This window comes from Saccharothrix sp. BKS2 (genome assembly GCF_047689505.1).
Lineage (GTDB): Bacteria > Actinomycetota > Actinomycetes > Mycobacteriales > Pseudonocardiaceae > Actinosynnema > Actinosynnema lopnurensis.
This window is the reverse complement of sequence record NZ_JAUQOL010000016.1, coordinates 115,004-172,674: the sequence shown is the minus strand read 5'-3', so window position 1 is coordinate 172,674 and position 57,671 is coordinate 115,004. Positions and strand designations below refer to the sequence as shown.

At 74.1% G+C, this 57,671-nt stretch carries 40 protein-coding genes (2 of these 40 running past the window's edge); 24 read left to right on the top strand and 16 right to left on the bottom strand.

The window, feature by feature from the left end; genetic code table 11:
- From Q5530_RS30650 to Q5530_RS30630, 5 genes are all read left to right on the top strand, one after another.
- Nucleotides 1–2,483, top strand: partial view of an AMP-binding protein gene (locus Q5530_RS30650; protein WP_415366309.1) — the 3' portion only. The gene continues 724 nt to the left of window position 1, outside the view; 2,483 of the gene's 3,207 nt are visible here — the last part of the coding sequence; the start codon falls outside the window, past its left edge; it ends in the stop codon at nucleotides 2,481–2,483.
- Between the two features lie 24 nt (nucleotides 2,484–2,507).
- The gene (locus Q5530_RS30645; RefSeq protein ID WP_415366308.1) at nucleotides 2,508–3,029 is read left to right on the top strand and encodes a PhzA/PhzB family protein; all 522 of its coding nucleotides are present in this window, start codon (nucleotides 2,508–2,510) and stop codon (nucleotides 3,027–3,029) included.
- Nucleotides 3,029–3,895 carry a PhzF family phenazine biosynthesis protein gene (locus Q5530_RS30640; RefSeq protein ID WP_415366307.1) on the top strand — a complete coding sequence of 289 codons (867 nt, stop codon included), beginning with the start codon at nucleotides 3,029–3,031 and terminating at the stop codon, nucleotides 3,893–3,895. Before Q5530_RS30645 ends, Q5530_RS30640 begins: the two co-directional genes overlap by 1 nt.
- A 129-nt stretch (nucleotides 3,896–4,024) precedes the next feature.
- Nucleotides 4,025–4,804, top strand: coding sequence for a thioesterase II family protein (locus tag Q5530_RS30635; protein ID WP_415366305.1), 780 nt, complete (start codon nucleotides 4,025–4,027; stop codon nucleotides 4,802–4,804).
- A 78-nt stretch (nucleotides 4,805–4,882) separates the two neighbouring features.
- Nucleotides 4,883–6,391, top strand: a complete 1,509-nt coding sequence (locus Q5530_RS30630) for a 4-hydroxyphenylacetate 3-hydroxylase family protein (protein ID WP_415366304.1) — start codon at nucleotides 4,883–4,885, stop codon at nucleotides 6,389–6,391.
- An 85-nt stretch (nucleotides 6,392–6,476) separates the two neighbouring features.
- Here Q5530_RS30630 and Q5530_RS30625 read toward each other — a convergent pair whose 3' ends face one another.
- On the bottom strand, nucleotides 6,477–10,616 hold the full coding sequence (locus Q5530_RS30625) for a condensation domain-containing protein (RefSeq protein ID WP_415366303.1): 4,140 nt from the start codon (nucleotides 10,614–10,616) through the stop codon (nucleotides 6,477–6,479).
- Between the two features lie 465 nt (nucleotides 10,617–11,081).
- Here Q5530_RS30625 and Q5530_RS30620 point away from each other — a divergent pair, with 465 nt between their 5' ends.
- Genes Q5530_RS30620 through Q5530_RS30600 form a run of 5 tightly spaced genes read left to right on the top strand, consistent with a single transcriptional unit; the run spans nucleotide 11,082 to nucleotide 15,888 of the window.
- Nucleotides 11,082–11,756 carry an isochorismatase family protein gene (locus Q5530_RS30620; RefSeq protein ID WP_415366302.1) on the top strand — a complete coding sequence of 225 codons (675 nt, stop codon included), beginning with the start codon at nucleotides 11,082–11,084 and terminating at the stop codon, nucleotides 11,754–11,756.
- Complete coding sequence (locus tag Q5530_RS30615) at nucleotides 11,753–13,702, top strand: anthranilate synthase family protein (protein WP_415366301.1); 1,950 nt, start codon at nucleotides 11,753–11,755, stop codon at nucleotides 13,700–13,702. Before Q5530_RS30620 ends, Q5530_RS30615 begins: the two co-directional genes overlap by 4 nt.
- Nucleotides 13,702–14,322 (top strand): pyridoxal 5'-phosphate synthase, encoded by a 621-nt coding sequence (locus Q5530_RS30610; protein WP_415366300.1) that lies wholly within the window; start codon nucleotides 13,702–13,704, stop codon nucleotides 14,320–14,322. Before Q5530_RS30615 ends, Q5530_RS30610 begins: the two co-directional genes overlap by 1 nt.
- Nucleotides 14,319–14,855, top strand: a complete 537-nt coding sequence (locus Q5530_RS30605; RefSeq protein ID WP_415366299.1) for a PhzA/PhzB family protein — start codon at nucleotides 14,319–14,321, stop codon at nucleotides 14,853–14,855. Before Q5530_RS30610 ends, Q5530_RS30605 begins: the two co-directional genes overlap by 4 nt.
- Before the next feature lie 31 nt (nucleotides 14,856–14,886).
- The gene (locus Q5530_RS30600; RefSeq protein WP_415366298.1) at nucleotides 14,887–15,888 is read left to right on the top strand and encodes a methyltransferase; all 1,002 of its coding nucleotides are present in this window, start codon (nucleotides 14,887–14,889) and stop codon (nucleotides 15,886–15,888) included.
- Nucleotides 15,889–15,948: 60 nt separating this feature from the next.
- Here the strand turns inward: Q5530_RS30600 and Q5530_RS30595 are convergent, their stop codons facing one another.
- The gene (locus Q5530_RS30595) at nucleotides 15,949–16,461 is read right to left on the bottom strand and encodes a hypothetical protein (protein WP_415366297.1); all 513 of its coding nucleotides are present in this window, start codon (nucleotides 16,459–16,461) and stop codon (nucleotides 15,949–15,951) included.
- Between the two features lie 489 nt (nucleotides 16,462–16,950).
- On the opposite strand from Q5530_RS30595, the gene Q5530_RS30590 reads away from it, so the two are divergent.
- Together Q5530_RS30590 and Q5530_RS30585 are read left to right on the top strand one after the other, a co-directional pair.
- Nucleotides 16,951–18,207, top strand: coding sequence for an MFS transporter (locus Q5530_RS30590; RefSeq protein ID WP_415366296.1), 1,257 nt, complete (start codon nucleotides 16,951–16,953; stop codon nucleotides 18,205–18,207).
- A gap of 245 nt (nucleotides 18,208–18,452) precedes the next feature.
- On the top strand, nucleotides 18,453–21,767 hold the full coding sequence (locus Q5530_RS30585) for a non-ribosomal peptide synthetase (protein ID WP_415366295.1): 3,315 nt from the start codon (nucleotides 18,453–18,455) through the stop codon (nucleotides 21,765–21,767).
- Between the two features lie 153 nt (nucleotides 21,768–21,920).
- Here the strand turns inward: Q5530_RS30585 and Q5530_RS30580 are convergent, their stop codons facing one another.
- A complete protein-coding gene (locus tag Q5530_RS30580; RefSeq protein ID WP_415366294.1) occupies nucleotides 21,921–22,613 on the bottom strand; it encodes a thioesterase II family protein in 693 nt (230 codons plus the stop codon).
- Between the two features lie 288 nt (nucleotides 22,614–22,901).
- On the opposite strand from Q5530_RS30580, the gene Q5530_RS30575 reads away from it, so the two are divergent.
- The 3 genes from Q5530_RS30575 to Q5530_RS30565 all read left to right on the top strand — a co-directional run bounded on the left by Q5530_RS30575 (nucleotide 22,902) and on the right by Q5530_RS30565 (nucleotide 28,464).
- Nucleotides 22,902–27,680, top strand: a complete 4,779-nt coding sequence (locus Q5530_RS30575) for a non-ribosomal peptide synthetase (RefSeq protein ID WP_415366293.1) — start codon at nucleotides 22,902–22,904, stop codon at nucleotides 27,678–27,680.
- Complete coding sequence (locus Q5530_RS30570; RefSeq protein WP_415366292.1) at nucleotides 27,677–27,871, top strand: MbtH family protein; 195 nt, start codon at nucleotides 27,677–27,679, stop codon at nucleotides 27,869–27,871. The genes Q5530_RS30575 and Q5530_RS30570 overlap by 4 nt, the downstream gene beginning before the upstream one ends.
- A gap of 101 nt (nucleotides 27,872–27,972) precedes the next feature.
- On the top strand, nucleotides 27,973–28,464 hold the full coding sequence (locus tag Q5530_RS30565; RefSeq protein WP_415366291.1) for a hypothetical protein: 492 nt from the start codon (nucleotides 27,973–27,975) through the stop codon (nucleotides 28,462–28,464).
- A gap of 84 nt (nucleotides 28,465–28,548) precedes the next feature.
- On the opposite strand, the gene Q5530_RS30560 is transcribed toward Q5530_RS30565, so the two are convergent.
- From Q5530_RS30560 to Q5530_RS30550, 3 genes are all read right to left on the bottom strand, one after another.
- Nucleotides 28,549–29,118: a GNAT family N-acetyltransferase gene (locus Q5530_RS30560; RefSeq protein WP_415366290.1), complete on the bottom strand. Its 570-nt coding sequence runs from the start codon at nucleotides 29,116–29,118 to the stop codon at nucleotides 28,549–28,551.
- Nucleotides 29,119–29,239: 121 nt separating this feature from the next.
- Nucleotides 29,240–30,262: an acyl-CoA dehydrogenase family protein gene (locus Q5530_RS30555; RefSeq protein WP_415366289.1), complete on the bottom strand. Its 1,023-nt coding sequence runs from the start codon at nucleotides 30,260–30,262 to the stop codon at nucleotides 29,240–29,242.
- 18 nt (nucleotides 30,263–30,280) lie between these two features.
- Nucleotides 30,281–31,447, bottom strand: coding sequence for an acyl-CoA dehydrogenase family protein (locus tag Q5530_RS30550; RefSeq protein WP_415366288.1), 1,167 nt, complete (start codon nucleotides 31,445–31,447; stop codon nucleotides 30,281–30,283).
- A gap of 248 nt (nucleotides 31,448–31,695) precedes the next feature.
- Here Q5530_RS30550 and Q5530_RS30545 point away from each other — a divergent pair, with 248 nt between their 5' ends.
- Together Q5530_RS30545 and Q5530_RS30540 are read left to right on the top strand one after the other, a co-directional pair.
- Entirely contained in the window at nucleotides 31,696–32,457 is a 762-nt protein-coding gene (locus Q5530_RS30545) for a thioesterase II family protein (protein ID WP_415366287.1), read from the top strand.
- A gap of 5 nt (nucleotides 32,458–32,462) precedes the next feature.
- A complete protein-coding gene (locus tag Q5530_RS30540; protein ID WP_415366349.1) occupies nucleotides 32,463–36,356 on the top strand; it encodes an SDR family NAD(P)-dependent oxidoreductase in 3,894 nt (1,297 codons plus the stop codon).
- Between the two features lie 36 nt (nucleotides 36,357–36,392).
- Here Q5530_RS30540 and Q5530_RS30535 read toward each other — a convergent pair whose 3' ends face one another.
- The 6 genes from Q5530_RS30535 to Q5530_RS30510 all read right to left on the bottom strand — a co-directional run bounded on the left by Q5530_RS30535 (nucleotide 36,393) and on the right by Q5530_RS30510 (nucleotide 41,835).
- A complete protein-coding gene (locus tag Q5530_RS30535) occupies nucleotides 36,393–37,157 on the bottom strand; it encodes a thioesterase II family protein (protein ID WP_415366286.1) in 765 nt (254 codons plus the stop codon).
- Entirely contained in the window at nucleotides 37,154–38,428 is a 1,275-nt protein-coding gene (locus tag Q5530_RS30530; RefSeq protein WP_415366285.1) for a cytochrome P450, read from the bottom strand. Before Q5530_RS30530 ends, Q5530_RS30535 begins: the two co-directional genes overlap by 4 nt.
- Nucleotide 38,429: 1 nt before the next feature.
- Nucleotides 38,430–38,717: a phosphopantetheine-binding protein gene (locus Q5530_RS30525; RefSeq protein ID WP_415366284.1), complete on the bottom strand. Its 288-nt coding sequence runs from the start codon at nucleotides 38,715–38,717 to the stop codon at nucleotides 38,430–38,432.
- Between the two features lie 75 nt (nucleotides 38,718–38,792).
- Complete coding sequence (locus tag Q5530_RS30520) at nucleotides 38,793–40,097, bottom strand: DegT/DnrJ/EryC1/StrS family aminotransferase (protein WP_415366283.1); 1,305 nt, start codon at nucleotides 40,095–40,097, stop codon at nucleotides 38,793–38,795.
- The gene (locus Q5530_RS30515; RefSeq protein ID WP_415366282.1) at nucleotides 40,094–41,083 is read right to left on the bottom strand and encodes a BtrH N-terminal domain-containing protein; all 990 of its coding nucleotides are present in this window, start codon (nucleotides 41,081–41,083) and stop codon (nucleotides 40,094–40,096) included. Before Q5530_RS30515 ends, Q5530_RS30520 begins: the two co-directional genes overlap by 4 nt.
- Nucleotides 41,084–41,253: 170 nt before the next feature.
- On the bottom strand, nucleotides 41,254–41,835 hold the full coding sequence (locus Q5530_RS30510; protein ID WP_415366281.1) for a hypothetical protein: 582 nt from the start codon (nucleotides 41,833–41,835) through the stop codon (nucleotides 41,254–41,256).
- A gap of 214 nt (nucleotides 41,836–42,049) precedes the next feature.
- Between Q5530_RS30510 and Q5530_RS30505 the strand changes: the two genes are divergently transcribed.
- Together Q5530_RS30505 and Q5530_RS30500 are read left to right on the top strand one after the other, a co-directional pair.
- On the top strand, nucleotides 42,050–43,162 hold the full coding sequence (locus tag Q5530_RS30505) for a winged helix DNA-binding domain-containing protein (RefSeq protein ID WP_415366280.1): 1,113 nt from the start codon (nucleotides 42,050–42,052) through the stop codon (nucleotides 43,160–43,162).
- Nucleotides 43,163–43,423: 261 nt separating this feature from the next.
- Nucleotides 43,424–44,548, top strand: a complete 1,125-nt coding sequence (locus Q5530_RS30500; RefSeq protein ID WP_415366278.1) for a S1 family peptidase — start codon at nucleotides 43,424–43,426, stop codon at nucleotides 44,546–44,548.
- A 22-nt stretch (nucleotides 44,549–44,570) separates the two neighbouring features.
- On the opposite strand, the gene Q5530_RS30495 is transcribed toward Q5530_RS30500, so the two are convergent.
- Complete coding sequence (locus Q5530_RS30495; protein WP_415366277.1) at nucleotides 44,571–47,429, bottom strand: NACHT domain-containing protein; 2,859 nt, start codon at nucleotides 47,427–47,429, stop codon at nucleotides 44,571–44,573.
- Nucleotides 47,430–47,585: 156 nt separating this feature from the next.
- Between Q5530_RS30495 and Q5530_RS30490 the strand changes: the two genes are divergently transcribed.
- Genes Q5530_RS30490 through Q5530_RS30480 form a run of 3 tightly spaced genes read left to right on the top strand, consistent with a single transcriptional unit; the run spans nucleotide 47,586 to nucleotide 50,574 of the window.
- On the top strand, nucleotides 47,586–48,863 hold the full coding sequence (locus tag Q5530_RS30490; protein WP_415366276.1) for an ABC transporter substrate-binding protein: 1,278 nt from the start codon (nucleotides 47,586–47,588) through the stop codon (nucleotides 48,861–48,863).
- Nucleotides 48,860–49,765 (top strand): carbohydrate ABC transporter permease, encoded by a 906-nt coding sequence (locus Q5530_RS30485; protein WP_380638543.1) that lies wholly within the window; start codon nucleotides 48,860–48,862, stop codon nucleotides 49,763–49,765. The genes Q5530_RS30490 and Q5530_RS30485 overlap by 4 nt, the downstream gene beginning before the upstream one ends.
- On the top strand, nucleotides 49,762–50,574 hold the full coding sequence (locus tag Q5530_RS30480; protein ID WP_415366275.1) for a carbohydrate ABC transporter permease: 813 nt from the start codon (nucleotides 49,762–49,764) through the stop codon (nucleotides 50,572–50,574). The genes Q5530_RS30485 and Q5530_RS30480 overlap by 4 nt, the downstream gene beginning before the upstream one ends.
- Before the next feature lie 92 nt (nucleotides 50,575–50,666).
- On the opposite strand, the gene Q5530_RS30475 is transcribed toward Q5530_RS30480, so the two are convergent.
- Nucleotides 50,667–51,887, bottom strand: coding sequence for an RNA-guided endonuclease InsQ/TnpB family protein (locus Q5530_RS30475; RefSeq protein ID WP_415366274.1), 1,221 nt, complete (start codon nucleotides 51,885–51,887; stop codon nucleotides 50,667–50,669).
- 137 nt (nucleotides 51,888–52,024) lie between these two features.
- Between Q5530_RS30475 and yicI the strand changes: the two genes are divergently transcribed.
- Both yicI and Q5530_RS30465 read left to right on the top strand, forming a co-directional pair.
- Nucleotides 52,025–54,322 (top strand): alpha-xylosidase, encoded by a 2,298-nt coding sequence (yicI, locus tag Q5530_RS30470; protein WP_415366273.1) that lies wholly within the window; start codon nucleotides 52,025–52,027, stop codon nucleotides 54,320–54,322.
- A complete protein-coding gene (locus Q5530_RS30465) occupies nucleotides 54,319–57,198 on the top strand; it encodes a beta-galactosidase (RefSeq protein ID WP_415366272.1) in 2,880 nt (959 codons plus the stop codon). Before yicI ends, Q5530_RS30465 begins: the two co-directional genes overlap by 4 nt.
- Before the next feature lie 7 nt (nucleotides 57,199–57,205).
- On the opposite strand, the gene Q5530_RS30460 is transcribed toward Q5530_RS30465, so the two are convergent.
- Both Q5530_RS30460 and Q5530_RS30455 read right to left on the bottom strand, forming a co-directional pair.
- On the bottom strand, nucleotides 57,206–57,361 hold the full coding sequence (locus Q5530_RS30460) for a hypothetical protein (RefSeq protein WP_415366271.1): 156 nt from the start codon (nucleotides 57,359–57,361) through the stop codon (nucleotides 57,206–57,208).
- Between the two features lie 99 nt (nucleotides 57,362–57,460).
- On the bottom strand, nucleotides 57,461–57,671 hold the end of the coding sequence (locus Q5530_RS30455) for a LacI family DNA-binding transcriptional regulator (RefSeq protein ID WP_415366270.1). 794 nt of this gene lie beyond the right edge of the window; only the last 211 of its 1,005 coding nucleotides appear in the window; the start codon falls outside the window, past its right edge — the gene reads right to left on this strand; the stop codon is at nucleotides 57,461–57,463.

The following is a 57,671-nucleotide window of genomic DNA, read 5'->3' as shown; positions in this document are numbered from 1 at the left end:
CCGAGCGGTTCGGCGTGCCGACCGCGGTGGTCCACCTCGCCGCGTTCCGCGCGCTGCTGCACCGGTTCGCCCGCCAGGACGCCGTCCTGGTCATGGCGGAACTCGACCGCCGCCCGGCCGGCGCCGGACCGGGCTGCTGGACCGACCTCGTCCCGCTCGCCCTCACCGGGGCCCGCGACCTGCGGTTCGCGGACCTGGTCCCGATCACCGGCCGCCGGCTGGACGAGGCCCGCGACCACCTCCCCGCGGCCGTCCCCGAACTGGCCCGTCGCCTGCACCAGGACGCCGCCGGCGCCGGGTCGACCCTCGGCCGGGTCTCCTTCGCCGTGCGCCCGGCCGACCGCGCCCTGACCGCGGCGGGCGCCGGCTGGACGTGCCGCGTGGTCGAGCCACCGGCCGGCGAGTTCGACCTCGGCCTGGTCCTGCGCGAGGGCGACGGCGACGCGGCCTGCCACACCGCGACGTTCGCCTACGACCCGGACCTGCTCCCGGCGTGGGCGGTGGCCACCACCGCCCGCAGCTTCCTCCACCTGCTGCGCTCCGCGACGGCCGCGCCCGACGACACGATCACCGACCTGGACCTGGTCGACCCGCTGGACCGGCGGATCCTGCTGGAGGACTGGAACGGCCCGGCCGACCTCGTCCCGGTCACCTCGCCCGTCCCGGCGCTGTTCGAGGCCCGCGCCGCCGCGCACCCGGACGCCCCGGCCGTGCGCGAGAACGGCGTCACCCACACCTACGCGCAGCTCAACGCCGGGGCCAACCGGGTCGCGCACACCCTGCTCGCGCGCGGTGTCCGCAAGGGCGACGTCGTCGGCGTCTACGTCCCGCGCTCGGTGGAGTGGGTCGTCGGGTACCTCGCCGCGTACAAGATCGGCGCGGTGGTGGTGGCGCTCGACCCCGGGTCGCCGCAGTCCCGCCTCGAAGCCGCCATCGCCGCCTCCCCGCCGGCCGCCGTCGTGGCGACCTCCTCGGTGCCGGACTCGCCGGCCATCGGGAACGCCGGCGCCGTCCGCGTCGACGTCGACTCCGCGGAGGTGCGGCGGCACCCCGCGGCCGACCCCGGCGTGCCGATCGGCCTGGACGACCCCGCCTACGTCGTGCAGACCTCCGGGTCGACCGGCCGCCCCCGCGCGGTGTTCGGCGTGCACCGGGCCCACGCGCACCTCGCCCTCCAGGTCGCCGCCGTCATGCGCATCACGCCGGACTCCCACATGTCGTGGCTGGTGGACGCCGCGGCCGGCATCTCGATCTCGCTGGTGTGGCGGACCCTGTGCGCCGGCGCGACCCTGCACATCGCCGGCGACGACGAACTGGTGTCGCCGGTCCGGCTGCGGCAGTGGCACCTGGACAACGGGATCACCCACACCTTCGTCACGACCCAGCTGGCCGCGCCCCTGACCGCCCTGGAGTGGCCCGACGACTGCCCGCTGGGGGTCATGGAGGTCGGCGGGGAGAAGGTCCGCCGGTGGGCGCCCGCCGAACTGCCGTTCGAGGTGGTCGTGGCCTACGGCAGCAACGAGGCGTTCCTCGTCACGAGCATGCTGTTCCCCTGGGAGCACCGCGTGACCGCGCGCACCGCGACCGAGGACGACCGGCGGCAGCCGCCCCCGGTCGGGCGCCCGCTGCCCGGGGTCCACGTGTACGTCGTGGACGCCGACCTCCGGCTCCTGCCGCCCGGTGTGGTCGGCGAGGTCTGCGTGGACTCGCCGGAGATGATGCTGGGCTACCTCGGGGAGCCCGAGGAGACCGCCCGGCGCGTCCGGCCCAACCCCTTCGGCCCGCCCGGCTCGCGCCTGCTGTGGACCGGGGACATCGGGTCGGTGCGCCCCGACGGGATGCTGGAGCTCACCGGCCGCCTCGACGACATGGTCAAGGTGCGCGGGTTCCGGGTCGAACCGGCGGCGGTCGAGGCGATCCTGGTCGACCACCCCGCCGTGCGCGCCGCCGCCGTGGTGGCCGTCGCCGACGCGGCGGGCCACCACCAGCTCGTCGCCTGCTTCGTGCCCGAGCGGCCGGTGACGCCCGAGGCGCTGCGCGCCCACATGCTCGACCACGCCCCCGCGTACATGGTCCCGATCGCCTACGTGCCGATGGAGCGCCTGCCGATGGGGGTGCTCAACAAGGTCGACCGCAAGCGGCTGCCGCCGGAGGACTGGAGCGCCCACCGCCCCCGCGCCTCCTACCGGGCGCCCGCCACCCCCGACGAGGCCGTCCTCACCCGGATCTGGGCCGAGGTGCTGGAGGACGACCGCGTCGGCGCGGACGACGACCTCGTGGAGATGGGCGGCAGCTCCCTGCACGTCGGGCGGGTGCAGGTGCGGATCCTGGAGCAGCTGGGCGTCGAGGTGGGCATCAGGCAGATCTTCGAGACCCCGACGCCGAGGGCCATCGCGGCGGTGCTCCGGCGCGAGGACGCGCCGCGGCGCCGACCGCTGCCCCCGGTCCTGTCGCGCGGCGCGCGGTCGCGCGGCGACGGGTGACCCGACGACGCGAGGAGGAACACCTTGTCCGCGGAATTCACGACGAGTCCGGACGACCACGACCTCAGGAGCCGCAACCGGGCGACCGTCGTCCGGTACATGGAGGACATCGCGGGGGATCGGCGGCTGCGGCGCCACCTGCTGTTCGCGGAGGACGGCAGCGCCGGGCTGGTGACCACCGACACCGGCAGGCCCATCCTCATGAGCGGGGCGGACCGGCTGGCCGCGCACGGCGCGTGGTCGCTGGAGATCTTCCCCGACTGGGCCTGGTACGACGTCGAGATTTTCGAGACCCAGGACCCCAACCGGTTCTGGGTGGAGTGCGACGGCCGGGGCCACGTGCTGTTCCCGAGGTACGGGAAGCGGTGGTACGAGAACCACTTCCTGCACTACTTCCGGCTCCGCGACGGCCTCATCGTCGAGCAGCGCGAGCACATGAACCCCGTCCGGCAGTTCCAGGCGCTGGGCATCGAGCTGCCGACGATCGACCGCGGCGCGATCCCGTCGGACGACGCCCCGCCGGCGCTCGTCGAGCAGCCGGGCTGATGGCGCCCGCGACGCGGCGGCTGCGGTACTTCGTCGTCGACGCCTTCACCCGGACGCCGCTGGCCGGCAACCCGGTGGCGGTCTTCCTCGACGCGGACGACGTCCCGCCCCGGGAGATGCAGGCACTGGCCCGGGAGATGAACCTCTCGGAGAGCACGTTCGTGCTCCGGCCGCGGCGACCGGACAGCGACCACCGGGTCCGGATCTTCACCCCGGTCAACGAGCTGCCCTTCGCCGGGCACCCGCTCCTGGGCACGGCGATCGCCCTGGCCAACAACACCCACGCCGGCCCCACCGTGGCGCTGGAGACCGAGCGCGGGGTGATCCCCTTCGAGCTGGAGCGGTCCGGCGGGACCGCCGTCGCGGCCTCGATGCTCCAGCCCGTGCCGACCTGGGGGCCCTACGAGCACGAGGAGTTCCTGCTCCGCGCGCTCGGGGTCGACGAGCCGGCGGTGCCGGTGGCGGCGTTCCGCAACGGGCCCCGCCACGTCCTGGTGGGCACCACGCCCGAGCACCTCAAGCGGGTCCGCCCGGACCAGCGGATGCTCGCCGAGCTGCCGGACATGGCCGCGCACTGCTTCGCCCCGTCCGGCGTCGGGTGGGGCAACCGGATGTTCTCCCCGGCGTACGGCGTCGTCGAGGACGCGGCGACGGGCTCCGTGGCCGGGCCGCTGGCGATCCACCTCGCCCTGCACGGGCTCGCGGCGTTCGGCGAGGAGGTCACCATCTTCCAGGGCGTCGAGATGGGCCGCCCGTCGACGATGCGGGCGCGCGTCACCGGGTCCGCGGCGCGGATCGACCGGGTGGAGGTCCGGGGCGCCGCGGTGCAGGTGGCCGAGGGGACGTTCTCCCTCCCGGTTCCCTAGCGCCCGGTTGACCGTCCTCGGACCGGTGCGTTAGCGTCGATCCCACCCCGGAAATTCATTTCGGCGCGGTGTTCCGGAATTCGCGCGCACTCGGTCGTTCTTCTTTCGCGGGTCCATTCGGGAAAGGGCGTGGTGAGGGTGGCGGTCGGACGCAGACCCGGCGGTGCCCGGTCCTCGACGCCGTGGTTCCTCACGGAACCCGACCCCGACGCGCGGGTGCGGGTCCTCTGCTTCCCGTACTCCGGGTGCGGCGCGTCGATGTACCAGCGCTGGCCCACCCGGCGCGGCGACGTCGACTTCGTCCCGGTCCAGTTCCCCTTCCGGGAGAACCGGACCCGCGAGCCGCACTTCGGGACCTACGAGCGGCTCGCGGACGTGCTGGTCCCCGGCATCGAGCCCTACCTGGACCGGCCCTACGTCCTGTTCAGCCACTGCGGCGGCGTGCTGCCCGCGTACGAGTCGGCTTTGCGCACCGCGGAGCTGGGCCTGCGCCCGCCCGCGGCGTTCATCGCGTCGTCGCAGGTCGTGCCGCACCGCGGGCCGTACGGGAGGTTCCTCGGGCTGACCGTGCCGGAGCTGGACGAGGAGATCCGCACCCTGCTGCGCCGGATGGGCGGCCGGGAGACCTTCTCGGCCGAGATCGTCGAGATCGTCCGGGACGTCCTGGTCGCCGACCTCGACGCCAACCGGAGGTACTCGAAACCGGCGCCGGCGCTCCTGCCGTGCCGCGTCACCGCGGTGGGGTGGGACCACGACGTCGACATCCCCAGCCCGCTGATGGACGCGTGGACCGAGTGCGCCGACGAGGTCGAGATCGCGCTCCTGCACGGTGACCACTACTCGTTCCTGGAAGCGCCGGAAGAACTCGTCGAGCTGATCGTGGAGGTCGCCGAGAGCTCCGCCGCGTGACACCGGTCGCGCCGGTACGAATTCCCCCCAAATTCCCCAGTCAATTCCTTTCGCTCATCGCGGGAAGTGGTGATCGGCGTGGTCCTGCGCACAGGCGGCCAATACCTCGACGCCGTCCGGGACGGCCGGGCGGTGTTCCTGGACGGGCGGCGGGTGACCCACGTGGTCGACGACCCCCGGTTCCGGGGCATCGCCACCACCGTCGCCGGGCTCTACGACTTCGCGGCGGACCCCGGCAACGACATGGTGTTCTCCTGCCCGGAGACCGGCGGGGACGCGCTCAAGCCCTACCTGATCCCGAGGTCCGCGGCCGACTTCGCCGCGCGCCGCGAGGCGCTGGTCAAGTGGGCCGGGCTGTCGGCCGGGTTCGTGGGCCGCGGCCCCGACCACTTCGCGGGCTACCTGGCGGGCTTCGCCTCGTCGCCCGGGGTGTTCGACCGCGCCACCCACGACGGCTCCGCCCACCTGCTCGCCTGGTACCGCCGGATCGTGGCGGAGAGCCTGTTCGTCACCTACGCGATCACGCCGCCGCAGACGAGCCGGGTCAAGAGCCCGGAGGACGACGCCGAGGGACCGCTCCAGGTCGCGGTCGTCGACCGGCGCGCGGACGGGATCGTCGTGCGCGGCGCGCAGATGCTGGCCACCAGCGCCGCCGTGTCGGACTGCGTGTTCGTCAGCTGCATCCAGCCCCTCGGGCCGGAGGACGCGGACCACGCCGTCTCGTTCATCCTGCCCGTCGACACCCCCGGTCTGCGGCTGTACTGCCGCCGGCCGTACGCGAACGCCGACGAGAGCGGGTTCGACTACCCCCTGGCGGCCCGGTTCGACGAGTCCGACGCGGTGCTGGTGTTCGACGACGTCCTGGTGCCGTGGGAGAACGTGTTCGTCTACCGGGACGTGGAGGGGGTCCGCGCCCAGTTCTACGGGACCCCGGCCCACGCGCTGGGCAACCACCAGGCGCAGGTGCGGCTGGTCGAGAAGCTGAAGTTCATCCTGGGCGTCGTGCGGAAGGTGTGCGCGACCCACCACACCGACGCGGTCCCGGCGGTGGTGGAGAAGCTGGGTGAACTCGCCTCGCTCGCCGCCATGGTCGAGGCGGGGACGATCGCCGCCGAGGCCACGGCCACCGCGGACCCGAACGGGGTCGTGGTGCCGGGTCGCCGCTTCCTCTACGGCGCGATGGGGCTCCAGTCCGAGATCTACCCGAGGGTGCTCCAGGTCGTCCGCGAGCTGGTCGGCGGCGGGGTGATCCAGCTGCCGTCCTCGCGCTTCGAGCTGCTGGGCGAGGAGACCGGCGCGGACATGCGCAGGTACGCGCGGGTGAAGGGGTTCCCGGCGGAGCAGCGCGTCCAGCTGCTCAAGCTCGCCTGGGACGCCGTCGGCTCGGAGTTCGGCAGCCGGCACCACCAGTACGAGATGTTCTACGCGGGGCCACCGGCCGTCGCGAAGATGATGTCGTTCCGGCACTACGACTTCACCGGGCCGCTGGCCGCCGTGGAGGGGTTCCTGTCCACCTACGGCCCCGAGCACCCCGGTGGCCGGGACGCCCGCCCGACCGCCGCCGAGCTGGTCGCGGTGGCCGACTGAGCACTCGCGGCACCTGAAGGAGATCCCGGGACGCGATCGCGTCCCGGGATCTCCTTCCGTTCGGGGCTTCGTGACCGGCCCCCGGTCAGTCCACGGTGTAGTCGGCCAGCGGTCGGCCCGGGTCCCGGACGACCTGGCGGATCAGCGAGCTGAGCTGGTCGAGCCTGCGGTACCCGGTGGCGAAGGTGTGGATGCCGCTGTTGACCTCGGCGCACACCTCGAACGAGGCCGGTTTCACGATCGCGTGGAACGCCATGTCGTAGCGCGCCGTGCCGTGCCCGATGAACGAGTAGTCGATGTCGCAGCCGGGCAGCCGGAACGGCAGCCAGCCCTCCACCTGCAACTCGGTGGTCACCTGGAACAGGGGGAGGCGGTCGACCGGGCGGGCGCCGCCGACCGCGTCGACGATCGCCGACAGCGGCAGGGCGCGGTGGTCGTACCCGGCCACGACCTCCTCGCGCAGCCGCCGCAGCAGCTCGGCGAACGTGGGGGAGCCGGTGCAGTCGACCCGCACCGGCAGCACGTTGATGAAGCACCCGATCAGCTGCTCCGACCCGCTCATGCCCCGGGTGTCGCTCGGCATCCCGATCAGGAACAGGTCCTGGCCGGAGATCCGGTGCAGCAGCAGGGACGTCGCGGCGGTGAAGGCGATGAAGGGCGTGACGTGGTGGGCGGAGGCCAGCGCGGCGAACTCGTCGAACAGGCCGCGCTCCTGCGGCCGGTAGAGGAACTCGCCGTCGAAGGTGAGGTTCTTCGGCCGGGGGTGGTCGGTCGGCAGGTCCAGCTCCGGGACGCCGTGCAGGCGCGAGCGCCAGAACGACCGCAGCCGGTCGAGGCTGTCGCCGCTGAGCTGGGCCCGCTCCCACGCCACGTAGTCGCCGATCTGCGCCCGCAGGTCGGCGGGACCGGGGGTGCCCTCCACCTCGGCCGAGTACAGGGCGCTCAGCTCGGCCATGAACAGGGTCATGGAGCGCTCGTCCACGACGAGGTGGTGGAAGACGACGTAGAGGGTGTGCTCGTCCGGGGCGTGGCGCACGACGTGCGCGGCCAGCAGTGGACCCTCCGCCAGCACGAACTCGTGGTAGCCGATCCGCCCGCGGATCTCGTCGACCGCCTCCGGGTCCTCCCGGCCGGTGAGGTCGGTGCAGGGGATGTCGAGCACCACGGAGTCGTGGACGACCTGGACCGGCTCGCCGTCGTCGTCCTGCTCGACGGTGACGCGCAGCGCGTCGTGCCGGTCGACCACCCGCTGGACCGACCGGCGCAGGACGTCGACGTCCAGCGGCCCGGTGATGCGGAACTCCAGCGGGATCGTGTAGGTCAGGCGCTCGTCGCGCAGGTACTCCACCAGCCACATCTGGAGCTGGGGGCTGCTCAGGGGGAACCGGCGCGGCGCCCCGACCCCCCCGTCCGCGCCGCTCCCCGCCGCGTGCTCCGCGGGGATCGACTCCAGCAGCCGCGCCGCGTCCTGCTCGGACAGGCCGCTCACCACCGACAGCAGGTCGTCGACCTCGGGGAACGAGGTGCGCAGGGCCTCGGTGAACTCGTCGAACCGGGAGTGCGCGAACAGCGTGCGCAGCGGCACCTCGACCTGGATGGTCTCGCGCACGTGCTCGATCATGCGCGCGGCGAGCATCGAGTGCCCGCCCAGCTCGAAGAAGTCGTCGTCGGGCGCGACGGAGTCCACCTCCAGCACCTCGCGCCACACCCCGGCGAGCAGTTCCCGCAGGGGGCTGTCGACGTCGGTCCCGGCGGTGGGCGCCACACCGGTGTCGTCGCCGACCGCCACCACGACCTCGACCGCGCCGGTGGCGGTCCGGCGGGCGACGAGCCCGGTCCGCACGAGCACCTCGCCCGGCGCGCCGTAGGGGTTGGCCGCGGTGTCCACCCCCGCCGCGGGATCGAGCAGCGGCGCGGTGCGCAGGTGCAGCCGCCCCGGCACGCCGACCGGCGGGATGCGGGAGTGCCCGTCGAGGACGAGCGCGTCGACGTGGGGGAGGGGCGCGCCGAGCGCCTCCCCGCCCCGGCCGCGCCGGACCAGGGCGACCGGGCCGAGGACACCGGGGTGCCCGACCAGGCCGCGCAGGACGTGGCCCGCGTCGTCGAGCCGCGCCACCAGCGCCTGGTCCGGGTCACCGACGACGACGTGGGGCGCGGCGGGCACCGCGTCGAGCAGGTCCGCGACCCGCGTGGCGCCGACCACGGCGGTGACGGCCTCCCGGAGGCGCGCGACCAGCGGGCCGTGGACTACCTCGCTGGGCACGCCCCGGAGCACGGCGGCGAGCTGGACCGCGAACCGCTCCCGCGCCGGCACGTCGTCGGCCAGGACGACGGGCCGGGCCGCCTCCGGCCAGATCGCGCCCGCGAGGCCGCGCGCCATCCGCACGACCTCCCGGGCGCTCAGCGCGGGGCACGCGCAGTCGGAGGCCCCGCGCCCGCAGGCGCACAGGACCACGTCGGCGTCCTGGGTGGCTGCGGCGAGCACCCCGGCGATCGCCGGGCCGGCGGCGTGGGTGTCGGTGTCGGTGAGGACGACCCGGGTGGCCGTGGCGGGCACCCGGGCGGCCGCCGTGCCGGCATCGGTGTCGGCGTCCGCGTCGTCGAGGACGACCCGGGCGGTCGTGGCGGGCACCCGAGCGGCCGCCGTGCCGGTGCCGGTGCCGGTGTTGTCGGTGTCGTCGAGGACGACCGGGGCCGCCGTGTCCGCCACCGGCGCGGCGAGCTCCTCGAAGGTCCACGCGCCGTCCGGGGTGGTGATCGCGGTCCCGGTGGCCCCGGCGGGCGGCGCGGCGGGCGCGTCGAGGTCCGCCGACCGGGCCGGCGCGAGGTGCGCCTCGACCTCGGCCCGGTCCAGCAGCGCCAGCTCGGACACCCGCAGGCCGGGGTCGCCCACCCACTCCGCGAGCGCGTTGGCGAAGTGCCGCATCAGCTGCGCCACCTCGTCGTGGTCGAACAGGTCGGTGTCGTACTCCACCCAGGAGACCAGCTCCGCCCCGCGCTCCTCGACCTCGGTGATCGTGTCGAGCCGCCCGCGCCGGCGCGGCACGTCGAACGGGGTGACCGCCGCCGAACCCCAGGTCGCGTCGCTCGCGGGCTGGCCGCTGGTCAGGAACAGGTGCTGGACGAGGGCGTTGCGGGACGGGTCGCGCCGGGGGCCGATCAGCTCGATGATCTTCCCGAGCGAGACCAGGCCGTGCTCGACGGCGTCCTCCGAGGTCCGCGCCGCGCGACCGACCAGGTCGAGCAGCGTCGGGTCGCCGGTGACGTCCAGGCGCATCGGCAGCGTGTTGGTGAACTGCCCGACCACGCCCTCCAGCTCGGACCGGGCGCGGTTGGCGGCCAGCGTGCCGAACACCAGGTCGTGCTGCCCGGTGTAGCGGCTGACGGTCGCGGCGAACGCGGCCAGGGTCAGGGTGTAGAGGCTGACGTTGTGCTCGCGGCGGAAGGCGGTGATCCGCGTCCGCAGGCCGGCGTCCGCGAGCGGGAACCGGGCGCGCGTCCCGCGCACGCCCTTGATCGCGGGACGCGGGCGCCGCGCGGGCAGTTCGAGGACCGGCTCGACCCCGGCGAGCCGGTCGCGCCAGTGGTCCACGTCGTCGTCGAGGTAACCGGAGTCCAGCAGCGCGCGCTCCCAGTCGGTGAAGTCCGCGTACTGCAACCGCGGCTCCTCCAGCGGTGACGCCTCACCGGCCGCGAACGCCTCGTACAGCCGCCCGAGCTCGGCGAAGACGATGCGCCCGGACAGGCCGTCGCACACGAGGTGGTGCAGCGTCACGACCAGGACGCGGTCCTCCGGCGAGACCGAGACGAGCAGCGCGCGGGTCGGCAGCTGCGCGGTCAGGTCCCGGGGTTCCTCGATGAACTCCCGCACCAGCTCGGCCAGCGCCTCCTCGCGGTCGGTGTCCGGCACGTCCGCCACCGACCGGTGCAGGAAGGACATCGGCGTGCCCGGCGGCAGCACCCGCTGCACGGGCTGGTCGCCGACGACGGGGAACACGGTGCGCAGCGATTCGTGGCGGCGCAGGACCTCCCGCACCGCGCGCTCCACCGCGTCGACGTCCAGGGCGCCGCGGACGCGCACGGCCAGGGCCTCCGTGTAGAGGCTCTGGCCGGGGTCGATCTGCTCGGTGAACCACAGCTGCTGCTGCGTGTAGGAGAGCGGGGCGATCACCGGACCGGGCGACTCCTCGGCGCCCTGGTCGGTGACCTCGTACGTCGACGACACCTGAAGCCTCCGCAGTGGTTTCGGCCCGGTCGGGCGACCCGTCGCGGGTTTCCGGCCGCGGGCGCGCGCCACCCGCGTGGCGACCACGCGGGCGAACGCGGAATGGTTGATTCCCGTTGAACGGGCGGAAGCACATCATAAGAACGGGTTTTGTGCCCGTCCATCACGCGGGCCGGACGCCGGCCCGAATCGCACCGGCCTGAATCACACCCGCCCGAATCGCGCCGGAACGGCGTCCGTCCATTCGAACCGGTCCGCATCGCGGTCGACCGGGAAAAGCGCACTGGCGCGCGGTAATCCGTTCACCACCGGGTCGCGCTGAACGCGCCGCGTGCCTTGACCACCCGGTCGGCCTGGGTGACAGTGGTCCACGTCGGACACCCCGACTCGCGAACACGGGATCCCGCCCGACCTCGTCATCGCCGCCCCGGAATTCGCGAACGGTCGCCTGCAAGGAGTCGCACGATGAGTCGACCCCTGATTCCCGTGGTGGAGCCGTACGCGCTGCCCCGCGCCGGGGAAATTCCCGACAGCGCCGCGCCGTGGACCGTCGACCCGTCCCGCGCGGCGCTGCTCGTCCACGACATGCAGGAGTTCTTCCTGCGCGGTTTCCCGGACACGCCGTCACCGCTGGCGGCGCTCAGGTCGAACTGCGCGCGGCTGCGCGACGCGTGCCGCGCGGCCGGCGTCCCGGTCGCCTACACCGCCCAACCGGGCGGGATGACGCGCGAGCAGCGCGGGCTGCTCGACGCCATCTGGGGTCCCGGCATGTCGACCGACCCCGCCGACCGCGCGCTGATCCCCGAGCTGGCCGCGGCGCCGGGGGAGAAGGTCGTCACGAAGTGGCGCTACAGCGCGTTCCACGCCTCGGACCTCGCGGAGTGGCTCGCCGCCCGCGGGCGCGACCAGCTGATCATCTGCGGGGTCTACGCCCACATCGGCGTCCTCGCGACCGCGATCGACTCGTTCAGCCGGGACATCGAGACGTTCCTGGTGGCGGACGCGGTCGCGGACTTCTCCGCCGACCACCACGCCCGCGCGCTCGACCACGCGGCGCGCAACTGCGCGGTGGTCGAACCCACCGAGCGGGTGCTGGCGGCGCTCCTGCACACCCCAGCGACGGAGAGGGCGCTCCTGTGACCGCACGCCACCTGGACCCGTCGATCGCCAGGATCCTCTCCGCCGAGCCACCCGCGTTCGCCCTGGTGCACCGGCCCGGCGTCACCGGGCCCGGCGTCGTCGAGGTCCTCTGCGGACGGTCGACGACCCACGGCAGCCTCGCCGAGGTCTCGGCGAGCCGCGACGCCCTGGGCCTGACCGGGCCCCACCGGGAGGTGCTCCTGCTGGTCCCGTTCCGGCAGGCCGTCGAGCGCGGCTTCGAGGTCGTCGACGACGGGGCCGAGCTGATCGCGGTGGAGGTCGACTCGCACACCTCGCTCAGCCTGGCCGACCTGCTCGACGAGCTGCCCGACGAGGAGGTGAGCGTCGAGGACGGCCGGTTCGAGACCGACGGCGACACCTACGTGCGGCAGGTCCGCGAGGTCATCGACGAGGAGATCGGACGGGGTCAGGGCTCCAACTTCGTGGTCAAGCGGTCCTTCACCGGTCAGCTCGTCGACTACGACCTGCGCAAGGCGCTCACCCTGTTCCGGCGGCTGGTCCAGGTCGAGAACGGCGCGTACTGGACCTTCCTGGTCCACGCGGGCGACACCGTCCTGGTCGGGGCGAGCCCCGAGCGGCACCTGAGCTGCCGCGACGGCCTGGCGGTGATGAACCCGATCTCCGGCACCTACCGCTACCCGCCGTCCGGCCCCGACGTGGACGAGCTGGTCGCCTTCCTCAACGACCGCAAGGAGACCGACGAGCTGAACATGGTCGTCGACGAGGAGCTGAAGATGATGGCCCGCGTCTGCGACGACGGCGTGCGGGTGACGGGGCCGTTCCTCAAGGAGATGGCGCACCTCGCCCACACCGAGTACTACGTCCAGGGCCGCACCTCCCGGTCCTCGATCGACCTGCTCCGCGAGACGCTGTTCGCGCCCACCGTGGTCGGCAGCCCGCTGGAGAACGCCTTCCGGGTGATCGCGCGCCGGGAGCGCGCGGGGCGCGGCTACTACAGCGGGTGCGTGGCGCTGATCGGCCACGACCGGAACGGGCGCGAGACGCTCGACTCGGCCATCCTCATCCGCACCGCCGAGATCGACCGGAAGGGCCGGATCGACATCGGCGTGGGCGCGACGCTGCTGCGCCACTCGGACCCGGCGAGCGAGGTCGCGGAGACCGAGTCGAAGGTGGCCGGGCTCCTGGGCGTGCTGGCGGACGGCGCCGGGTCCGGCCGGCCGGCCGCGCCCCCCGTTCCCGACCGCGGCCTGGGCATGCGCTCCCGGGTGGTGTCCGCCCTGGTCGCGCGCAACTCGCGGCTCGCGTCGTTCTGGTTCACCCCCGACGACGAGCGGCGGTCCCGCCTGCCGCGGTTCGACGGGTACCGCGCCCTCGTGCTCGACGCCGAGGACGCGTTCACGTCCATGCTGGCCTACCAGCTCCGCTCGCTGGGCCTCGACGTCGAGGTGCGCGACGTCCGCGACGACTCGCTGCTCGCGGAAGACCCGCGCGACCACGACTTCGTGGTGCTCGGCCCCGGCCCCGGCGACCCCCGGGACGTCGCCGACCCGAAGATGGCCCGGTTGCGGCAGCTGCTGCTGCGCGTCCGCGGCGCCGGGGTCCCGCTGCTCGCGGTCTGCCTCGGGCACCAGGTGCTGTGCGCGTACCTGGGCCTGGAGGTGCTCCGCCTGGACATCCCGGACCAGGGCGCGCAGCGCGAGGTCGAGCTGTTCGGGACCAAGCGCAGGCTGGGCTTCTACAACACGTTCGTGGTCACCTCGCCGGTCGACCGGCTGCGGGTGTGCGGGATCGACCTGGAGGTCGACCGGGACCCGGCGACGGGTCACGTCCGCGCCCTGCGCGGTCCCGGCCTGCGGTCGCTCCAGTTCCACCCCGAGTCGATCCTGACGCGCTCCGGGGTGGACCTGCTCGCGGACTGCGTGGGTGGTCTGGTGCCGGTGCGGCAGGCTCTGGAGGTCAGGTGATGGAGGTCCAGGGGAGCGTGGCCGCACGACCCGGCCCCGACGCGTTCGACGACCCGCCGCCGGACCCGGTCGCGCTGTTCGCGGCGTGGTCGGCGGACGCGGCGGCGGTCGACGACGTGACCGCGGCGGCGCTGGCCACGGTCGACCGCGACGGCCGGCCGTCGAACCGGATGATCCGGCTGCTGCACGTCACCGACCGCGGTTTCGTCTTCAGCAGCCACAGCGGCAGCCAGAAGGGCCGCGACGCGCGGGACACCGGGGTCGGCGCGGTGGTGTTCCACTGGCCCGGGGCGGGGGAGCAGGTGATCCTGTCCGGCGAACTCCGGATCACCGACGACGCGGTGTCGGACCGGCTGTGGGCCGAGCGCGACCGCGCCACCCACCCGATGTCGGTGGCGACGGTGCAGAGCGCCCCGCTGGACGACGAGGACGACCTGCGCGCCCGCGCCGCGCGCTTGGCGGCCGCCGGGGACCCGCTGCCGCGCCCGGCGACCTGGGTGGGGTTCGAGCTGGTGGCGACCTCGGTCGAGTTCTGGCACGTCGGCACCGAGCGCCTCCACCGCCGCCTGCGCTACGACCTGGGCGACGACGGGTGGCGCGCGAGGAGGCTCCAGCCGTGACCGCGGACCAGCGGGACCAGGCGGACAGGGCGGACCGGGCGGACCTGCGGGCCCGCAACAGGAGCGCGGTCGAGCTGTACCTGCGGACCGGGTTGGCCGAGCGCCTGGAGCGCTACCGGCTCTACACCGAGGACGGCACCGCCGCCCTCTGGTTCACCGACATCGGCCGGCCCATCGTCGTCCAGGGGTGGGCGGACCTGCGCCGGCACGGCGAGCTGTCCGTGCGGGTCCTGCCCGACTGGTCCTGGCACGACGTCTCGGTCGTCGAGGCGGTGGACCCGGGCGTGATCTGGGTGGAGTGCCGCGGCGCGGGCACGATCCGCTTCCCCGGCTACCCCGAGGGCCGCTACGAGAACCACTTCCTGCTCTGCTTCGACCTGGTGGACGGGCGGATCGCCCGCAGCCGCGAGATCAGCAACCCGGTCGAGCAGATGCGCGCGCTGGGCATCGAGGTGCCCCGGATCGAGCGCGGCTGGATACCGGCCCGCGACCGCGACGAGGCGCCCGGCCCGGCGCCGCGGCGCAACGGGTGAACCGAACCGACCGAACGGCGAGGAGATGGGTGTGGACGTGCCGACCGACCACCTGCGCAACACGTTGGAGACTCTTGTCGCGCCGTTCCGCGCCTACGCGCTGTACGCGGCGGTGAAGCTCGGGGTGCCCGACCGCGTCCGGGACGGCTACCGGCTGCCGGACCCGCTGGCCGAGGCGACCGGGAGCCACCCGCCCTCGCTGCGGCGGCTGCTGCGCGCCCTGGCGTTCCAGGACGTCCTGGACACCGACGACTTCGAGGAGTACCGGCTCACCGCGGCGGGCGAGCTGCTGTGCCGGGACCACCCGTCGCACCTGCACGAGCTGGTGCTGCTCTACGGCGAGCAGGCGTACCCGTCGTTCGCCCACGTCGTCCACTGCCTGCGCACCGGCGAACCGGGTTTCCCGCTGGTGTTCGGCGCGACGTTCCTGGAGTACTACAAGAAGAACGCCGACGCGGGCCGGGTGTTCGACCGGGCGATGGCGGCGGGCACGGCCTTCTTCAAGGCGGTGCCGGCGGCGGTCGACCTCCCCGAGGGGGCGACCGTGGTCGACGTCGGCGGCGGGGACGGCTCCCTGCTGGAGACCCTGCTCACCGCGTCGCCGACGATCAGGGGCGTGCTCGCGGAGGAGCGCGTCGACGCCGGGCTGGCCCGGTTCGCCTCCTCGCCGGTGGGCGGCCGGTGCGAGGTCGTGCAGACGGACTTCTTCACCTCGGTCCCGGCGGGGCACGACGTCTACCTGCTGTCCCGGATCCTCCACGACTGGGACGACGACGACTGCGTCCGCATCCTCACCGCGTGCCGGAAGGCGATGAACCCCGGCGGCACCCTGCTGGTGGTCGAGCGCGTGATCGGCCTGCCGGACGCCCGGTCGCTGGCCATCGACTGGGACCTCCACATGCTGGTCAACACCGGCGGCCTGGAGCGCACGCTCAAGGAGTACCAGGCCCTGCTGCGGCAGACGGGCTTCGAGTACGCGTCGAGCGCGTCGCTGCCGCAGGACGTGATGGTGCTGCGCTCGGTGGCGGTCTGAGCGGTGGCGCCGGTCGGGTCTGCCGAGGGGTCACGCGCCGAGGGGTCACCCGTGGAGGGGTTACGCCGTGGCGCGGCCGCGGTCGAGGTCCGGCAGCCGGCCGGCGCGGCGCAGCCGGTTCACCCACGCCTGCGCGGTGTAGCGGGGTACGCCGTAGTGCTGCGCCAGCTTCCCGACGCTCCGGGTGCGCCGGACGACCTCCTCGACCTCCGCCGCGTCGGGCATCCGGCGGTAGGGCCGCTCCGGCGCCGGTCGGTCGGCCGGGGACGTGTCCCCGTGCGCCTGGTCGGTTCGGGACGTGCCCCCGTGCGCGTGGTCGGCCGGGGCGTCCACCTCGTCGCGGGGGGAGCACACCGTCGCGGACACCGCGTTGCCCAGGGCGTCGGCGAGCAGGGCGAAGTCGATGTTGCGGGCGACGTCCGGGGCGATCGGGCCGTCGTCGACGGCGCCCACCGTGAGCTCGACGATCCGGGGTGGACCGCTCCCGTCGACCTGCACCACGGCGCTGATCTTGGGCAGCGCACCGCTCACCTGGTCGTGCGCCTGGATGGTGATCGAGTACTTTCGGCCCATGGAGCCGCACTATACTGCGGTTGCAGCGTCTTGACGCGTCGAGAACCGGATGCGGCGAAGTCGCCGTCCCGCCCCGGACCGGGCGGTTGAACGGCCCGGCACCTGCTCGAACAGAGCGTACCCCTGCGATAACATCGCGTCATCGTCTTCAGCGTGACCGTTGTCCGGCCACCCTTCGAGCAGCCCTCGCCCCGACCTCGTCGCGGCCCGCGACCTGGCACAACCCGGACCGACAACACTCTACACAGAGTGCGATGAAGCATTGTGTAGTGTGTTTCTCCTCAGAATTCATTCGGGCGGTGCCTTCTCGCCGCGTCGCACGGGGGGTGCCCCAGTGGAGTCTGCGGGCAGCCGTTGAACCGAACGAAGGGACATCCCATGCCAACGCGAAGCTCCGGGGAGCAGGAGCACACCGCAACCGCCCCGCCCGAGGGCGACCAGGCACCCGGCGAGGGCTCAGGCGGGGGGCCTGCCGCTCGGCCGAGGTCCGTGCTGTTCCGCAACCGGGACTTCGGGCTGTTGTGGTCCGGCGAGACGGTGAGCCTGCTGGGCAGCGAGGTCAGCGTCATCGCGCTGCCCTCCCTGGCGGTGCTGGCCTTCGGCCAGGGCGCCGTGGGCGTCGGCCTGCTGGTCGCCCTCCAGTGGTTGCCGTTCGTGCTCCTCGCGCCGATCCTCGGCGTGCTCACCGACCGGCTGCGCCGGCTGCCGCTGATGCAGATCGCCAACGTGGCGCGCTTCGTCATCCTCGGCTCGCTGCCGCTGGCCTGGGCGCTGGGCGGGCTGACCATCGCCCACCTGTACGTGGCGGCCCTGCTGAAGGGCGTCTTCGACGTCGTCTTCCAGCTCGCCTACCAGGCGTACCTGACGCAGCTGCTGCCCCGTGAGGACTTCCTCGACGGCAACGCCAAGACCCAGCTGAGCCGCTCGCTGTCGATCGTCTTCGGGCGCAGCATCGGCGGCGCCCTCGTCGGCCTGCTCGGCGCCGCCCGCGCGATCACCGTGGACGCCGTGTCGTACCTGGTGTCGTTCGTGGCGCTCTCGCGGATCAGGGCGAAGGAGCCGGAGGTCGCCCCGAGCGGCGGTCGCGGGCTCGCCGCGACGATGGCGGACCTGCGCTCGGGCCTGAGCATCACCTTCGGCAACCGGCTGCTGCGCTACCTCACGCTGATGGCGATGTTCGGCAACCTCGCGGTGTCGATGGTGCTGGCGATGATCATCGTCTTCGCCTACCGCGACCTCGGGTTCACCCCCGCCGAGCTCGGCCTGGCGCTGGGCGTGGGCGGCGCGCCGGTGCTGCTCGGCGCGCTGCTGTCCCGGCGGGTCAACGAGGGCCTGGGCATCGGCCGCACGCTCATCCTCACGCACGTGCTGCTCGGTGTCGCGTTCCTGATCTTCCCGTTGGCCGACACCGGGAGCAAGGCCACCGCGCTGGTGGTGGTGATGGTCGCGGAGGGCATCGCGACGTTCACCAGCCCGATCGCGAACGTGGGCATCATGTCGCTGATCCAGCGGGCCACGCCCCCGGAGGCGATGGGCCGCATGGGCGGTGTCGCGCTGCCGCTGGTGTGGGGCGCGAACGCGGCCGGTCCGCTGATCGGGGCCGCGGTCGCCGCGCTGTTCGCCAGCAACGTCATCCCGTTCCTGGTGGCCTCGCTGCTCGCGTTCCTCGCGGTGGTGTGGGTCGTGGCGGGCGGCGTCCACCGGCTCAAGGACGAGGTCCCGGAGGACATGAGGGTCGTCCTCTAGACCGACGCGCGAGAAGGGGCACGGGCACCGGGCACGGGATGTGCGCCCGGTGCCCGTGCCCGTGTTCGCCCGTGCCCTTGTCGCGCGTGGCGGCCGTTCTTCCCGCGCCACAACGGCTTTCTCCCCTGTGCAGGACAAAGCCTTGATGTAGTGTTTGCGGCACTTGATGCGGACTGTGCGTGGATCTGGGCCCTCAGCGGCAGCACAGTTCCGACAGTCTTCATTCGCAGACGCGAGGCGGTGCGATGTCCCAACAGAGCGAACTCCTGCGACGACTCCGCCAACTGTCCCCCGCACGGCGGGACGAGTTGCTCGGCCGGCTGGACACCGCCTCCCGCGACGGCGGCAACCGGGTGGCGCCCCTGTCGCACCGGCAGGAGCAGCTGTGGCTGTTCGACCGGGTGGCGCCCAGCAGCGCCGCCTACGGCCTCGGGTTCGCGATCACGGTCGCCGGCCCGCTGGACGTCCCCGCGCTCCGGCGCGCGGTCGACGACGTCGCCGAGCGGCACACCGTGCTGCGCTCGGTCTTCCCGCACGAGCACGAGACCGGCGTGCAGGTGGTGCGGCCGTGGCAGCCGGTGGCGCTCGACGTCGAGGACCGCACCGGCCGGGACGCGACCGGTGCCGCCGCCGAGGTGGTGCGCGACGAGCTGCGCGCCGGTTTCGACGTCAACGGTGACGTGATGGTCCGGTTCCGGCTGCTGCGCCTGGCCGCCGACCGGCACGTCCTGGTCGTCACCAGCCACCACCTGGTGCTGGACCCGCGATCGGCGGACGTGCTCCTCGACGACCTGGCCGCCGCCTACGTCCGGCGCGCCGGCGACCCGGGCGCCGGTCCGGCGGACGACGCGCCACCGCCGCAGTTCGGCGAGTTCGCCCGGTGGCAGCGCGGGTGGGCGCAGGGGCCGGAGGCCGAGCGGGCGGCCGAGTTCTGGCGCCGCGCGCTCGGCGGGTGGGAGACCACGGAGCCGCCCGCCGACCTCCCGCGCACCCGGCTGCTGGACCTGACCAGCCGGACCGCCGAACGCGCGCTGCCCGCCGGGGCGGTCGCCGCCGTGCGCGGCCTCGCGCACGGGCTCGGCGTCCCGGCCGACGACGTGCTGCTGGCCGCCCTCTTCGCCGTGGTCTCCCGGCACACCTCGACGCGCGACCTGGTCATCGGCGTGCCGCACGACATCACCGGCCCCTTCGACCCGAAGCGGCTGGTCGGCGACTGCGGCAACCTGCTGCCCCTGCGGGTGGAGGTCGACCCGGCGGCGTCCTTCGAGGCCCTCGTGCACGCGGTGCACGAGCGGCGGGTCGAGGCCGAGCGGCACGGCGACCTGCCGTTCAAGGTGCTGCTGGAGCAGCTGCGGATCGAGCCCGACGTGGGCAGGCTGCCGCTCGTGCAGGTCGGGTTCGGCCTGTGCGACCGGTCGGCCGGCGCGCTCGTCGCCGGCGGCCTGCGGTGGCGCGTCGACCCGGTGGACACCGGTGTCGGCCGGTTCGAACTGGCCCTGGAGGTCGACCTCGACGGGCCCGAGCCGACCGCGGCGGTGCGGTACGCGACGGCGCTCTACCGGGACGGCACCGCCGACCGCTTCGCCCGCCGCTACCTGGCCGCCCTGGGCGCCTGGACCGCCGCGCCGGGCGCGCCGCTGTCCTCCGTGCCGCTCGCCGACGCCGACGAGCGGCGGCACGTGCTGGAGGTGTGGAACGCGCCGATCGGCGAGCACCGGCCGGACACCGTGCACGGGGAGTTCCGGCAGGTGGCCGACCGGCACCCCGACCTGGTCGCGGTCGTCTCCCGGGCCGGCACGGCGACGTACGGGGAGCTGGACGCCCGGTCGGACGCCGTCGCCCGCCGGCTGGTGGCCGAGGGCGTGCGGCCCGGGGGCTTCGTGCCGGTGCTCGTCGAGCGCGGGCCCGACCTGGTCGCGGCCGTCCTCGGGGTGCTCAAGGCCGGCGCGGCGTACGTGCCGATCGACCTGGGGCAGCCGGCCGAGCGGGTGGCCACCGTGCTGGAGGACTGCGGCGCCCGGTTCGCGGTGGCCTCCGCCTCCGCCGCGCCCCTGCTCGGCGCCGGCCTGGCCGTCGTCGACATCGCCTCCGTGCCGACCGGGGACCCCGGCGGACCGCCCGCGGTGCCGGTGTTCCCGGACTCGGCCGCCTACGTCATCTACACCTCGGGGTCGACCGGGCGGCCCAAGGGCGTCGTCGTCGAGCACCGCAACGTGACGAACTTCGTCGCCACCGTGCGGCGCGCGTTCCGGCTCACCCCCGGGGACCGGGTGCTCCAGTTCGCCTCGATCGGCTTCGACGTGTCGGTCTTCGAGACCTTCGGCGCCCTGCTCACCGGGGCCCGGCTGTACGTCACCGACGAGAACGAGCGGCGCTCGGTGGACGCCCTGGACCGGCTGCTGGCCGAGCAGCGGATCACCGTCGTCGACCTGCCACCGGCGGTGATGGAGCTGCTCACCCCGGAGAACTACCCGGACCTGCGGATCGCCTTCGTCGGCGGCGAGGCGTTCAGCGGCCGGCTGACCACGCGGTGGGCCCGGGGCCGCGAGTTCTACAACGGCTACGGGCCGACGGAGACCACCGTGACCGTGGTGGCGAAGCGGTGCGAGGGCGAGTGGACCGCGTCACCGCCGATCGGGCGGGCGATGGACAACCACCGCGCGTACCTGCTGTCCGAGGACGGGGAGCTGGTGCCGCCGGGTGCGGTGGGCGAGGTCGCGATCTCCGGGCTCGGCGTGGCCCGCGGCTACCTGGGCCGCCCCGACCTCACCGCCGAGCGGTTCCGCCCCGACCCCTACGGCCCGCCCGGGTCGCGGCTCTACCTCACCGGCGACCTCGCCCGCTGGGACGACTCCGGCGACCTGGTCTTCCTGGGCCGGGCCGACCGCCAGGTCAAGGTCCGGGGCATCCGGATCGAGCTGGGCGAGGTGGAGGCCGCGCTCCAGGCGGTGCCGGGCGTGGCGCGCGGGATCGCGGACGCGGCCGTCGACCCGCGGATGGGGTCCATCCTGGTCGCCTACGTCGTGCCGGAGGACGGGGTGCGGTTGCAGCTGGACGCCGTGCGCGCCGCCCTGGGCGAGCGCCTGCCGACCACGATGGTGCCCAACGTCCTGGTGCCGCTGGCGGAGGTGCCGCTGACCCTCAGCGGCAAGGTGGACCGCCGGGCGCTGCCGCCGGTGGAGTTCGCCGACGTGCGGCACCTGGCCGACGAGGACGACGACGCCGACAGCACCCCGACCGAGCGCGCGGTGCGGGCCGAGGTCTTCGCCCCGCTGCTGGGCGCGCGGATCGGCGGCGAGGTCAACTTCTTCGCGGCCGGGGGCACCAGCCTCCAGGCCATCCGCATCGCGTCCCGGGTGAAGGCGGTGTTCGGCATCGAGGTGCAGATCGCCGAGTTCTTCACCACGCCGACCGTCCGGGGGCTGGCCCGGCTGGTGGACCAGGCGGTGGAGCGCGAGCACGCCAGGCGCGACGCGCTGGCCGCCGCGCTCGAACTCGTGGAGGGCCGCTCCGACGAGGAGATCGGGGAACTGGCCGCGCGGCTGCGGTCGGGTGGGTGACGGCCCCGACGACCGGGTGAACCCGGCGGGGCCTCCGCGGTCCCGCCGGGTCGGGTGACGGGTGTGAGCCGGGTCGGGGGCCACGGCGGTCCTGCCGGGGTGGCGTGACGGGTGTGCCGGCCGCCGGGCCGGGAGCAGGTGAGCGCCGCCGGGTCAGGTGACCGCGGCGGGGCGTGCGGCGCCGTCGAACCGCGCCGCCGCCTCGTGGACGACCCGGACGACCTCGTCCACGTGGTGCGCCAGGAAGGACCGCCCGCCGGGCCGGACGAACAGCTTCAGGCCGGCCGTCGTCTCGGCGGCCCACCCCTGCAACGCCGAGGGCCCCACCTCCGGGTCGGAGCTGCCGCACCAGGCGAACACGGGGCAGGAGAGCGGGGGCGCGGGCCGGTGGTGGCGCGTCCTGGTCGTGACGGGACCGGCGGGCAGGCGGGGGAGCAGGCTCAGCGAGCGGGCGGTGCGGGCGGGCGGTGGCGCGGCCCGGCCGCTGACGAACAGGTGCGTCGCCGGTCTGCCGAGTTCTTCGAGCCGCCGTGCCACCTCCAGGGCCAGGACCGCGCCCGCGCGGTGGCCCAGCAGCATCGGCCGGGTGTGGGCCGAGGAGATCTCGGCGGCGAGCTCGTCGGCGAGTCCGTCCACTTCGGCCGGTGCCGGCCGGATCGTCCCGGGAGGACCGGGCGGCCGCACCGGGACCAGTTCCACCGGCCCGCGGAAGTGGTCGCTCCAGCCCGCGTAGCGCGGGGCCGCGCCGCCCGCGGCGGGGAAGCAGTACAGGCCGTGCCGAGCGGTCGCGGACCGGAACCTCTGGTCCAGCAACGACTTCCGACGTTCCGGTGCGCTGGGGATCACCGTCACCACCCCCGTGGACAACGCTCACGCCGATGGCGGTGAGATCGAGTTTCGACACCGTACGGGAAGCCCTGACGGGTGACCACCGCGTGAACGCGCGTGCGTCGGCGCGGGTCGCGCCGACATTGACTACATGAAGACTGTGTTGGAGCGTATGGGCGACTTCTCGACGGCGACTGCCGAGTCTTGAGGAGACAGTCGTGAAGACTCCTGGAGTTCCGCGAGACCCGGGGCGTGGCTGTTCACGGCCGCGGGTCGCGGTGAACGCCGCTGGACGAGGAGAATGACATGACGGAGCAGGACACCGCCCCGCACCGCGGCGCGCCGGCCGGGGGATCGCTGGAGAGCCGGCTCGCCGGCCTCACCCCCGCCCAGCGGGCCCTGCTGGAGCGGCTGCTGGCCGGGTCGGGCGTCGAGGTCGGCCTCCGGCGGCGGCCGGCCGGCGTCGAGATCCCGGCGTCGTACGAGCAGGAGCGGCTGTACTTCATGTCGCAGCTGGTCGCGCACCCGGAGATCTTCTACGTCCCCACCGCGCTGTGGTTGCGCGGGAACCTGGACGTCGAGGCGCTGCGGCGGGCGGTCACGCGGCTGGTCGAGCGGCACGAGGCGCTGCGCACCGTCTTCCGCGACGCGGGCTCGGGTCCCCGCCAGGTCGTCCTGGACCGGCTCGACGTGCCGCTGGGGGTGGAGGACTGCGCCGGGGCCGCGGACCCCTGCGCCGAGGCCCGGCGGCGCGCCTCCGCCTCCGTGCTCGAACCCTTCGACCTCGCCGACGGCCCGCTGCTGCGCTGCCGGCTCTACCGGACCGCGGCCGACGAGCACCTGTTCGCCTTCACCGAGCACCACATCGTCTCCGACCACTGGTCGCTCGACATCGTCCTGTCCGACCTCGGCGCGCTCTACGGCGAGGAGATCGGCGCCGGCCCCGGCCCGCGCCCGCTGGACCTGCACTACCCGGACTTCGCCTACTGGCAGCGCAACGCCGTGGACGAGCAGGTGTTCGGGCGGCAGCTCGCCTACTGGCGGGACCGGCTCGCGGACCTGCCCGCCGAGCTGGACCTGCCGACCGACCGGCCCCGGCCGGCGGTGCGGGGCAGCCAGGGCCGGTTTCACCCGATCGAGTTCGACGCCGACCTCGTCGCCCCGCTGCGGGACCTCGCGCGGTCGCAGTCGACGACCCTGCTGGGCGCGTTCCTGGCCTCCTACGTCGGCTTCCTGTCCCGGCTGGTGCGCGAGGACATCGTGGTCGGCGTGCCGGTGGCCGGCCGGCCGCGCCCCGAGACGCAGCGCATGGTCGGCTACTTCCTGAACTGGCTGCCCATCCGGGTCGACGTCGCCGACCGGCCGTCGCTGCGCGAGCTGGTCCGCCGCACCGGCGCCGCGCTCGCCGGCGCCATGGCCAACCAGGACCTCCAGTTCAACGTGCTGGTCCAGGAGCTCCAGCCGGCGCGCAGGCCCGGTGTGACCCCGGTGTTCCAGACCTCGCTGAGCCTGCGCGACGGCGCGCCCCAGCCGCCGTACCTGCCCGGGGTGGACGTGGCCTTCGCGGAGCTCGACGGCAGCGCCACGCACTTCGACCTCATGGTCGAGCTGTGGCAGGAGGGCGACCGGGTGCGGGGGTTCCTGCCCTACGACGAGGAGCTGTTCGACGAGTCCACGGTGGCGGCGTACGCGCGCTGGTTCCGGCGGCTGGTGGCCGCGGGCACGGCGGCGCCCGACCAGCCCGTGGCCACCCTGCCGGTCTTCGACGAGGACGAGCAGGCCCTGTTGCACGGCGCGGCTGTCGCCGACGGTGTGGCTGTCGCCGACGGCGCTGCGGCCGGGCCCTCGGTAGCGGTGGCCTCGGCGGCGACGTACCCGGTGGAGGGGCCCTCGACCGCTGCGCCCTCGACCGCAGCGCCCTCGACCGCAGCGCCCTCGACCGCTGCGCCCTCGACCCTGCCCGCGCGCTTCGCGGCCGTGGCCGCCGCGCGGCCGGACGCGCCCGCGGTCGCCGACGACCGCACCCGGCTCACCTACGCCCAGCTCGACCGGCGGTCCGACCGGATCGCCCACGTCCTGCTCGACCGCGGGGTCCGCCCCGGCGACGTGGTCGGCCTGGTGCTGGACCGCACCGTCGACCTCGTCGCGGCGGTGCTCGGCGTGCTGAAGTGCGGGGCCGCCTACCTGCCCGTCGACCCGGACGGGCCGCCCGAGCGGGCCGCCGCCCAGTTCGCGGACTGCGGGGTCGCCACCGTCCTGACCTCACCCGGGCACGCGGGCCACCTGCCGACCGGCGCGCCCGCGCCCGCCGTCCTGCGCTGGGACGACGGCGAGTTCGCCGCCGCACCGGACACCCCGGTCGCGGTGGAGGTGCCCGCCGGCGCGCCCGCGTACGTCATCTACACCTCCGGGTCGACCGGCGCGCCCAAGGGCGTGCTGGTCACGCACGCGAACGTGCTGCGCCTGTTCGAAGCCTGCCTGCGGCGGTTCGACGTCGGCCCCGACGACACCTGGACCCTGTTCCACTCCTGCGCCTTCGACTTCTCGGTCTGGGAGCTGTGGGGCGCCCTGCTGCACGGCGGCCGGCTGGTCGTGGTGCCCCAGCGGACGACCCGCGCGCCGGACGCCTTCGCCGACCTCCTCGCCGCCGAGGGCGTCACCGTGCTCAGCCAGACGCCGTCCGCGTTCGCGCAGCTCGCCCGGCAGCTGGTGGCGCGCCGACCGCCGGGTCTGCGGCTGCGGTACGTGGTGTTCGGCGGCGAGGCGCTGGACCACGCCGCCCTGGGCGGGTGGTTCGACGCCTTCGGCGACGAGCACCCCCGGCTGGTCAACATGTACGGGATCACCGAGACGACCGTGCACGTGACCCACCGCCGGGTGACCCGGGGCGACGTCGGGCGCGGCGGGTCGCTGATCGGTCCGCCGCTGGACGACCTGTCCGCCTACCTGCTCGACGACGACCTCCGGCCCGTGCCGGTGGGCGTGCCGGGGGAGCTGTTCGTCGGCGGGGCCGGCGTCGCCCTCGGGTACCAGGGCGACCCGGCGCTCACCGCCCGGCGGATGCTGCCCGACCCCTTCTCCCCGGTGCCGGGGCGGCGGATGTACCGCAGCGGCGACATCGCCGTGCTGCGGCGCGACGGCGAGCTGAGCTACCTCGGCCGCCGCGACGAGCAGCACAAGATCCGCGGTCACCGGATCGAGCTGGCCGAGGTGCGGGCCGCGCTGGACCGGCTGCCGGGCGTCGCGCGGGCCGCCGTCGTGGTGGTGGAGGACCGGGTCGGCGCGGCCACCCTGGTCGGCTACGTGGTGCCCGAGCCCGGCCACGCCCCCGACGGGGCGGAGGTGCGCGGCGCGCTGCTGCGCGGCCTGCCGGACTGGATGGTGCCGTCCTCGGTCGAGGTGGTGCCGGAACTGCCGCTGACCCGCAACGGGAAGCTGGACCGGGCCGCGCTCGCCGCCCACCGGGCCGGGCGGGAGGGCGCGCGCCGCCCGACCGGGCCCGCGCCGGAGGGCAGTGCGGCGGCCACGCTGGGCGGCATCTGGTCCGAGCTGCTGGGCGTCACCGACATCGGCGCCGAGGACCACTTCTTCGAGCTGGGCGGCCACTCGCTGATGGTCGTCCAGCTCGTCTCCCGCATCCACGCGGCCTTCGGCGTCGACCTGCCGATGGTGCTGCTGTTCGAACGCCCCCGGTTGCAGGCGATGGCCGACGCGGTCGAGGAGCTGGCCGCGTCCGGGACGACGGCGGCCCCGGCGCCGACCCCGGCACCGACCCCGTCCACCGGCCGGTCGTCCCCGGCGCCGGGGGCCGAGCTGCCCGACGACGCCCCGCAGGCCGCCGTCCGGGCGCAGGTCGTCGAGCGCCTGGCCGGCCTCGACCGCCCGGCCTCGCCCCGGCCGGCGACACCCCCGGAGGTCGTGCTGCTCACCGGCGCCACCGGGTTCGTCGGCGCGTTCGCCCTGGTCGAGCTGCTCCACCGGGGACTGGACGTGGTGTGCCTGGCCCGTGGCGGGACGGCCCGGCGGCCCGAGCTGCTCGCGCACGCCGAGCGGCTCGGCCTGGGCGACGCGGTGGCGCGCGGGTTCGCCGCCGGCCGGGTCGAGCTGGTCGACGGCGACCTGGGCGCGCCGCGGCTGGGCCTGGCCGACCCCGTCCACCGCGACCTGGCCGAGCGGGTCGGCGCGGTCCTGCACTCCGCCGCGTGGGTCAACCACGTCTACCCCTACGCGCAGCTCGCGCCCGCCAACGCGCACAGCGCCGCCGCGCTCCTGGAGTTCGCCGCCGCGGGCCGGCGCAAGAACGTCGTCCACGTGTCCACCAGCGCGGTGGTCGACTCCGCCGCCTACCCGCCGGGGGAGGTCGTCGACCCGGCGCCGCTGCGCGCGCTGCCGACCGGCCCGGCCGGGTACGTGCGCTCGAAGGCGGTCGCGGAGGAGTACCTCCGGCACGCCGCCGGGTTTGACGTGCCCGCCGTCGTGGTCCGGGTGCCCGCCATCTTCGGCGACCGCGTCCGGTTCCAGGTCAACGAGGCCGACGCGGTCTGGAGCTGGTGCCGGGCGGTGGTGGCCACGGGCGGCTACCCGGGCAGCTTCGACACCCCGGGCAATGAGCTGTTCCAGGCCCTGCCCGCCGACGCCGCCGCGGTCCTGCTGGTGGACCAGCTGCTCACGGCGGACCAACCGGGCTGCCGGTACGTCAACGCCGTCCCCGACGCGGTGTGCGGCACCGCCGACCTGGTCACCGCGGTCCGGGCGTGCGGCCACCCGCTCCGGCCGGTGCCGGACGCGCGCTGGTACGAGGAGGTCTCCCGGTTGGACGCCGGGGAGATCTGGGTGGCGGGCACGGCGGCCGGCATCGCGCGCCTGGCCGCCGGGGCCCCCGCCGGCACCGCGCCGCGTCGGCTGCACCGGTTCGCGCCGGGTGGCGGCCCGGAGGTCCGGCGCCTGCTCGCCGAGCACGCGGTCCGGACCACCGAGGAGCTCGCCGGCTACATCAAGACCCTGGTCGGGACCGCCGGCGACGGGTCGCCCGCGCCGGACCGGGCCCCGACGACGCGGGAACACGACGGTGAGGAGCCGGGATGAGCACCGAGGAACAGCAGTACGACGTCGTGGTCAACGACGAGGAGCAGTTCTCGATCTGGTCCGCAGGCCGGGAACTGCCCGCGGGTTGGCGGGCCACCGGGTTCCGCGCGACCAAGGACGAGTGCCTGGCGCACATCGCCTCGGTCTGGACGGACCTGAGGCCGCTGAGCCTGCGCCTGCGGTCCGCCTGACCCCTCGGGGGAGGCAACCGCGACGGGTCCCGCGCCCACCCGGGCGGCGGACACCCGTGCACCACCCGTTCCGCCGCGCGGAGACACCTTGAGGAGCAGTGATGACCCAGTCGTACAGCCGGCAGCCGGATTCCCGTGAACTGAGATCGGTGCCCGCACCCGCGTCGAGCGCGCCGGTCGCCCGGCCGCGCATCGTCACCGCGACCGCGGTTCTCGCGTTCGCCCAGGCGCTGTTCTCGGCGCTGAGCACGTGGAGCGTGATCTCCGGGCTCCTCGGCGACGCCGCCGCCAGGGCCGACGTCATCGACGGCGGCACGACCACCACCGCGTGGATCGGCGCGGTCGCCCAGGTCGTCGGCATCGTCCTGCTGCTCGTGGGCGGGGCGCGGCTGCTCGCCGGGAGGGGCCGGACCGCGCTGGTCGTCGGCGCGGCCGTGGAGATCGGGATCATCGTGTACTACCTGATCACCAGCAACCTGATCCCGATCGACATCGCGATCTCGATCTTCTTCGCGATCCTGCCCGCGGTCGTCCTGGTGATGGCGCTCGGCCGGGGCGTCACCGGGTTCCTGGAGGCCCGCCGCGCCGGCTGAGGACCGGCCACCCCCGCCGGCGGGGGTGTTCAACCGCGTGTCCTCGCGCAGTTGAACACCCCCGCCGGCGTGTCGGGTGGGGGGTCAGGGCTCCCGGCGCATGATCACGCGCGGGAAGCCGCCGGACGAGGCCGTGGTGTCGCCGGCGAAGGTGAACCCGGCCGACTCGAACAGCGTGCGGGTGCCGACGTAGGCGAGCACGAGGTCCACCTTGTCGCCCCGGTTGTCCACGGGGTAGCCCTCCAGCACCGGCGCGCCGTGCTCCCGGGCGAAGTCGACGGCGCCCTCCAGCAGCGCGTGGGCGATGCCGCGCCCGCGGTGCCCGGGGCGGACCCGGAAGCACCACACCGACCAGGCCGGCAGGTCGTCGACGTGCGGGATCTTGCGCGACCGCGCGAACGGCAGGTCCGCGCGCGGCGCGACCGCCGCCCAGCCCACGACCTCGTCGCCGTCGTAGGCGAGGACGCCTGGCGCGACCTTGCGCTTGGTCAGCTTCCTGACGTACTCGCCGCGCTCCGGACCGACCAGCGCCTTGTTGGTCTTGGCGTCGACGCGGTGGCTCAGGCACCAGCACACGGTGGCGTCCGGCTTCTTGGGGCCCAGCACCGCGGAGACGTCGGCGAAGGACGTGGCCGGTCGGATCGATAAGCTCACGCGCGGAACCGTACAACCCCGGCCCGACCTCACCTAGAAGAGTGAGGGACGACGGGGGAGGGCGCCCGGACCCGTTGTCGCGCACCGGTCCCGGACGCCCCTCGCCCGCGCTGCCGCGAGGTCACTCCCCGAGGCCCGGAGCCGCCTGCGCCGCGGCGAGGTGGGCCGCGCCCGCCTCCCGCCACAGCCGGCCCACCTTGCCCATCCGGGTCGCCTCGACCGAGGCCAGCCGGTAGGCGGTGGCCGCGGTGGAGTGCGCGAGCATCCCCCGGACCCCGTGCAGCTGCAACGCCAACCGGGTCGACCGCAGCGCGTGCTCGGTGGCGGTCGCCAGCACCTGCGCTGCGTCCGCGGCGCGGTCGGCCCCGCTGTCGTGCCGCCACGCCGCCTGGTGCAGCAGCAGCCACCAGCCGTCCCCCTCGCCGACCAGTCGCGCGAGCCGGTGCGCCACGGTTTGCAGCTGCACCAGGGGTTTGCCGAACTGGACGCGCTTGTTGACGTGCGAGCGCGCGGTGTCGAGCGCGCGTTCGGCGAGGCCGAGCAGCACCGCCGCCTGCCGGGTGCGGGCCGCGTCCAGGGCGGTGCGCCACCGGCCGTCGTCCACCTCGACCGGGGTGGCGGGGGTGCCGGTGAAGTGCACCCGCTGCCCGGCGACGCCCAGCAGTTCGCTCTCGCGCGCCACCGAGGTGTGCTCCCGCAGGGAAGCCCGGTACCAGCGGGTGTCGCCGCCCGGGGCCACCGCGCGCAGCACCGCCAGGGCGAGGTCGCCCGCCGGCAGGTGCTCGCTGTCGCCCCAGACGCGCCCCTCGTCGTCGGCGCGCAGGGTCGGCGTGGTGTGCACGCCGATGGTCGTCGCGTGCGCGGAGCCCTTGAGCACCTGCTCCACCACGGCCTCCGGAACGGCCCAGTCCGGCAGCAGCTCCAGCGCGAACACCGTCTCGCGGTGCGCGGGCAGCGGTTGGAGGTTCCGGCCGAGCCGGTGGTTGACGACGATGTCGGCGCCGAGCCCGAGCCCGAAACCGCCGAGCCGCTCGGGCAGTCCCAGTTCGGGCACGCCGATCGCGGCGAGCTCGGCGTGCACGTCGGTGGTCCGGTCCAGCGCGGCGTCGACCGCGTCCGCGAGCTGGGCCTGGACCGGATCCATGCGGAGGTCCACGATGTCCTACCTGCTCCCCGTCTCGACGTCGTCCAGCAGCCTGGCGCCCGTGATGATGTCGAGCAGGACCTCCGAGGCGCCGCCGGAGATCGTCATGCCGGGGGCCTCGCGGTAGGCGACCTCCAGCGCGGGGCCGACGGCCGCCGCGTCCGGGTCGACCACCGGTGAGCCCAGTGCCTCCAGCGACCACCAGGAGATCGCCTGCGCGGTCTCGCTGCAGTGCCACTTGGCCAGCGAGGCGTGGCTGATGTCTGGGCGGTCCTCGGCCAGGTTCTGCATCGCGCGGCAGGCCAGGAGCCTGCTCGCGTCCAGCCGCGCCCGGTGGCGCGCCAACCCCACCAGCTCGTCGTCGGTGGGCGGCCCCTGCTCGGCCAGCCCGGCCGCGGCCAGCTCCAGCCAGTGCCGCGCCCGGACGTAGTAGTCCAGGCCGCTGCGCTCGGCGGCGAACATGCGGGTGATCAGCGACCACCCGCCGCCGGGGTCGCCGAAGACCGCCTCGGGCCCCACCCGCACGTCGGTCAGGTGGATGTCGTGGAACTGCTCGTCGGCCAGGCTCGCGAGCCCGCGCACGGACACCCCGGGCGCGTCCATCGGGACGACGAACAGCGTGATGCCCTCGTAGCGGCTGTGGCCCTCGTCGGTCCGGACCGCGCACAGCCCGATGTCGGCGTACGCGCTCTTGAGGTTGTAGGTTTTCCGCCCGTTCAGGACCCACCCCGGGCCGTCCTTTTCCCGTTCGGCGCGGGTGGTCACGCTCGCCAGGTCGGAACCGTGCTCCGGTTCGGTGAAAAGAATGCACGCCGTCAGGTCGCCGGAAGCCAGTCGCGGCAGCAGGTCGCGTTTTTGATCGGCGGTGCCGGATTGCAGGATCAGCGATCCGACGATCTGCACCGAGATGTAGTAGAGGCTCTGCGGCACGCCGTGCCGGATCAACTCTTCGAGCAGCACGACCGTTTCGGTGTGGTCACCGCCCCGGCCGCCGTGCCCGATCGGCCAGGAGGGCGCGAGGATACCCGCCCGGCCCAGGTGTCGGTAGAGGTCGCGGACGTCCCCGTCCATGCCGTCTGCCCGGCGGTGCACCTCGTTCAGCAGGTGCCTGGTCTCCGGGGAGGAGAGGGTCGCGCTCAGTTCCCGCCGGAAGTCGGCGGTGCTGCCGGGTACGCTGAAGTCCATTGGTGTGATCCTTGTCCAGGTTCGGCGTCCGCACTACTGTGCCAGAGGTCGGGGAACTTCCGGTAGAGGCCCGAAAAAACACTCCGCATTGCGCGGCGCGGATATTTTCCGCGCGGCGGTGAATGGTGCGCGAATTTCGCGGGAGACATCATGGATCCGAAAGAGGACAGGCCCCTGCGGTCCCGGCGCGACGCCGACCGCGCGACGCCGCCGCGGTCCCGTCCCGCCGACTCGCCCGGGACGCCCTGATGGCGCGCGCGGCGTTCACCGCCGACTCGCCGTGGGTCCGGCGCTCGCCCCGGCACGCCCCGGCGGTGCGGCTGGTCTGCGTGCCGTACGGCGGTGGCGGGGCGTCGGTGTACCGGGAGCTGGCGGACCTGCTGCCCGACTCGATCGAGGTGCTGGCGCTCCAGCTGCCCGGCCGCGAGGACCGGTCGCGGGAGGACCCGCCGGCGGACCTCCGCCGCCTGGTGCGGGCCGCCGCCATCGCGCTGCGCCCCTTCTGCGCGGGGGACTACGTCCTCTACGGGCACTGCGCCGGCGCGCTGCTGGCCTACGAGGTCGCGCTGGAGATGGGGGAGCGCTTCGGGACGTGGCCGAGGCGGCTGATCGCCGCGGCCCAGCCCGCGCCGCACCTGCCGCCGATCGGACCGCCGCTGCACGAGCTGCCGGACGACCACCTGCTGGAGGTGGTGCGGCACCGCGGCGGGCTGCCCGACGCGGTGCTGGCCAACGCCGAGCTGCTGTCGTTCCTGCTGCCCGTGATCCGGGCGGACTTCACGCTGTGGGAGCGCTACGAGCACCGCCACGGGGACCGGGCGCTGCCCTGCCCGGTGACGACCCTCCGCGGCCGGGACGACGCGGTGGTGGGCCCCGAGCTCTGCGCGCCCTGGCGGGAGCGCACCACGGGCGGGTGGGACCACCACGAGGTCGACGGCGACCACTACTTCATCAACCGCCTGGCGGACAGCACCGCCCGGGTCCTCGCCCGGACGACGTGGGGAGAGTGAGCACGATGGTGGACAACGGCTCGGGAGCGAGGGCGCCGGGGCAGGACCTGGCGGCGATCGGCCGGCTCGCCGGCGCGGTGCGCGGGGTGCGGGAGGCCGTGGCGGTCGCCGACCGCCGGGTGCGGTCCTCCGCCGCGCCCGCCGGGCCGCCCGCCGAGGCGCCCCCGATCGCGGGCACCCCGGTGCCCGGTGACCGGCCGGCGTTCAGCGCCGGACCGGAACCGACGTACCCGCGGGACGCGGTGGGCACGCTGGCGGAGGGCCTGCTCAGGGCCGCCGAACTGGTGCCCGGTCGCGGCACCACCTACGTGTCCCACGACGGGAGCACGGACCGGCAGACCTACGCGGAGCTGCTGGACGAAGCCCTGCGCGCCCTCACCGGGCTCCGCGCCGCCGGGCTGGGGCCGGGCGACGCGGTGCTGCTCCAGTGCGCCGACCCCCGCGCGTTCGTCACCGGCTTCTGGGCGTGCGTGCTCGGCGGCGTCCTGCCGACCCCCGTCGGCCCCGCGCCCGACTACCGCTCGGACAACGCGGTCACGCGCAAGCTGCACGCCGCGTGGCAGCTGCTCGACCAGCCGCTGGTCCTCACCGACACGGGCCTGCGGGACCGGGTCGCCGGTCTCGGCGCGCTGTGGGGGGTGGGGGACCGGCTGCGGGTCGCCTCGCTCGCCGAGCTGACCGCGGACGTGCCCGCCGAGCCCGCCACCACGCACCCCGACCAGCCGGTGCTCAACCTGCTGACCTCCGGCAGCACCGGCACGCCGAAGTGCGTGCGGCACGCCAACCGCTCGGTCGTCGCCCGCAGCTACACCTCCGCCCAGGTCAACGGTTTCACCGAGGACGAGGTCACGCTCAACTTCTTCCCGCTGGACCACGTGGGCGGCATCGTGATGTCCAACGCGCGGGACGTCCTGCTGCGGTGCGAGCACGTCAACGCGCCCACCGAGACCTTCATCCAGCGCCCGGTGGTGCTGCTGGACTGGATCGACCGGTTCCGCACCACCAACTGCTGGGCGCCCAACTTCGCCTACGCCCTGGTGAACAAGCACAGCGCGGAGATCGGGGCGGGCAGCTGGGACCTGTCGACCATGCGCCACATCTTCAACGCGGGCGAGGCGGTGGTGGCGCGCACCGCGCACCGGTTCCTCGAACTGCTGACGCCCCACGGCCTGCCCGCCGACGCGATGACACCCGGCTGGGGCATGTCGGAGACGAGCTCCGGCGTCACCTACACCAGGATGCACGCGGCGGACCCGGGGGTGGGCACGGTGTCGCTGGACCCCGGTTCCCTGGACGGGCAACTGGTCGTGGTCCCGCACGGCACCCCGCGCTCCGTCGTGCTCACCGAGGTCGGCCCGCCGATCCCCGGCGTGTCCCTGCGCGTGGTCGACGAGGACGGCCGGGTCCTGCCCGAGGGGCGCGTGGGGCGGCTGCACGTCGCCGGGAACACCCTGATGCTGGGCTACTACCGCAACGAGGAGGCCAACCGGGCGGGCTTCGTCGGCGACGGGTGGTTCGACACCGGCGACCTCGCCTTCCTCCGCGACGGCGGGCTGACCCTCACCGGCCGCGAGAAGGACCTGGTCATCGTCAACGGCGCCAACTACCCGGCCTCGGACATCGAGGCCGTGGTGGAGCAGGTCGCCGGGGTGCGGCCGGCGTGCGCGGCCGCGTGCGGCGTCCACGACGAGGAGACCGGCACCGACGCGGTGCTGGTGTTCTTCGTCCCGGCCGAGGACACCACCGGCGACCTCGACGGCACGGTGGCGGCCATCCGGCAGGCGGTGTCGCGCGAGCTGGCCATGCGGCCCAGGGCGATCGTGCCCGTGACCGCGGCCGAGTTCCCCCGGACGGCCAGCGGCAAGATCCAGCGCAACCTGCTCCTGGACGCCTACCGGGACGGCCGGTTCGACGGCAGGGAGCACGACCGGACCGCCGACCGGGGCGCGGCGGACGAGGAGTGGGTGCTCAGCCGCGCCTGGGAGCCCGTCGGGACCCCGGAGCCGGTCGTCGACGACCGCCCGGTCCTGCTCTACGCGCCCGCCGGCAGCGCGCTGGACGAGCACCTGGCCCGCCTGCTCCCCGACGCGCGCGTCGGGGTCGTCACGCCGGGGGAGGCGTTCCGGGTCGTCGGGCCCTGCCGGGTGGAGGTCGACCCGCTCGACCCCGCCCAGCACGACCGGGCGCTGGCGCACCTGGTCCGCGACCTGGGCGTGCCGGGCCGCGTCGTGCACGCCTGGGAGAGCGGCGCGGTCGCCGGCTCGGCGGACCACGACGTGACTGCACAACCGGTGGGTTCCAGCGCCGCGGCCACCCGCGCGGCGGACCACGACGCCCCGGTGGCGGGTCTGGTGGTCGGCCTCGCCGCGCTGTCCCGGGCGGTCCCCGACGTCGACGTCACGGTCCTCACCCGGCACGCGCTCGGCGTGGACCCCGCCGACGAGGTCGAAGCGGGCCGCACGGCGCTGACCGCGCTCGTCCGCAGCGCCGCCGCGGAAGGCACCGTGGGCGCCGTCCGGCTGGTCGACGTGCCGCCCGGCGCGGACGAGGCGGAGACCACGCGGCTGGCGCTGGCGCGGTACGGCACCGACCTGGTCGGCGTCCGGCGGGGCACCGGTCACGCGCCGCGCCTGCGGCTCGTCGACCGCGCCGACGAGCTGGGCATCCCACGGGAGGTCCTGCGGCCGGGCGGCACCTGCCTGGTCGTCGGCGGTCTCGGCGGCCTGGGCCGGATCGTCTCCGAGTACCTGCTCGCGAGCGTGGGCGCCCGGCTGCTGGTCACCGGCCGCACGCCCGGGGCGGACCTCGCCCGGACCGGCGCCGACGCGGTCCTGGCCGACCTGCGCGACCTCGGCGACGTGCGGTACGCCGCCGCGGACGTCGCCGACGCCGCCGCCCTGGAGGCCGCGGTGGCCGGGGCCGAGGAGGAGTGGGGCCGGCCGCTGGACCTGGTGATCCACGTCGCGGGCGCGTCGGCCGCTCCCCAGTGGACGGACCTGGCCTCGCACGAGCTGGTCCGGGAGACCGTCCCGTGGCTGCGGACCATGCTGCACTGCAAGCTCGCGGGCGGCGCGGCGGTCGAGTCGCTGCTCGACCGCCGCCCCGGCACCGCGGTGGTGCTGTTCTCGTCGGCCAACGGGTTCTTCGGCGGGAGCGCGTTCGGCGCCTACGCCGCGGCCAACGCCGCGCTGGACGGCTTCGCGCACCGGTGGGCGGCGCGCGGCCACTACGTCCGCTGCCTCGCGTGGAGCATGTGGGAGGGCGTGGGCATGAGCACCGGCAGCCCGCTCGCCGCGGCGGCGCGGCGGCGCGGCCTGCGCCTGATCGACCCCTCGGAGGGGCTCTCGCTGCTGCTCTCGGCGCTGAACCAGCCCCACCCGTACGTCCTCATCGGCGCCGACGCGCGCAACACCCACGTGAAGCCGCACCTCGCGGCCGACCAGTTCGAGGGCGGCAGCACCGTGGTGGCCGTGGTGCCCGACGGGTCGGCCGACCCGGAGGCCGTCCGCGCGGACGTGGCGGGCGCCCTGGCCGAGCACGGCGACCTGGTGCAGGTTCTGGTGCTGCCGCGGATCTCGAGGGACGCGGCCGGGGCGCCGGACGTGGTCCGGATCCTGGCGCACCGCGACAGCGAGCGGCGGGTGTCGCGGTACGCCGCGCCGGAGGGGCCGACCGAGGCCGTGGTGGCCGGCGTCTTCGGCGAGCACCTGGCGCGGGGGCGGGTGGGCCGCGACGACTCGGTCTTCGGCCTGGGCGGCGACTCGATCAAGGCGATGCAGGTGGCGGGCGCCCTGAGCGAGCGCTTCGGCCGGGCCCTGCCGGTGCCGATGCTGTACGAGCACCCGACCGTCCGCGAGCTGGCCGCCGCGATCGACTCGACGCCGGTGGGCCAGGGGTGACGGTTCGGGGGTGACGGCCAGGGGCCGCGCGGGGTGTCAGCCCCGCGCGGCCCACCGGATCGCGCGGATGATCTCGTCCCGGTGCTCGGTGAGGAAGAAGTGCCCGCCGGGCCGCTCGACCAGCGTGAAGCCCCCGGTGGTCATCTCGCCCCAGCCCCGCATGTCCTCGGCGCTGCCGTCCGGGTCGTCGTCCCCGCACCAGCCGAGGATCGGGCAGTCCAGCGGCGGGCCGGGGACGTACTCGTACCGCTCGATCAGCGAGAAGTCCGACCGGATCATCGGCAGCACCACGTCGAGCAGCTCGGCGTGGCCGAGGATCTCCTCCGAGATGGCCCCGTAGTCGCGCAGCACCCGGAGAAACGCGGCGCGCGGCAGGTCGGACACGACCGTCCGGGGCAGCGGGATGGGCGGGGCCGGGCGACCGCTGACGAACAGGTGCCCGGCGGGCCGGCCCAGCTCCCGCAACCGCCTGGCCACCTCGAACGCGGTGATCGCGCCCATGCTGTGGCCGAACAGCAGCGGCCGGGTGGCCGAGGCCGCGATTCGCGCCGCGACCTCGGCGGCCATGCTCCCGAGGTCCGTCGCCGGGGGCTCCGCCATCCGCACGCCCCGCGCGGGGAGCTGGACGGGCACCAGCTCGACCCCGTCGGTGAAGGCGCCCGCCCAGGACGAGTAGAAGGCCGACGTGCCGCCCGCGAACGGGAAGCAGTAGAGGCTCGCGGTCGCGTCGCCGAGGCGGAACCGGTCGTCGAACCAGGGGCCCGCCGCGACGCCCGCCGGGAACGGCCGCGGGCGGGTCATGCGATCGACCGCCGGGCGGCCCCGGCCCGCGCGGTCAGCCGCACCGGCATGCTCTTGTACCCGGCGACCTGGTTGGACGCCAGGTGGACCGGTTCGCCCGCGAGCTCAACGGCCTCCACCGACTCCAGCAGCTCGTCGAGGAAGATCCGCAGGCCGAGGTTGGCCAGCCCGGCGCCGATGCAGTAGTGCGGCCCGACCCCGAACGCGACGTGCTTGTTGACCCTGCGGGTCGCGTCGAACTCGTACGGCCGCTCGAACACCCGCTCGTCCCGGTTGGCCGAGCCCAGCCACACGCTCACCGGCTCGCCCTCCCGGATGGTCCTGCCGTGCAGCTCGACGTCGCGCAGCGCGTACCGCATGAAGTGGCTGGCGGGGGAGGCCCAGCGCAACGCCTCCTGCACCAGGGGGCGCCGCAGGTCCGGCGACTCGCGGGCCGCGCGGTACTGCCCGGGGAACTCGGCCATCTTCTGCACCAGCGTGGACGCCACGTGCGGGGTGGTGACGTTCGCGCCCAGCAGCAGCGCGTAGCAGTTCAGGATCAGCTGCTGCTCGGTCAGCGGCGCCTCGTCGTAGTCCATCGACCGCAGGATGCCGATCAGGTCACCGGCCTCGTGGTCGGTCGCCTGCCGCCGCCGCACCTCGTCGCGGAAGAACGAGAACAGCTCGTGGTGCGCCTGGCGGAGGGTGGCCTTCGACTCGCCGGTGGAGTAGTCGGGGTCGTCGTAGGCGATGGTCATCGTGGTCAGGTGCGACATCCGCCGCCAGTTCTCGCGCGGCAGGCCCATCAGCGTCCCGGTGAACGCCATGGGGAACAGCAGCGCCGCCCGCGCGACGTCGAAGACCCCGCCGTCGAGCGCGGGCTCCAGCATCTCGCGCACGATCCGGCGGATCGGCTCCTCCTGCGCGGCGATCGCGCGGGGCGTGAGCGCGCGGTTCACCGGCTCCCGGAGCTGCCGGTGCCGGGGCGGGTCGGTGTCGGGCATCATCTCGTCGGACGCGAAGTCCGGCATGCTCAGGTCGATGATGCACAGCATGGTCCCGCGCCGGGACGTGAACGTCTCGTGCTCGCGCAGCACCCGGGAGACGTCCTCGTGCCGGGTCATCACCCAGAACGGCTCGCGGCCGTCGGCCGGGTCGCAGTGGTGCGCGGGGTCGTGCTCGCGCAGGTGCGCCCACAGCGCGTGCGGGTCGCCTTCGGCGTAGAACCGCGAGCTGAGCACGTCGGCCGGCTCGTGCTCCAGCGGTGCGAACGGTGGCCGGGTGATCCGCACGTCACGCCCCCCGCCGGAGTTCGGTCAACCGGGTGTCCACCTCGCGGGCCAGTTCGGACACCGCCGAGGCCCGGTACAGGACGCGGACGGGCAGGCGGACGCCCAGCTCCTCCTCGATGGCGTCGAGCAGCGCCATCGCCGACAGCGAGGTGCCGCCCAGCACGAAGAAGTCGTCGTCGGGGCCCACGTCGTCGATGCCCAGCACGCGTCCGTAGAACTCCGCGACCTGCTTGCTCGCGCCCTCCTCGCCGTCTCCCCGGCGGGCGGCTGTGCTTGAGGCTGAGTGCATTCGGTTCCACCTCTTACGACTTGCGGATCGGTTGACGCCCGACGCGGTCGCGCCGGTCGGAGAGGGGGGTCGCGGTCATCGCCCACCGCCCGCGAAGCTCTCCCGCCAGCCCTGACCGGGGTTCGCCGCGGCCACGGAGCGGACCACGTCCAGGTGCTCCCAGACCTTCTCGAACCCGTCGGCGTAGGCCGCGAGCACCGGGCCCGCCGCGGGGTTGAGCTGCCGCCGTTGCAGGCACAGGGTGCCGTCGACGGTCCGGCAGCTGACCGGGAACCGGTCGGCGACGTCGTCGAGGCCGGCGCCCGGCGGGCGGAACGCGGGGTGGGCGGGCAGCGGGGCCACCTGGTACCGGGACACCGGGACGCCCTCGGCCCGCAGCACGCGGTGCAGGGCCGCGCGGACCGCGGCCGGCTCGACCCCGCCGAGGCCCAGCTCCTCCGGCACCAGGCGCAGCCGGATGATGTGCCACGCGTGGGAGCGGTCCGCGGGCACGTGCGGGACCCGGAGCCCCGGCAGCGCCGCGAGGCGGGTGAGCAGGTCGGTGACGGCCTTGTGCCGGTCCTCGGCGCAGGAGGGGAACCGCTCCAGCTGGGAGCGGGCGAAGGCCGCCTGCACCGGGCCGAGCCGGGCGTTCCCGCCCGGTCCGTGCGCGATGTAGGTCCGGGTGCGCACCGGCTCGTGCTCGCCGAAGTTGCGCAGCGCGAGCGCCGCCCGGCGCAGCTCGTCCGAGTCGGTGGTGATCAGGCCGCCCTCGCCGCACGTCGGCAGGTTCTTGCTGGGGTGCAGGCTGAAGCAGCCGGCCAGGCCGAGGGCGCCCGCCCGCCGGCCGCGGTAGGCGGCGCCGTGCGCCTGGGCCGCGTCCTCGACCACGACCAGGCCGCGCGCGTCCGCCACGCCGCCCAGCTCGTCCACGTCGGCGGGCAGGCCGTGCAGGTGGACGGGGAGCAGGGCCGCGGTGCGGTCGGTCAGCGCCTCGGCCACCCGGTCGGGGGCCAGGGTGAAGGTGTCGGCGTCGATGTCGGCGAACACCGGCTCGGCGCCGCACTGCCGGACGGCGTGCGCGGTCGCGTTCATGGTCAGGGCCGGGACGACGACCTCGTCACCCGCGCCGACCCCGGCGGCGGCGAGCGCGACCTGGATCGCCGCGGTCCCCGAGCCGACGGCCACGCAGTGCGCGACGCCGACGTGCCCGGCCCACTCCCGCTCCAGCGCGGCGACCTCGGTCTCCCCGGCGGCGGACGCCGTCAGCCTGCCGCCGCGCAGCACCCGCAGCACCGCCCGCTCGTCCGCCGGCGTGACGACCGGCCACGCCGTCGCCGCGTCGTGGTCCGCGCCGGCCGGCACCGCGCGCGGCCCGCCGAGCATCGCCAGCCTGCTCACGACCCACCCCTGAGCAGGGTCTCCAGGCGCCGCAGGCACTGCTCCCAGTGCCCCAGCAGCCTGCCGCCCAGGTCGGTCACCCGCGCCACGTCCCCGCCGTGCGCGGCCGAGACCCGCAGCCCGGTCCAGCCGTGCGCGACCAGGTCGACCCACCGCGCGGCCTCGACCACGTCGGGCCGGTCCAGGCGCAGGCCGGCCCGGGTGAGGAAGGTGCTGTGCAGGCTCGCCTCGGCCTGCGCGGGCCAGCCGAGCACGTAGAGCTCGCGCAGGGCGCGGTCGCCGTCGCGGCGGACCCGGTCGGGCAGCTCCTCCAGCACGCGCGCCAGGAGCGCGGGGCCCTGCGCGGGATCGCGCATCGCCGCCACGTTGTCGCGCACGACCTCCCGCAGCCACGCCGGGTCGAGCTCGGGCTGCGGCCCGTCCCGCCGGACCTCCAGCCACCGCCAGGCGGGTGGGTCGCCCGCGAAGAACGGGTCGCTGTCGTCGTGGAGGCTGATCGAACTGCGCGCCTCGGCCAGCACGGCGCGGTCGAGCTCGCCGCGGAAGGCGGGCGGCATCGGGTCGACCACCCGGTAGGTGCCCGCGCGCTCGTCGTAGCCGGTCACCACGACGAGGTGGGCCGCGTGCACGTCGTGGTAGGCGGGCCGGAACGGCAGGTGGTAGTTGTTCACCGCGACGACGGGGCACACGTCCTCGTCCAGCGCCGCGACGAGGTCCCGGTGCGCCCGCTCCCCGTCCGTCGGGCTGTGCCAGCGCAGCGTCACCGGGTGGTTGAGGCAGAAGTGGTCGCCGAGCCGGTCGCCCGCCGGGTGGAAGTACTCGACCGATTCGACGGGGCCGGTGGGCGCGGTGAACCGCCACCCGCTGCCGAGCGCCTGCACGGGGTCCCACCCGGCGTGCTCCAGCACCAGGCCCACGTCCACCTGGAGGCAGCTGCACAGGTCGTCGTACCAGGGGAGGAAGGAGACGGCCGCGGTGGTGGTCATCGAATTCCCCCGGAGAAAGGCGACGGATTTTCGGTGGTGTCGGCCGGATTTCGGATTTCTGATGCTAGGCAGGGCCCGCCCGGGTGGGCAAGCGCGCCCCGGCGTTGTTCAACTGCCCGAAACGGGCGGTTGGACATTTCCGGGCCGCCCGGTTTCGTTTCCCCCGGACCTCAGCGGACCGTCTCCGCGGTGATCGCGAACACGTGCAGCGCGGGGTTGTCGGGCAGCCGCAGGGCGTGCACCGGTTCCCGCCGGGTCACCGGGACGCGCACCGCCCACAGCTGCCCGCCCAGGTTCTCCTGGCGGTGGTGCGGGTAGTGCATCGCGGTCGAGCGCAGCGCCTCCACCTCGCCGAAGTGGGCGTGCGCGGGCCAGAAGTCGGAGACCCGCAGCCACTCGGGGTCCACCGCGCCCGAGGCGTAGTGGACCATCGCGACCTCCTCGCACCTGCGCTCGGAGGTGGCCAGCAGGTGCAGCCAGTCCGCCTGGACCGGCGGCAGCCGCACCAGCTGGCCGCCGCAGCGGACGTTGTCCGGTCCCGCGCCGCGGCCCGGCAGCACGAACGGGATGCCGCCGGCCGGCAGGACGTGGTCCGGTGCGCTGTCGGCGGGCAGGCTGTTGCCCCACACGTTCAGCCGGCCGGCGTGCGGGTCCGACCGGGTCGTGAACGCGGTGTTGTTCAGGTGCGGTGTGAGGTCGACCGGGGTCGTGGTGTGCGTGCGCTCCACTTCCGCGGGTACGTGTCGCGTCACTGCTTGACTCTTTTCTGGTCGGGTGGTCTGATGTGCGCGAAAATGCGCTCGTGCGGATCTCCGGGCGGCCCCTCTTCGATGTGGGTCAGTATTCGACCGGTGGCGCCGGATGTCCACGGCGTCGGGATCGGAAATGCGCGGTGAGGGCGCCGGTCGCAATTCGCTATCCTGGGCGGGCCGGAATCGTGGTGGGTCGCGGGACGAGGGAGGGCGTGTGACGATCACCTGGGACCAGGTCCGGGCCTGGCGCCTGCGGAGGCAGTTCCTGGAGCCGCGGACCGACGCCGACGGCGTGGCGGTCGTCAGCCGGTTGTGCGGCGTGCAGGCCCAGGTGAAGTCCTCCGCGGCGCTGACCGCGCTGCTGCGCCAGGCGGAGCCCAGGCCCGAGGACATCGAGGGCGGCCTCGCCGACCGGGTGCTGCTCAAGACCTGGGCGATGCGCGGCACCCTGCACCTGCTCAAGGGCGACGAGGCGGGGGACTTCCTGTCGGTCATCGCCTCCGCCCGCACCTGGCACTCGCCGCCGTGGCAGCGCGAGTTCGGCGCCACCCCGGCGGAGGTCGAGGCGCTGGTGGACGCGGTCTCGGCGGCCCTGGACGGTCGGGTGCTCACCCGCGACGAGCTGGTCACCGCCGTCGCGGCGGACCGGGGGCTGGCCAAGATGGAGGCCCAGCTGCGGTCCGGCTGGGGCGCGATCCTCAAGCCCCTGGCGTGGCAGGGCGCGCTCTGCCACGGCCCGAGCCAGGGCGCCAAGGTCACCTTCGCCCGGCCGGGCGACCTGGTCCCGGGGTGGCGGGGGCTCCCCGAGCCGGAGGAGGCGGCGCCCCGCGCGATCGCGGCGTACCTGGGCGCGTACGGCCCGGCGACCCCGGACGCGTTCAACGCCTGGCTGATGCGGGGCGCGCTGAGGAAGACGCCGCTGCGCGGGTGGTTCGCCGCCCTGGGCGACCGGGTGACCAAGGTCGACGTCGAGGGGCAGGAGGCTTACGTCCTGGCCGAGCACGCGGACGAGCTGGCCGGTGTGGAGCCGAGCAGGTCGGTGCGGTTGCTGGGGGCCTTCGACCAGTACGTCCTGGGGCCGGGTACGAACGACCCGCAGGTCCTCGCGCCCGAGCACCGCGCGAAGGTGAGCCGGGCGGCGGGGTGGATCGCGCCGATCGTGGTGGTCGGGGGGCGGATCAAGGGCGTGTGGGAGCAGGTGGACGACGCGGTGGTGGTGTCGATGTTCCCCGGTGCGCGGAAGCCCGCGATGGGTGCGCTGCGGGCGGAGGTCGAGCACCTCGCCAGGGCGCGCGGCACCCGCGTGCCGGAGGTGCGGGTCTCGTAGCGGTCCGGTTCGCGCCGGGGGCGAACCGGGGAGTTGAGCCGGGGCTCGCGTCGGGAACCGAGCCGGGGCTCGCGCCGGGTGCTCGCGCCCGCCACGCGTCAGGAATTCGAGCCGGCCTCGCGTCGGGGGATTGACGGTGCCGAGTCGGATTTGGCATGGTCTGAACCAGCTAGTGAGAGCGCTCTCACAACTGTCCGGGGCGCGCGGCTCATCCCTGTTCGCCGTGCGCCCTCCCTGTGGACGAGGAGGAATCGCGTGCTCATGACAACGTTGACGAGGGTCGGCGCGGTGGCCGCCCTGCTGGTGAGCGGCCTGGCCGTCGCCGCGCCCGCGCAGGCCGAGCCGCTGTCCCCGGGCCTGGTGGCCTCGATGCGGGACGCGTTCGGCCTGACCGAGCAGCAGGCCCGGACCAGGATCGCCCGGGAGGCGACCGCGACCCGCCTGGCCCCGGACGCGCGGAGGGCCGCCGGCGAGGCGTTCGGCGGCAGCTGGTTCGACGCGGACGCGGGCGCGCTGGTCGTCGGCGTCACGGACGAGGCCGCCGCGAAGCGCGTGCGCGCCACCGGGGCGGAGGTCCGGGTCGTCGAGCACACGGCCGCCGAGCTGGACCGGGTGAAGGACCGGGTGGACGCGCTGTCCCGGGCGGGCGGGGTGCCCGCCGCGGTGGCCAGCTGGCACCCGGACCCGCGCAGCGGCGCGGTGGTGGTCAACGTCGAGGCGGGGACGCGGTCGCGCGAGGTGGCCGAGTTCCTCGACCGGGCCGCGCGGCTGGGCCCGATCGAGGTCAACACCGAGGGCGTCACGCGGCCGGTGCCGTTCGCGGCCGGCACGGTCGGCGGCGACCCGTACTACACGGGCAACGTGCGGTGCTCCATCGGGTTCTCGGTGCACGGCGGGTACGTCACGGCCGGCCACTGCGGTGGCACGGGCGCCCAGGTCTACGGCTGGGACCGGTCGTGGCAGGGCCAGTTCGCGGGCTCCTCGTTTCCCGGCAACGACTACGCGTGGGTCCGCACCGGCGGCGGGTGGTGGAACGCGCCGGTCGTGCTCGGCTGGGGCACCGTCAGCGACGCCCTGGTGCGCGGCTCGTGGGAGGCGCCGGTGGGCACGTCGGTGTGCCGGTCGGGCTCGACGACGCGCTGGCACTGCGGCGTCGTGCAGTCCCGCAACGAGACCATCCACTACGCGCAGGGCGACGTGCACCAGATGGCCGGCACGAGCGTGTGCGCCGAGGGCGGCGACTCGGGCGGCTCGTTCATCACGGGCGACCAGGCGCAGGGCGTCACGTCCGGCGGCTACGGCAACTGCTCGTCTGGCGGCCGGACCTGGTTCCAGCCGATCAACGAGATCCTGTCCACCTACGGGTTGAGGCTGCTCACGGCCTGATCCCGGCGCGGTGGGCCCGCTCTCACGGGGGTGGGCCCACCGCCTGGCCGCAGGCCCGCGGGACGCGGTCGGGGAGGACGCTGACCTCCCCCCGGGTCCAGGAGACGAGGAAGTCCTGGGTGCGCCACGGGACCTCGCCGGTGTTCATGAAGCGCATGAGCTTGGAGTGGGGCGCCCCGGTGATCCGCGCCACGGCCAGGTGCTCCACCAGCGGGGAGTCGGGCAGCGCCAGGTCCGGCACGTCGGAGGCGTGGAGCTCCGCGTAGGGCAGGAACACCAGCGCCAACGCGTCGGCGGGCAACGTGCCGTACGACGAGGCGGCGGTACCGCGGCTGTGCCGGTACACGGCCGTGGCGAAGTCGCGCTCGTGGGACGCGTACCAGCGCGTCGGGTCGATCCACGGCCGGGGCGCGGCCATCAGCGCGTCGCACAGGGCCGGGAGGTTCATCGGCAGCCCGTTCGCGTGCAGGTCGCCCATGCGGACGGCGAACGCGCGCAGCGATCCGGTGAGCACGGCGTCGGCCAGGTAGAGCACGTGCGGGCCGAACTTCTTCACCAGTTGCGCCGGGCCGGTGTTGCCCGCGATTCCCCACCACGGTTTGCGCTTGCGCCACTTGGACAACGCCGACCTGTGCTGGTCGCACAACCGGGCCTGGACCTCGCCCCAGGCGTCCACGCGGCGCTGGTCCGCGCCGACGAGGTGCCGCCCCAGGCTCGACAGCAGCAGCCACGCCGAGTCGTTGCCGTCGCGCAGCTCCGCGTCCAGGGCCGAGGCGACGCCCCGGTGCAACGCCTCCAGGTTGCCGGGCGCGCTCTGGTACATGAGGGTGTGCAACGCGTCGTCGCGGGCGCGCATGTCCTCGAACGTGCGGTCGCCGACCCAGCAGTGGAACCTGTCCTCCACGTCACCCGCCACGGCCGAGCGCACGGCAGCGGAGGCGATGTCGTCGATCACGTCGTACGCGGGCTGGGTGTACTCGAGCGCCCGCGCCGCGAACCCCCGCGACCAGGAGGTCTCCTCCCGCTCCTCGGAGACCGGGGCGAGCACCAGGCGCAGCACCTCCTCGGCGCCGCCGTCCACGTTGCGGTCGAACAACTGCAACACGATCTGGGCCACGACGTCCCACTCACCCGCCAGCACGTGGGGGCGCAGTGCCGGCCACAGGCGCTCCGCGCTCGGGTTGGTGCGCACCAGGTACTCCGCGGCGAAGTACTCCAGGAACGTCCGGTGCGTGAAGCCGTAACGCGGCTCGGTCTCCGTGGCGCCGACGTCGGTGAGGATCCACGCCCGCCCGGTGCAGAACTCCAGGAACTGCTCGGTGGTGCCGATCGCCTCGTCCTCGTCGAACTTCATCGCCACCAGGCGCTCGACCAGCAGCCGGACTATCCGGTGCCGCGGCAGCGCCTTGCCCGACTCCTCCGCGCTGAACAGCTTCCAGGCCAGGTACTGCACGGCGCCGCGCAGCCTGCCCTGGAACTGCATCGGCATCGCGATGCCGCGCATCGAGTCCCACTGGTCGAAGAGCATCACCGCGCAGCGCTCGTAGACCTGGGCGAGGTTGCGCGGGATGTAGTGCTCGCTGGAGTACATCGCGCACAGCAGGGTCAGCAGGAGCGGGTTGGCCCGCAGTTCGGCGACCTGCCCGCTCTCCCGGAGGAACGACACGGCCATGGACGTGCGCTCGCCCGCGGCGGTGGCGGTGTCCAGCGCGAACCACCGGTGGGCGTACTCCTCCACCTGGCGGACCGACATGGGGGACACCACCCCGACGGTGAACATGCTCCGGTCCAGCGGCGCGTCGGCGTAGCCGATCCGGCGTGCCGTGACGATGACCGGCACCTGCGGGTACCGGCTCGCGAAGCCGTCCACCAGTTGGACGACGTTGCGCCGCAGCTCCGGGCTGACCAGCTCGTCGAGACCGTCGAGCAGGACCACGGCGCGCCCGCTGTTCAGCAGGTACTCGATGGCGTTGGGCGGCGCGGCGAGGTTGTAGGGATCGGCGCAGATCTGCTCCAGGTGGTGTGCCAGGCCGCGGCCGCCCTGGCGGAACGCGGTGGTGAAGTTGCGCAGCACCATGAGGAAGGGCACCCGCCCCGCCGCGCCGGCCACCCGGTCGGAGGCGATGTCGTGCGCCAGCTTGGCGGCCAGGGTGGACTTGCCCGCGCCGGGGTCGCCCAGCACCACCGACCGCCGCCCCGGTAACACGAGTTCGTCGAGCAGCGGCGCCTTCGAGCTCTCCTGCTCCGGGCGCAGCATCGGGGCCACGTACAGCTGGTCGTAGGGGACCGAGCGGTTCTGCCCCAGGTGCGGCAGGCGCATGTGGCGGTGCACGGAGACGACCTGCGTCCGCAGCTGGTCGGCGAACTCGTGGATCCTCGTCAGCTCGCCCACGAGGTTCAGCAGGCGCGAGTTGGCGGCCGCGGTGGCGGTCCTGTGCGCCGACGCGGCCGCGGCGGTGGCGTCGAGCGTGCTGTGGCTGCGGTGCTCCGCGCACCAGTCGGCACCGACGACCACCGAGTCGAACACCACGTCGGTGGCCGTGAGCAGGAGGTCCGGGCGCAGCCCGGCCCACCGTTTCAGGCCCAGGCGGAGCTCTTCGCGGATGGACGCGGACAGCAGGCCGGGGGTCCGGTTCGTGGTGTACTCGACGATGTACCGGAGCACCGCCTCCTCGAACGCCGGCGACCGCAGGTAGCGGGCGAGCCCGGTGACCTCCTCCCCGTTCAGCTCGGCCACCAGGTCGTCCGCGACCGCGACCGGCGCCAGCGTGCGCGCGTCCTTGCGCAGCGCCCGCCGCTGCTGGTGCGTCCTGGCCACGCCGAACAGCTTCTCGCCGGCCTGGGCGACAGTGCGGCCGATGGTCGCTTCGATCCCTGCCATCGCGTCATCATCCCGCACCCGATCACCCGCACGGCGGCGGTCCGGAAGCATCGCCGGCCGAAGCTTCACCCGGCTGGCCGTTGTCCTCGGACCCCCGCGCGCCCTACGGTCTTCGTCGAAGCGCTTCGATGGTAAACGCGCGGCGGAGGGGGTCCGATGCCGGGAAAGCTCCTGGTCGCCCTGGTGGCGGCCCTGACGGTGGCGGCCGGGTGCGGGAGCTCGGACGACGCCGGCGACCCCAACACGCTCACGCTGTGGCACTACGAGGGACCCGACAGCGCGATGGGCATCGCCTGGGCCGAGGCGATCAGGCTGTTCGAGGAGTCCCACCCCGGCGTGACGGTCGAGTTCGAGGAGAAGGGTTTCGAGCAGGTCCAGAAGACCGCCCCCATGGTCCTCAACTCCTCCGACGCCCCCGACCTCATGGAGTACAACAAGGGCAACGCCACCACCGGTCTGCTGTCCAAGCAGGGGCTGCTGACCGACCTGAGCGTCGAGGTCGCCGACCGCGGCTGGGACCGGAAGGTGGGGGCCGGCCCCGACATCACCGCCCGCTACGACGAGCGCGGCGTCATGGGCTCCGGCAAGTGGTACGGCGTCCCGAACTACGCCGAGTACGTGCTGGTCTACTACAACAAGACCATGTTCGACCAGCGTGGGCTGGCCGCGCCTACCACGCTGGAGGAGCTGACCGCCGCGATGGGGCGGTTCGCCGCCGAGGGCATCACACCGCTGGCCGTGGGCGGCGCCGAGTACCCGGCCGCCCAGCTGCTCTACCAGCTCGCCCTGACCAGGGCCGACCGCGACTGGGTCGACCGGTTCCAGCGCTACACCGGCGAGGTGGACTTCCACGACCGGACCTGGTCGAACGCCGTGGAGACCTTCGCCGCGTGGCTGCGCGAGGGCTACCTCGACGAGGACTCCGCCGGCCTCAAGGCCGAGGACATGGGCCTGGGGTTCGCGCAGGGCCGGAACCCGATCATGATCAGCGGCAGCTGGTGGTACGGCCGGCTGAGCTCCCAGGTCCGGGACTTCGAGTGGGCCACCGCGGCGTGGCCGGGCATGACCGCCGGGTCCGGCGGCAACCTGTGGGTGGTGCCCAAGGGCGCGAAGAACAAGGAACTGGCCCTCGACTTCATCGACATCACCCTGTCGCAACCCGTCCAGGACCTGCTGCGCGACTCCGGCGGCGTCGCGCTCGCCCCGGGCGACGCGCCCGCGACCGACCCCGGGGTGGCGCGGCTCAACGAGGACTTCCGCGAGCTCAGCGCAGGCGACCGGTTGGCGTTCTACCCCGACTGGCCCGTGCCCGGCTTCTACGACGCGCAGGTCACCGCGGTGCAGAAGCTCATCACCGGCGAGCTGGGGCCGCACGAGGTGCTCACCGAGCTGGCCGACTACTACCGGGAGAACCTGGCGGGCGTCGGCGGATGAGCCCGGTCGTCACCGCGGTCCGCGACCGCGGGTCCTACCTGCTGTTCCTGCTGCCCGGCGCCCTGCTGCTGCTCGCGGTGGTCCTGGTGCCGTTCGGCATGAACGTCGGCCTCAGCCTCACCGAGTGGTCCGGTGCGGGCGAGCCGGAGTGGGTCGGGGCGGAGAACTACCGGCGGCTGCTGACCGACGGGGTGTTCTGGGCGTCGTTCCGGCACAACGCGGGCCTGGTCCTGGCCATGGCGGTCCTGCCGACCCTGGCCGGGCTGCTCATCGCCGCCGTGCTGTTCGACCACGTCGCCCGGCACTTCGGCCCGCGTGCTGCGGGCGTGCTGCGGGCGTGCGTCTACCTGCCGCAGGTGCTGCCCGTCGCGGTCGCCGGGATCGTGTGGGGCTGGGTCCTGGCCCCGCGCGACGGCGCGCTCAACGAGGTGCTGCGCGCGGTCGGGCTGGACTCGCTGGCGCGCAACTGGCTGGGCGACCCGGACCTGGCGCTGTGGTCGGTCATGGGCGTGCTGCTGTGGATCCAGGTCGGCTACCCCGTGGTGATCTTCATGGCCGGGATGCGGCGCATCGACCCGTCGCTGCACGAGGCGGCCGAGCTCGACGGCGCGTCCTGGTGGGGCCGGTTCCGGCACGTCACCGTGCCGCAGCTGCGCCCCGAGGTCTTCGTCGTGCTGCTGACCTGCACGATCGCCGCGCTCAAGGTGTTCGCCCCGATCTACGTGCTGACCAGGGGAGGGCCCGGCGGCGCGACCACCGTCCCGTCGTACTACTCGTTCCAGAACTTCTTCGAGAAGACCAGGGTCGGCTACGGCGCGGCGATCGCCACCGTGCTGACGGTGCTCGTGCTGGTCCTCACCGCGGTGTTCCTGCGCGTGCAGCAGCGGGGTGAGGACCGGTGAGGCGGCACGCGGTGCTGTGGTCGGTGGTCCTGCTGGCCGCGGCGATGCTCGTGCCCTTCGTCCTCGTGGCGGTCAACGCGGTCAAGACGCCCGCGGACTACGCCGCCAACGGCCCCCTCAGCCTGCCCCGCGAGGTCTCCCTGGACGGCATCATCGCCTTCTGGGACCGCGTCGACTTCGGCGAGAAGCTGCTCAACAGCGTGGTGATCAGCGGGTCGGTGGCCGTGCTCGCCGTCGTGGTGTCGGTGTGCAACGCCTACGCGCTGGGCATCGGCCGGGTGCGCGGCAGGCTGTGGATCCTGGTGGTGTTCCTGATCGCCAACACGCTGCCGCAGGAGGCCCTGGCCTACCCGCTGTACTTCCTGGCCAACGGGATCGGCCTCTACGACACCAGGACGGCCGTGGTCATCGTCTTCACGGTGATCCAGGCGTCCTTCGGCACCTACCTGCTCACCTCGACGCTGACCGGGTTCCCGCGCGAGCTGCTGGAGGCCGCGCGACTGGACGGGGCGACCAGGTGGCAGGTCCTGCTGCGGATCGTGGTGCCGGTCAGCAGGCCGACCCTGGGGGTGCTGTTCGTGTTCTTCTTCATCTGGACCTGGAACGAGTTCTTCCTGCCCCTGGTGCTGCTGATCTCCAACGAGAACCAGACCGTGCCGGTGGCGCTCGGGGTGCTCCAGGGCCAGCGGATGATGGACGCCACCACGACCAGCGCCTCCGCGCTGCTCGGGGTCGTGCCGGCCATCGCCTTCTTCCTCATCTTCCAGCGGGCGATGACCCGCGGCATCACGGCAGGAGCAGGCAATTGAGTGCTTCCCGCCCTGAACAACGGGGGGTCCCCCGCGCCTGGCGGCACGACCGGGGTTCCTGTTCGTTCACGGGCCCTGCGGGAATTCCCGGCTCAGACCGCCTGCTCGTCCGGCGGACGAGCAGGTCTTGCGCCCTCGACACCGGCCGGGTCCAAACCTGCCCGGACGAGCATCACGCGCGCGGAGTTGCGGTCTCTCGGGCAGACCGACCCGCACGCGGTGCACGAATACGTTCGCTCCGACAGCGGCAGGGCGTGCTTGGCTCTCGCCCCGCACCCACCGCAGTCCATCGTCGTGTACTTCGGGTTGACCAGCCGCACGTCACGCCTGTGCTTGCGGCCCATCTCGACCAAAGCCCGCTTCGTGACGGCGATCGCGGCGTCGGCGGCCTTGCGCGCCATGGTGGTCCTGGCCAGGAACCTGGGACGGAAGTCCTCCACCGCCAACGCGTCGTGGTCGCGTACGACCCGTTTGGCCCACTTGCGAGCGGTGTCCGTGCGCTGCGCGCGGACCCGCGCGTGCAGCCGCGCGGCCTGCCGCCTCGCGGTGCGGTAGCACTTCGACGCCGCCTGCCCCCTCGGCGGTCGGCGGCGGGCCATCCTGCTGTGGTAGCGAGCCAGTCGTGCGGCGGCCTTCCTGCCGTGCTCCGGGTGAGGGAGGTCGTGGTCCGGGCTGGTGGTGGTCGCCAACTCCCGCACCCCCCAGTCCACCCCGAGCACCGCGCCGGTGGCGGGCAGCGGCTCGACCCGCGCCTCGACCACGAAGGACGCCCACCAATGACCGACCGCGTCCAGGTAGACCCGCACCGACGTCGGCTCGGACGGCAGCTCACGCGACCACACCGGCCGCACCACCACACCACCCGCCAGGCACAGCAGCCCGTCCCTGAGGCGGAATCCCCTGCGGGTGTAGTTCAGGCTGGGCAACGCGTCGCGTTTGCGCTTGAACTTCGGCATCCCCACGCGCCTGCGCACCGGCAAGCGGTCCGCGGTGTCCTTGAGCGCCTTCGCGCGGGCCCTGGCGAAGTCGCGCACGACCTGCTGCTGCGGTACCGACGACCCGGCGCGCAACCAGCCGTGCTCCGCACGCCAGGAGGTGAGCCGCCGGTCGAGCCGTGCCGCACCACACGTCCGTTTTTCCCCGGGATGCGCCCGGTTGTGGGCGTGGGTCGCCTTGGAGTCCGCAACGCAGTGGTTCCACACCCACCGCACCCCGTCCCACTCCCGCAGGAGGGCACGACCGGCGGTGGTGGAGACACGCAGGCGGTAGGTGCAGCGGGCGAACCCATCCTCCTCCACCTGCCGCACTGCCACGCCCACCAGCGTATCGGAGGGCACCGACAGGGCCCGGACCTCCTCACCCGGCATCCCCGCGAACCCCTTGGTGCCGTTCCGGGGTATTGGTCTCCTCCCGGCCGGGAGCGGCCGGGCCTCCACCGACAGGAGCGCAAGTGAAGTTCAGCGACGGTTACTGGCTGCTGCGCCCGGGTGTCGAGGGCGCCTACCCGGTCCAGGTGCACGACGTCACCGCGGGCGACGGCGAGGTGGTCGTGCACGCGCCGACCAGCCCCGTCCGGCACCGGGGTGACACGCTCAAGGGGCCGCTGGTCACCCTGGGTCTCACCGCGCCCGCCCCGGACGTGGTCGGCGTGTCCATCACGCACTTCGCGGGCGGCGCGGACGGGGAGCCGGCGTTCGCGGTGACCACCGACCCCGCGCACGAGGCCAAGGTCGTCGATGACGACGCCGGCGTGGAGCTGACCTCCGGCGCGCTGTCGGTGCGGGTGCGGCGCGGCGAGGAGTGGCAGGTCGACTTCACCGCGGCCGGGCGCACCCTGACCAGGAGTCGGGCCAAGGGCATCGGTCTCATGACCGCCGAGGGTCGTCATCACGTGCGCGAGCAGCTGGTGCTGGGCGTCGGCGACGTGGTGTACGGGCTGGGGGAGAGGTTCGGGCCCCTGGTGCGCAACGGCCAGGCGGTCGAGGTCTGGAACGCCGACGGCGGCACCAGCAGCGAGCAGGCGTACAAGAACGTGCCGTTCTTCTTCACCAACGCCGGGTACGGGGTGTTCGTCAACCACCCCGGCCGCGTGTCGTTCGAGGTCGGTTCCGAGGCGGTGTCCCGGGTCCAGTTCAGCGTGGAGGGGCAGTCGCTGGAGTACTTCCTGATCTACGGCCCCACGCCGAAGGACGTCCTGCGCAAGTACACCGCGCTGACCGGCCGGCCCGCGCTGCCGCCCGCCTGGTCCTACGGCCTGTGGCTGTCCACCTCGTTCACCACCTCCTACGACGAGGAGACGGTGTCGGGGTTCATCGACGGCATGGCGGCGCGCGACCTGCCGCTGAGCGTGTTCCACTTCGACTGCTTCTGGATGCGCGAGTACCACTGGTGCGATTTCGAGTGGGACCCGCGCACGTTCCCCGACCCGGTCGGGATGCTGGAGCGGCTGCGGGCGAAGGGCCTGAAGGTCTCGCTGTGGATCAACCCCTACATCGCGCAGCGCTCGCCGCTGTTCGCCGAGGGGGTCGCGGGCGGCTACCTGCTGCGCCGGCCCGGCGGCGAGGTGTGGCAGTGGGACCTGTGGCAGCCCGGCATGGCGCTGGTGGACTTCACCAACCCGGCCGCCCGCGCCTGGTACGCGGCCAAGCTGGACGCCCTGCTCGCCCAGGGCGTCGACTGCTTCAAGACCGACTTCGGCGAACGCGTGCCGACCGACGTCGTCTACCACGACGGCTCCGACCCGGAGCGGATGCACAACTACTACACCTACCTCTACAACCAGACCGTGTTCGAGGTGCTGCGCAAGCGGCGGGGCGACGGTGACGCCGTGGTGTTCGCCCGGTCGGCCACGGTCGGTTCGCAGCGGTTCCCGGTGCACTGGGGCGGCGACTGCGAGGCCACCTACGAGTCGATGGCGGAGAGCCTGCGCGGCGGGCTGTCGCTGGGGCTGTCCGGGTTCGGGTTCTGGAGCCACGACATCGGCGGCTTCGAGGGCACCCCGTCGGCGGCGCTGTTCAAGCGGTGGACCGCGTTCGGCCTGCTGTCCTCGCACAGCAGGTTGCACGGCAGCGGCTCCTACCGGGTGCCGTGGCTGTTCGACGAGGAGGCCGTGGAGGTGCTGCGCCGGTTCACCAGGCTGAAGCTGAGCCTGATGCCCTACCTGGACCGGGCCGCGCGGCAGGCCGCGGAGGAGGGCGTGCCGGTGATGCGGGCGATGGCCCTGGAGTTCCCCGACGACCCCGGCTGCGCCCACCTGGAGCGGCAGTACATGCTCGGTGACGACCTGCTGGTCGCGCCGGTGTTCTCCGACGAGGGCGACGTGTCCTACTACGTCCCGGGGGGCACGTGGACGCACCTGCTGACCGGGCGGGTGGTGGAGGGGCCGCGCTGGGTGCGGGAGCGCTGCGACTTCCTGACCGTGCCGCTGCTGGTGCGGCCGGGCGCCGTGCTGCCGGTGGGCGCGGTCGACGACCGGCCGGACTACGACTACGCCGAGGGCGTCACGCTGCGGGTGTACGGGCTGTCGGACGGCAAGCACGCGATGGTGGTCGGCGGTTCCGCCTTCCGCCTGGTCAAGCGGGGCGACCGGATGTGGGTCGAGGTGGAGGACGCGCCGTCGCGGTGGCGGCTGCTGCTGGTCGGCGCCCGGTCGGTGGACGCCGTCGGGGGCGGGACCGCGCACCAGCACCCGGACGGGGTGCTGGTCGACGCCGGGGGCAGCGCGGTGACGGTGGAGGGGATCAGATGAGGGCGGTGGGGGTCGTCCTGGTGCTGCTGGCGTCGTTGCTCTCGCCCGCGGCGGCGGGCGCGACCGGGCCGGTGACCGCGAAGGCGACCGCGACCGCGAAGGCGACCGGGCCGGTGACCGCGACCGGGCCGGCGACCAGCCCGGCCACCCCGGAGGGCGCCCGCCACGAGGTGACCTACGACCGGTACTCGCTGTCCGTGGACGGCGAGCGCATCCTGCTGTGGTCGGGGGAGTTCCACTACTTCCGGCTGCCCAGCCAGGAGCTGTGGCGGGACGTGCTGGAGAAGATCCGGGCCGCCGGCTTCAACGGCGTGTCGCTGTACTTCCACTGGGGCTACCACTCACCCGCGCCCGGCTCCTACGACTTCACCGGGGTGCGCGACGTCGACCTGCTGCTGCGCACGGCCGACGAGCTCGGCCTGTACGTGGTGGCCCGGCCCGGTCCTTACATCAACGCCGAGACCAGCGGCGGCGGGTTCCCGGCGTGGCTGAAGACGGTGGACGGCCGGGCGCGCTCCAGCGATCCCGGCTACACCGCCGCCTACCGGGACTGGCTCGACCACCTCAACCCGATCATCGCCCGCCACCAGGTCACCCGGGGCGGCTCGGTGATCGCCTACAACGTGGAGAACGAGTACGCCGTCAACGTCGACGCCGCCTACATGGAGCAGTTGCAGCAGCAGGCCAGGGCCGACGGCATCGACGTGCCGATCGTGCACAACAACTGCTGCAACGGCGACCTGGCCAACTGGTCCTCGGGGCGGGGCGCGGTGCAGATCCCGGGCGTGGACGACTACCCGGTCGGGTTCGACTGCCGCGCGCCCGACACGTGGGGGCAGTCCGAGGGGGTGACCCGCAGGCTGCGCGACGACGGGCCGGTCTACGCGGCGGAGTACCAGGCGGGGGCCATCGACCTGCACGACGCCGGGTACGGGGCGTGCCGCGAGCTGACCGGGCCGGACTTCATGAAGGTGTTCTACAAGTCCAACGCCATCGGCAGCGGCGCCACCATGTTCGGCTACTACATGGCCTACGGCGGCACGTCCTGGGGCCGGCTGCCGCAGCCCAACGACGTCTACACCTCCTACGACTACGGCGCGGCGATCACGGAGTCCCGGCAGCTCACCGCCAAGTACGACGAGTTCAAGCGCCAGGGCTACTTCACGACCACGGTCGCGCCGCTGACCAAGACCGATCCGGCGCCGGCGCCCGTGCCCGCCGACCCGGCCGTGTTCGCGCAGGCCCGGTCCAACCCGGACACCGGCACGCAGTTCGTCCTGGTCCGCCACCCGGACCGGCGCTCGACCGCCGACGTGGCCACCGAGCTGGACTGGTCCACCCCGGACGGTCGCTACCGGGTCCCCGTGCGGGTGAACGGCCGGGACGCCAAGGTGCTGGTGGCGGGCTACGACCTGGGCGGTCAGCGGCTGGTGTGGTCGAACTCCGAGATCCTCACCCACGTCGGGGTCTCCGGGCGCGACGTGGCCGTGCTCTACGGCCGGGACGGCGAGCAGGGCTCCACCGTGCTGCGCTACTCGTCCGCGCCGACCGTGCGGGTGCTCGACGGCGCGGTGCGCGCCTCCTACGCAGATGGCGACCTGAGGTTGGACTACACCCACTCCGGCCTGGCCCGCGTGCTGGTCTCCGGCGGCGGGCGGCCACCGCTGGTGCTGCTGCTGGGCACCGACGAGACCGCCGCGCGGTTCTGGCGGCTGGACACCGACCAGGGGCCGGTGCTGGTGCGCGGCACCGCCCTGGCCCGGTCCGCGGCGGTGGTCGGCGACCGGCTGGTGCTGCGCGCCGACACCGACCGGGCGGGCGAGGTGGAGGTGTTCGCCCCGGTCCGCCGGCTCAGCGTCGGCGGGCGGACCGTGCACGTGCGCCGCACGCTCAGCGGCTCGCTGCTGGGCTCGCTGCCCGGACCGGAGCCGGTGCGCCTGCCGGGGTTGACCGACTGGCGCCACCGCGCCGAGCCGCCGGGCGCCGGGGAGACCGGCTGGGTTCCGGCGGACCGGACGACCACCGCCAGCCCGATCAAGCCCAAGACGCTGCCCGTGCTCTACTCCGACGAGTACGGCTTCCACCAGGGCAGCGTCTGGTACCGGGGCCGGTTCACCGCCACCGGCGCGGAGCGGACGATCTCGCTCAACGCCATCACCGGCCGGCGCGGGGTGTACCTGGTGTGGCTCGACGGCCGGTACCTCGGCTCCGCCGCGGGCGGCACCGAGTCCGACGCGGAACCGGTGAACCCCGACCCCGGCCGCGGCGACTTCGCGGTGCCGGAGGGCCTGCTGGTCGCCGGGCGGCGGGCGACGCTGACGGTCCTGGTGGAGAACATGGGCCACAACGACGACTGGACCGCCGACGACACCCGGTTCAAGCAGCCCCGCGGCCTGTTCGGGGCGGTGGTGCGGGGCTCGACCGCGCCGATCTCGTGGCAGGTGCGCGGCTCACGCCCGAACGACGGCGAACGCGGCCCGATGAACGCGGGCGGCCTGCACGGCGAGCGCGCCGGCTGGCACCTGCCCGGCGGCACGGGCTGGGGCCGGCCGCCGGCCGCCGCGCCGCCCGGGGTGTCCTGGTACCGGACCGCGTTCCGGCTGGACCTGCCGCGCGGGCACGACGTGTCGCTGGGCCTGCGCTTCGACGACACCACCCAGCGGTCCCACCGGGTGCTGATCTTCGTCAACGGCTGGAACATGGGCCAGTACCTGGGCGGGTCGAGCCCGCAGCGGGACTTCGTGCTCCCGGCGGGGGTGCTGGCCGAGCACAACACGCTCACCTTCGCCGTGATCGCCACCGGGCAGCTGCCGGGCGGGCCCGGACCGGTGCGGCTGGTGACCCTGGGCAACCACCGGACGGGCGGGGGCCGCTGACGCGCCGCTACCCGCCGCGCCGGGCGGACCGCACCCCGGAGACGACGACGCCGCCGACGATCAGGGCCCCGATGAGCTGGAGCCCGGGTGAGTCGTCGGCTCCTCCGTAGATGAAGGCGGCCACGCCGACCACGACGGTGAGCAGGGCGAGGACGTACTTCACGAGGTCTCCGCCCCAGGGCAGGCCCCGGCGACGATGTTCGACGTTCATACATCGAATATCGCTTGTAAACTATCGAATGTCAATAGGTGACGGGTGTGCTCAGGGCGGCGGGCCGGTGCTGCCGCGCGCCTCCAGCCGCGGCGGCAGCAACCGCACCTCCGGCTCGCCGTGGCCGTCCAGCTGCCGCATCGCCAGCTCCACCGCCAGCTCGCCCAGCTCGGCCGCGGGGATGTCCACCGAGGTCAGCGGCACCTCGTGCGACCGCGCCAGGTCCGGCGGGCACACCGCGAGCACCGAGACGTCGCGCGGC

Coding starts and splice junctions, on each gene's coding strand:
- Q5530_RS30515 (WP_415366282.1), bottom strand. CDS start 41,083: ATGACCACCACCGCGGCCGTCTCCTTCCTCCCCTGGTACGACGACCTG.
- Q5530_RS30540 (WP_415366349.1), top strand. CDS start 32,463: ATGGTGGACAACGGCTCGGGAGCGAGGGCGCCGGGGCAGGACCTGGCG.
- Q5530_RS30575 (WP_415366293.1), top strand. CDS start 22,902: ATGACGGAGCAGGACACCGCCCCGCACCGCGGCGCGCCGGCCGGGGGA.
- Q5530_RS30490 (WP_415366276.1), top strand. CDS start 47,586: ATGCCGGGAAAGCTCCTGGTCGCCCTGGTGGCGGCCCTGACGGTGGCG.
- Q5530_RS30500 (WP_415366278.1), top strand. CDS start 43,424: ATGACAACGTTGACGAGGGTCGGCGCGGTGGCCGCCCTGCTGGTGAGC.
- Q5530_RS30485 (WP_380638543.1), top strand. CDS start 48,860: ATGAGCCCGGTCGTCACCGCGGTCCGCGACCGCGGGTCCTACCTGCTG.
- Q5530_RS30620 (WP_415366302.1), top strand. CDS start 11,082: ATGAGTCGACCCCTGATTCCCGTGGTGGAGCCGTACGCGCTGCCCCGC.
- Q5530_RS30525 (WP_415366284.1), bottom strand. CDS start 38,717: ATGCACTCAGCCTCAAGCACAGCCGCCCGCCGGGGAGACGGCGAGGAG.
- Q5530_RS30585 (WP_415366295.1), top strand. CDS start 18,453: ATGTCCCAACAGAGCGAACTCCTGCGACGACTCCGCCAACTGTCCCCC.
- Q5530_RS30495 (WP_415366277.1), bottom strand. CDS start 47,429: ATGGCAGGGATCGAAGCGACCATCGGCCGCACTGTCGCCCAGGCCGGC.
- Q5530_RS30610 (WP_415366300.1), top strand. CDS start 13,702: ATGGAGGTCCAGGGGAGCGTGGCCGCACGACCCGGCCCCGACGCGTTC.
- Q5530_RS30570 (WP_415366292.1), top strand. CDS start 27,677: ATGAGCACCGAGGAACAGCAGTACGACGTCGTGGTCAACGACGAGGAG.
- Q5530_RS30555 (WP_415366289.1), bottom strand. CDS start 30,262: ATGGATCCGGTCCAGGCCCAGCTCGCGGACGCGGTCGACGCCGCGCTG.
- Q5530_RS30565 (WP_415366291.1), top strand. CDS start 27,973: ATGACCCAGTCGTACAGCCGGCAGCCGGATTCCCGTGAACTGAGATCG.
- Q5530_RS30595 (WP_415366297.1), bottom strand. CDS start 16,461: ATGGGCCGAAAGTACTCGATCACCATCCAGGCGCACGACCAGGTGAGC.
- Q5530_RS30465 (WP_415366272.1), top strand. CDS start 54,319: ATGAGGGCGGTGGGGGTCGTCCTGGTGCTGCTGGCGTCGTTGCTCTCG.
- Q5530_RS30545 (WP_415366287.1), top strand. CDS start 31,696: ATGGCGCGCGCGGCGTTCACCGCCGACTCGCCGTGGGTCCGGCGCTCG.
- Q5530_RS30535 (WP_415366286.1), bottom strand. CDS start 37,157: ATGACCCGCCCGCGGCCGTTCCCGGCGGGCGTCGCGGCGGGCCCCTGG.
- Q5530_RS30550 (WP_415366288.1), bottom strand. CDS start 31,447: ATGGACTTCAGCGTACCCGGCAGCACCGCCGACTTCCGGCGGGAACTG.
- Q5530_RS30640 (WP_415366307.1), top strand. CDS start 3,029: ATGGCGCCCGCGACGCGGCGGCTGCGGTACTTCGTCGTCGACGCCTTC.